This is a genomic window from Hippea jasoniae, from assembly GCF_000744435.1.
GTDB lineage: Bacteria > Campylobacterota_A > Desulfurellia > Desulfurellales > Hippeaceae > Hippea > Hippea jasoniae.
This window is the reverse complement of the sequence record NZ_JQLX01000012.1, coordinates 1-57,671: the sequence shown is the minus strand read 5'-3', so window position 1 is coordinate 57,671 and position 57,671 is coordinate 1. Positions and strand designations below refer to the sequence as shown.

Genomic DNA, 57,671 nt, shown 5'->3' with positions numbered 1-57,671 from the left:
CCGCAGGTTGAAAGTGTGATACGCCTCTTTGAGATAGATAGCCCCATCTCATCCATCAAAATCTTTATCGATTTAGTGGTATTTGAGTAATTATCCAGCGGTTCGCCCATACCCATATAAACAACATTGGCTGTTTTTAAATTGTTATCTTTTAGGATGAATCTAACCTGGGCTACAATCTCAGAGGCTGTCAGGTTTCTTTTAAATCCCATTCTACCTGTGGCACAGAATCTACAGCCCATTCTACAGCCAACCTGTGTTGATACGCATATTGTAAACCTGCCTCTGGTCATGGGAATTAGAACGCTTTCAATAAAAGAGTTATCGATAAGTTTGAATATATATTTTATTGTTCCGTCGCCTGAAACCTTTTTTACTTTAACTTCAACTGGGTAGATATAAAAAAACTCCTTTAGTTGATTGCGCATCTCTTTTTTTAATGTGGTAATTTCATCAAAGCTGTCGATGCGTTGCTTATAAAGAAAACCAAAGATCTGATCGACTCTGTATCTTTCCCATCCAAATCCTATAACTATACTTTCAAGCTCATCCCTGGTTAAACTTAAAATATCAATCATAGTATAAAAAACACCTTACAGCATAATTCCCTTTTCTTAAAAGCTCTGGCTTCTTATTTCTGCAAATCTCTTTAGCATAAGGGCAAAACTCATAAAAGCTACAACCACTACCACTATCATTCCTCTTTGTTGTTTCACCGTTTATCAACGATTTTGTATATGGATGTTTTGCATCTTTTAAACCAACAAGCTCCTCAACAATCTCGCCTTTATAAATCACATATATCCTATCGGATAAGAAATTGACCAACCTTATGTCGTGTGACACAAACACAAAGCCATACTTTCTCTGTCTATTTATTTCAACCAAGTTAGAGACTATTTTAACCTGCGTTGATATATCCAGAGCACTTGTAAACTCATCAAAAACAATATAATCTGCCTTCTCCATGCATAACGCCCTAACAATTGCAGCTCTCTGCAACTCCCCACCGCTAAGCTGAGAAGGGTACTTATGCAGCAATTCCTCTTTTAAAGAGACAAGAGAGCATATATGAAAGATCCTTTCAAGATCATTAGTAGCCTCTTTTATAGCATCGATAACCTTATAAAGTGGATTGATGCTTGTTGCTGGATCCTGAAATACAATACCCACTCTTCCCCTTTTGCTTTTTATGTTTCTTTTTGTTATATATTCTCCATCGATTTTAATACTACCACTGCTTGGTAGCTCAAGCAGACTCAAAATCCTACATAGAGTTGATTTTCCTGCACCGGATTCACCAACAATACCAACATGCTCGCCTTTTTCAATAAAAAGGGAGGCGCCTTTTAAGGCGTCTATGTATTTTTTGGAAAAATAGGAGCCCTTTTTGTAGCGTTTAGAGACATTATCAAGCTTTATCACTAATCCTTCAAACCCAAAACCTGCTCAATCTTTTCCTTCAATACATTTGGTGTAAATGGCTTAACGATGTAGTTGTTCACTCCAGCTTTTAGGGCAGTGATAATGTCTTCTTTGGCTGCCTCTGTTGTAACCATAATAATAGGAACATCATCAAACTTATGGTCAGCTCTGATCTTTTTAACAAATGTCAATCCGTCCATAACGGGCATATTCCAGTCTGTGATTATTAAATCCACCGGATTTTGCTGCAGTATATCCAAAGCTTCTTTGCCGTTTTCAGCCTCAAGAATCTCATCGCCATAGCCGATTCTCTTTAAGGTATTCTTTATAATCCTTCTCATTGTGGAAGAATCATCAACAGTTATAATCTTCATTTCACCTCACCCCTTTGCATTTGCTTTATTATTTCTTCAACCTCTTGATCTATTTTTTCCTTATCATCTTCATCAACAATTGTGTGGGCAACCCTTGCCCTGGGTCTATCTTCAAATGAAGATGCAAACCAGTTGTTTAAATAATCATGCAACGCTTTAATAACGGCTATAACCCGCTCTATCTTCTGTCTTGTAATATCCTGAAACTGCAATATATCCATAGCCTCAAATGTGTTATCTCTTACAATGTTAATTTTTTCCTCAATGGAATTGAGAATATTTATTATATTTTTGAAATATTCGTAGTTATTTTTTACGGAAGTCTTAGGAAAATGCTCAACAAAGAAATCCATAAACTCCTTATGCTTATTTACATAGGGCTTTATAGTCTCAATCAAGTTTTCTATCTCATCAACCTCAGCTGAAATTGTTTCAAGCCTTTCAAAGAGTTTGTTGACCTTTTCCTCACTTTCCTTGTTAATTTCATCAAGTCTATCTATTACTCTATGCTCCTGAGGGGGAAGTCTTACACCTCTGAGTTTTTCTGCCTCCTCATCTTCTGTTTTTTCCTTTTTTGATGGCATTGCCTTTTCTTCTATCTCTTCTTCCTGCTTTTCAACAAACTCATCAATAATATCTTCAACGCTATCGTCTTTATCCTGCTTAAAATCAGCAATTAAAGCATCAATTTCACTTTGAGTATCAGCCATATCAACCCTCCGAAGCATTAGGTACAAGGGATACCTGTATAGCAAATTTACCTTCTTCAGACTCAAAAGGAATAACTATCGTTGGGGTTCCCTTGGGAGATGCTATAGTATGATTTTTGCCTATAACAACATTGGGCACAGAAATCTTAAGTTTTACCCCCTTATCGGAAAAGATCTTTTTTGCCCTACCGGCAATCATGTTTGTTATCTCACCAATTGCATCAGCAGTATCTGCATCTATACCAACAACCTCTTCTCCGGTGAAGTTGCTAACGATCTTTAATGCAACTTTTCTTGGAAAAGACAGAGCAATTGAGCCTACAGCCTCACCGGTTATACCTATAACTCCACTTACATCGTATTCAACAGAGTTATCTTTCTTTAACATCAATTGACCCCTTTTTGGTGTTATCATGGCAACAGTATCCAGTATTTCTTCTGTAGCCTCTATAAAGGGGTTAATCCATTCAACGCTCAGTTTTGCAGACATCATTCTGCTCCTTTCTTAGAGATGTTTTAATACAGCTGAGGTAAATTCTTCGGCAATAAATTTCGTGCAAAAGTCGTCAACGCCAACCTCTTTAGCCTTTTGAATATTGGCATTGCCAGAAAGTGATGTATTCATAATCACAGGAATTTTTCTAAAACGATCATCCTCTTTAACCAACTTTGTAAATCTATAACCATCCATATTGGGCATCTCAACATCCGTAATAATTATGTCAACAGCTTCTTCTATCTTACCGTTTGTATCCTCATACAATTTATTCAAAAGATCCCATGCCTCTTGACCATCTTTTACCTCTATAATCTTCTCAGCAATAGGCTCAACGGCTGTTTTAATAATCTTCCTTGCCGTTGATGAATCATCTGCAATAAGTATTTTTGCTTTTTTCTTCTTTTCTTTTGCTCCACTTATTGCCGTATCCCTTATGCGCTTAATATCTTCCTCAGAGAATACACCAAGCTCCTCACAGATGCTTTCAAAATCAAGAATAATCATAACATGCTCTTCATCAAGATTAATCGTCCCCACAATTTTATTACCGTATTGATGTACAAGTACTTCACTTGGTGGCTTAACAAATCTCCACGAGATTCTTCTTATTCGCTTTGCATCATGTACAATAAATCCTACAGTAATATTGTTGAATATCGTAATGATTACCTTTTTTGTTTTAATATCCGGTGGCTCGTTGATACCCAGCCATTTTGCAAGGCTAACAATAGGTATAACCTCACCCCTTAAATTATAAACACCCTCGATAAGTGAATCCTTTGAAGGAATCTTGATGAGGTTTGGATATTTAATAATCTCTTTTACCTTTGCTATATTGATACCATAGATACCCTCATAGATTTCACCGTTTTCCCTCAATTCATACATCCTGAAGTCAACAAGCTCCATCTGATTGGTGCCAACCTGCAGTATATCGATTTTATCCTCTCTTTTTTCATCCATTATCTACAACCTCCAATTGTTTTGATGTTTTAGAGGTTAAACTTCCACCCTCCTTTAGAAGCTCCTCAATATTCAGCAATGTTATAATTTTTTTTGGCATCTTGCCAACACCTTTTACATATTTTTCAATATTGGGCGGTATGTTGGGTGGAGTCGGCTCAATAGCCTTTTTCTCAACATAATAAACCTTTTCTATCTTATCAACCACAAACCCCACATTGTATTCCTCATGTGAAATGATAATAATTCTTGTGTCGACATTAATGGGTTTTGCCGCAAAACCAAACTTTAACCTCAAATCAACAACCGGTATGATTTTTCCTCTTAAATTTATCACACCTACTACAAATGGTTTTGTGTTGGGAACATAAGTATAATCAACCGGTTTAATAATCTCCTCTACATCAAGAATATCAATCCCATATAGCTCGCTGTGCAATATAAAACCCACAACCTGTTCATACTCTTCTTTAACTATAATGGTTCCTGTTTTTTTACCACCTTTAACGAGTTCTTCTTCCAATTCTTCATTTAACGCAAGGCTTTTATCAAAAAGATCAACATCTTTTGCAACCATTATCTACCCCCCTGTCAGGCTACAAGTATATTTTTCTTTGAAATTGCCACTAACATCTCATCCAACTCCTCATCAGTCAAAGGTGTAAATATCAGTTTTGTAATTTTGGATTCCTTAATCTTCTCCTTATCAAATGTTCCATCGGTGGAGAGTGCAACAATCGGAACTGTTTTATATGCAGGCATCGTTCTTAAAGTTTTTGCAAGGTTATATCCATCATTTATATATATTCCAATATCAACTATAATTAAATCTGCTATATGTTCGCATGCTTTATCCAGAGCCTCTTTGTCGGTGCTTGCAAAAACAACATCATATCCTTTATCTGTGAGATATTTTTTAAGCTGTTTTCTGATTTCATCATCCAACAAAGCGACAAGCGCTACCGGTTTCTCCTTTTGATAGTAATCTATTAAATGATCTTCTAAATTTGTATTGATCAGCGAAGCCTCGTTTATAACATTTGCTACATCCAAAATTAAGGTTACAGAACCATCACCCATTATTGTAGCGCCACTGATACCCTTTATATTGGTCAAATAGTTACCAAGAGATTTAATAACAATCTCTTCTCTTCCTATAAGCTCATCCACAACAAGACCTATGCGTTTTTCTGCAACCGCAACAACTACAACGTATATCTCTTTTCCGTCCAGCGTTCTTTTATTTCTACCTATACCCAAAGTATCACCTAGATATACAAGTGGAATAATATTATCTCTGAGTCTCAATACATCTTTATTTTCAACCTTATTAACATCCTCTTTTGTGATTCTAACGGTCTCAACAACACTAACAAGCGGTATGGCAAAATACTCTTTTGTAACCTTAACCAGTAAAGCTTGAATAATAGCCAGCGTCAACGGAATCTTTAAAATAATGGTTGTACCTTTACCGATTTCTGATTTAACCTCAATAATACCGTTTAGTTTTTCTACATTTGTTTTCACCACATCCATACCAACGCCTCTACCTGAGATGTTGGTAACCTGAGCAGCTGTTGAAAAACCTGGCTTAAAGATTAATGCATAAGCCTCTTCCTTGCTCATCTGGCGAGCTTCAGTCTCTGTTATTAAGCCTTTCTCAAGTGCCTTTTTCTTGAGTTTTTCAGGATCCATTCCCCTTCCATCATCACTTGTTTCTATAACAATGTAGTTTCCTTCATGATAAGCAGATAAAATAACCTTACCCTTGGCTGGTTTTCCAAGCTTTTTTCTCTCCTCTGGTGGCTCTATGCCATGGTCTATTGCATTTCTAACAATATGAACAAGCGGATCGTTAATCTCTTCAACAACGCTTTTGTCAAGCTCCGTCTCTGCACCTTTTATAACTAACTCAACCTCTTTATTAAGCTCTCTTGATATATCTCTTACCACACGTGGGAATTTGTTGAAAACCTTGCCTATCTGAACCATTCTTGTTTTCATAACGCCCATCTGCAGATCGGTTGTTACAAGTGTAATCTGACTTGCAACTTCACCTAATTCCTCCACAATTTCATCGCCGCCAAACTTCTCCTCAGCCTTCGAAGCCACGCTAACAAGCCTGTTTTTTCCTAAAACAAGCTCACCCACAAGGTTCATTAAATCATCAAGCCTTTGCACATCCACCCTGATGGTTTGTTCAATAACCGGTTTTGCTTTTTTGGTTGCCACCTGCTTTGTCTGTGTTTGAGGCTTTTGAGTCTCCTGTTGGGGAGGTTCTTCTTTGGGTTCTTCCCCTTTGGGTTTCTCTTTATTTTGCTGCTGTTTTTGCATTCTGCGTTTCTTATCTTCCTCCATTCTCCACTGCAGCAATCTTTCTATCTCTACATCTATATCATCTTTTGATTTTTTGGATTCCTCTTTAGGCTGTTCTTCAGCCTCTTCCGCCTCTTCCTCTTTTATCTCTTCCTCCTGAGCTTTAATAAGTTCTTCCTCAGTTAATTCATCGGTTTCTTCCTGTTGTTGCTTTGATTCGGCTTCACCCGAGTAATCATCTGATAAAAATTTTTGTAGCTGAGCGATATTATCTTCGATATCGATAGCCTCTGGATCTGAGCCATCTTTAATGGCCTCAATAATCATCTTTGCCTTATCAACACCAGCTAATATTGCATCCATCATTTCACTGTTGAGTTTGATTTCAAACTTCCTTAGTCTGTTTAAAACATCCTCAAGCCTGTGGGTAAGATGAGTGAGCTTTTCAAATCCCAAAAAACTTGCAGAGCCCTTGATAGTATGAAAAGCCCTGAAGATCTTGTTTAAAAGCTCCTCATCTTCGCTTTCATTTTCAAGTCTAACCAAATCCTCATCCAACTCCTCTAAAAGCTCATCAGCTTCAACCAAAAAATCCTGGATTATCTCCTGCATATCATCCATATTCTCACTCATCGCCTATCCTCCCTATTTCTGTTTTTTTCAAAGAAATCTATAAGTTTATTAACAGCTTTTGACAATTTTGATAACTCCTCACTATCAGAATCAGGTAGTCTTTTTGAATAATCACCGTTTAGTAAAGCTTCAATAGCTTCGTATGTTCTGTTTATAGGGTCAACCACCTTTTTTGCAATCAGATATGTCGAGACAATGGTAAATAAAATTATCAAAGAACTGATAAGACCAAATAAAGCCAATGTATACATAGTGCGGTCGTCTATATCTTTACTTAAAGCTTTGATCGGTTTGTAGAATATCTCTGTTGGCAGTGTTAAACCCAATCCCCAACCAAGCTCTTTTATATATGTGTAGCCTACAAACTTATCAACACCCCTGAATACATACCTTGCAATGCCGGTCTTTCCTTTCAATATTTCATTTTTAACAATGTATGCAAGCTCCTTACCGTTTTTGGGGTCGGTTAAGTCAACATGATCTATGAGTGTTATTAAAGGATGCTCCTTCGTTGGTGGATCGAAAATTAAAACACCTCTTTTGTTAATCACCCACAAATACTTCTGAGAATACGGCTCAAGCTGAGCAGTCTTAATTAGCGAATAAACCGAATAGGGGTTGTAATCAAAGGCAACATACAGCGGCCTTCTTTTGCTATCTCTACCGCAATACACAAATGTATATGAAACACTATTGTCTTTGTTTAGATGGAAATCAAAATAGCTGACTTTAGAAATGGTATTACTCTTACCTAATCCTTTCACATACCTACCCAACACCTCGGTAGGTTCGAATTTTGGAAAACTATCAATTAATCTTGAATTTGAATCAAAAACAGCTACCAATCTTAAGTCTAAAATATTATTCATCTTATTATAAACATCTTCCAACACATTACTATCGTTTTTGTTTATTGCAGACTCTATAATTTCACCAAATAAAAAAGAGATGCTTTTCTTTGCGTCCATATTTTCCTTTAAAATGCGGGCATAGGATGTTACTTCCTTTTCTAAGTTTTCATCTGCATTTTCCTTGAATGTTTTTTCGACTTTGGTAACGCTGTATTTTTTCAGAGCCATAATTGTCAAAACAGAACTAATGGTATAAACAATCATTGTAATCAAAACTATGATTGTTGTATACACAAGAACCTTGGTAGAAAGCTTCTTTATCATAAAGGTTTTATCCTCATCTCATCCCTTTTTTCTGTAGGGATAGATATAGTAACCGTTGTGCCTTCTCCTTCGGTTGAATTCAATGTAATACTACCTTTATAACCTTCTATAAGAAATTTGGCAAGAGAAAGACCTATACCCATATTGCTTGGCTTTGTTGAATAAAACGGTATCATGGCAAAGGCTATCTCTTCCTCCTTCAATCCTCTGCCGTTGTCTTTGATTATTATAAATCCATTTCTCTTCTCCTCATAAACATCCACAACGATTCTACCTTGTGGGTTATTTTCTATAGCATCGATAGCGTTTTTTATGATCTCATCAATAATAAACTCAAGATGCATCCTGCTAATATAGACCCACACCTCATTTGCAATATTCACTTCAATTTCAACATTGTTGTATTTCTTAATCACATCTTTAACAACACTACCAAGCTCTACCCTTTCAAGCTGAACAGGTAGTGAGTTGCTTACAACCTCAAGGTTAGCTATTATACTAATAATCCTATAAAGGCTCTTTTCAACTATTTCTATATATTTAATTAAATCTTTATTATCACCAGAAACAAGTTTTGCTTTAATGCGAGAAAGCATACCACCTGCCGACATAATAGGATTTCTTATTGAATGGGCAATACCTTCAGACATATACTTTAAAATCTTAACATAACTTGAGTCGCTAATTGAGGATGTCCTATTTTCCACGATGCTTAAATCAAACACTTCAAAAACAAAATCTCCATCAAACTCAAATGCGTTAAGCCAGCAAAAGATTAAATCTCCCTCGACATTTATAAACCTCATGAAGTTGGAATACTTCTCCTTTTTTTTCAAAATCTTTATAAGATTTGAGAAAAACACAACCCTGTCATCCAACTTTAAAATATCTCTCACATCAGATCCAATTGTTAAACCAAATCTTTTGCTGGCTGAGTTATTTAACTGCAGCACAACGCCTTTTTCGTTAAATATAATAACACTCTCATCCAGCCTGTTTAGCAACTCCCACACGCTCTCACCACGCATTAATTAATTTTCTAATTTTACTAAAAATAAATTTAATCGTCAAAAACTCTTTTAAAAATAACATCTATATTTCTTGTATAATATTTAGGATCAAAGCAGTTATCGATTTCATCTTTGCTCATAAAAGAATTAATATAGGGATCATTTAAAACAAGCTGTTTAAAATCTTTGTTATTTTCCCAGGAATCCATTGCATTCTTTTGAACCGCCTCATAAGCAAGGATTTTATTTGCGCCTCTTTTAACAAGATTTAGCATAAGTCTTTGAGAATAGATAACTCCGCGTGTCAGGTTTAAATTTTTCAACATATTTTCCTTATAAACCGTTAGATTTTTTATCACATTGTTTAATCTATAAAGCATAAAATCTAAGGCAATATTGGCATCTGGCAGGATTATTCTTTCGTTAGAGGAATGGCTTATATCCCTTTCATGCCACAAAGCTACATTCTCAAGTGCTGCAATGGAATTTGCCCTAACAAGTCTTGCAAGTCCGCATAAGTTTTCACTTAGAACTGGATTTCTTTTGTGTGGCATTGAAGATGAGCCTTTCTGCCCTTTATGGAAAAACTCCTCTGCTTCTCTAACCTCTGTTCTCTGGTAATGCCTGATCTGGGTAGCTATCTTTTCGATTGATGAAGCAATAATGGCAAGCGTTGTCATATAATGGGCGTACCTATCGCGCTGAATAATCTGGCTTGAAACCAAAGCAGGCTTCAAACCCAAAATCTTACATGCATACTCCTCAACCTCAACAGGCACATTTGCAAAGGTTCCCATAGAGCCTGAGATCTTGCCAACACTTATAATCTCTTTTGCTTCCTGCATTCTTTTTAGGTTACGCTTCATCTCATCATACCACAGGGCAAGCACAAAACCAAAGGTGATCGGCTCGCCGTGGATGCCATGTGAGCGTCCTATCATTAAAGTGTCTTTGAATTCAAATGCCCTTTCTTTGAGTGTTTTAAGAAGCTCTTTTAAATCATCAATTATAATATCAGCAGATTCTTTTAAAGCCAGAGCCATTGCCGTATCAATAGTATCAGATGATGTTATACCAAAATGTAAGTAATCACCCTCCTCTTTCAGTGATTCTTTAACAGCCTCAAGAAAAGCAACAACATCGTGGCGCGTAATCTTTTCTATTTCATTAATTCTTTCTATATCAAAACGGGCGTTTTTCTCTATTTTATCCGCTGTACCTTTGGGAATTTCACCAATAGCCTCCCATCCTCTTACAACGGCTATTTCAACCTTCAGCCACCTATCAAACTTTGCCTTCTCACTCCAGATACTTCCCATTTTTTCTCTTGTATACCTTTCAATCATACCACCACCTCTAAAATATAATCTGACGGATTACAGCTATCCATCGTATAAAAATCAATCTTTTTATCCAAATCGTAATACCTCTTAAACATCTCCAAAACCGAAGGTGTTGCCTTAAGTTTAAAACGGCTCTTCGTAGAATAACGGATTTTGTTGTAAATTTCAGAACAAATTAGGGGAACGCTCTTTATTAAACCACCGTTATAACAGTCGCTGCACTTTTCAAACATCTCATCAAATATATCTGTGTAATCCTTTTTTATCGACATCTCCATCAAACTTAGAGATGTTAATTTACCTACATAGGTTTTTCTTTTGTTTGCCTTTGCAAGTTTCTGCATCAACTGTTGCAGTTTTTCTCTGTGCTCTGTGTTTGTCATATCGATAAAATCCACAACCACAAGACCCCCGATATCCCTTAAGTTTATCTGTCGAAAGATCTCATAAGCAGCCTGCATATTGATATCAAAAATAGCATCCTCTGAATTTTCCGTATAGTGATAGCTTCCAGCGTTAACATCTATCGCAAAAAACGCCTCTGTTTTTTCTATTATTAAATATCCCCCATTTTTCAGTCTGACTGTATTATCAGAAAGTTTCTCTATTTCATTCTTTACACCAAAAAACTCAAACATATCTATCCTTTGTTCAAAAAACGAGAGTTTTTCATAGCACTTACTACCCATACTTCTTAAATAAGCCCTTGAGCTTTCATACATGCTATAATCATCAAATAGTACGGTTTGAGTTTCATCGCTACAGTGCTCTCTAATCATCTTAACAGGTATAGCTGGTTCACTATGCAAAAGGGATGGTGCATTAGTGTTTTTAAACTTCTCCTTTATTTTCCTGCATACACTCTTTAAGTAATCTGCCTCCACCTTAAGCTCATCAACTGTAGCATACCTGGATGCCGTTCTTGCTATAAAACCCATGCCATCCTCAACAAAACCCTTTAATATAGACCTTAACTCTTTGGCTTTCTCTTTATCCTCTATATGCTTTGAAACCGCCACGTCAGCTTGAGAGCATAACAATACAAGATTATTGCCAGCCAATGAAATATTCAGTGTAACTTTTGGTCCTTTGGTTGAAACAATAGGTTTGCAAACCTGAACCATGATCTCACTATTTTCTCTTATTCCCAACTCTTGAAGCGTTTTTGAACCCAGACAGTGCTTGTCTATACATAAAAATGCATTCTTATCCAGTCCAATATCTACAAATGCAGCACCCAACTGATTGGCAATATTTGCCACCCTACCCTTATATACATTCCCTACTATATCGGAGTTTGAATCAATCCTCTTTTTCATTAGAAAAAACTCAAGACCCTTTTTGGAAACCTTTGCAACTCTAACAACAAATGGATCTGATGAGATCAACAGTTTACTCATAACTTCTCCCTGAATTTAATAGCCTGCAGAAGCCCAACGGCCAAAAATGCAGTAATGGTTGCTGAGCCACCGTAGCTAAAAAATATTAGCGGAATACCAACAACGGGTAATAACCCCATAGTCATACCCATATTAAATATTACACTGATCCAGATAAACGATAAAACCCCTATGGCTGTTAACTGATCAAAATCACTTTTGGCAGATTTTGCAATGATAAATGCTCTATAAACGATAAAACCATACAACACAATAAGCATAAGATCACCTAAAAGCCCCCACTCCCGGCTAAAAACAGCAAAAATAAAATCTGTGTGGTTCTCTGGTAAAAAACTCAACTGTGTTTGAGATATACTCTTGATACCACAGCCAAACAAGCCACCGCTGCCAATAGCAATCTCTGATTGAATCGTGTTATAACCGTATGTAGTTGGTGCAGAATAAGGGTCTATAAACCCCATAATTCTATCCTTTTGATACGGTTTAAGATTTGACCACATAAAAGGCAAAAGCACCAAGAAAAGCAAAACACCTCTGATAATTAAACTTTTCTTTACACCTGCTATAAGAACAATTGATAAAGCGATAAACAACACTACAATGGCTGTGCCCAGATCGGGCTGTTTTAGAATAAAAATTATTGGAAAAAAAACTATAAACAAAGGATAAATAAGGTCTTTAAAGCCGTAGGGTTCGGCTTTGGGATTCTCATCAAAATAAGCTGCAAGCATTAAAATTACGGCAAGTTTTATAAACTCTGAAGGTTGTATATGAACAAAACCAAAACTGATCCACCGCCTTGCACCGTGGGATAAAACGCCGTTTACAAATACCAAAATAAGCAAAGAAATGCTAAACAGATAAAACAGATATCCGTTTCTCTTTATAAACCTCACATCAAGGTTTGATACAAATAAATACCCAACAACACCTATAACCACCCACACAGTCTGTCTAATGGCAAACAGTTCACCCTTTGAGGTTGTAGCAATGGTTAATATTCCAAAAAAGCTAATCAAAACAACATCGGCAAAAAGCATATAATCAAAGTTTTTTAGTTTTTTCTATCTAAAATCTCTATCATCTTTTTTTAGTTTCTCACCCAAAATCGTAAATGATATAACAGTCAAAAAGATCACAACACCCGGAAAAAAACTCATCCACCAGGCAACCTGTAAAACATCCTTGCCCTCTGATAGAATACTACCCCAGCTTGCCGTGGGCGGCTGAACACCCAATCCCAAAAAACTCAAACCCGATTCAGTTAATATGGCAGAGCCAATTCCCAATGTCGCATATACAATCACAGGAGAAATAGCATTTGGTATAATATGTTTAAACAGGATATAAACATTGCTTTTTCCCAAAACCTTTGATGCCTGTACAAACCCATATTCCCTTACTTTTAAACTTTCTGCTCTAACAATACGCGCTATGCCCATCCAGCCTGTAAAACCTATAACTATCATAACATTGAAGATACCAGGCCCAAGCACTACTACAACGGCAAGAATAAGAAAAAAAACAGGAAAGGTAAGCATTATATCAACAAAACGCATCATAATAGCATCCACCCAGCCACCAAAATAACCACTAACAGCACCATAAATCACACCAATGATTGTTGATATACCAACTGCAAGCAAAGACACCTCCATCGATATCCTACCCGCAAATACCATTCTTGAAAACACATCCCTGCCAACTCTGTCAGTGCCAAAAATATGATGAAAAGAAGGTGGCTGTAACACTGCATTGGGGTCTATGGCGTAAGGATTGTAAGGGGCAATATAGGGAGCAAAAACAGCCGCAACCACAACCACAATTATAAAAATAACGCTTAAATAAAATAACAAATCCCTTTTCACGCCTAAAAGTTATCAAAAAGACCTATTAAATTCAATCTATTACAAAAGTGTTTATTCTCTACTTATTTTGTCTTTTGTTCAATATAAAAAACTAACTAAACATTTAGTCAATAAAATTATACTTAAATCCACATTAAAACATGAATTTTATGCAATTTATTTACATTTTACGATTTTTTTTGAAAAATTCACTTGACATCTGAGTTCTTTTTATTAAACTTTGCCGTCGAGTGTGGGGGTGGAAACCTACCTTTTAAGGCCTCTGGGCCATGCCGCTTCTTCTGCACCTCTTATTGGCCTCCTTTAAAGCCGCTCATAATTGTCCCGCATCAATGGAGGGCCCACACTCCTTTTTTCTTTAAAAAACAAAATTCTCATGATATATTTTTAAAAACAGTGATGGAGGGGAAACTATGGGTGAACCAATAAGTTTAAGCAGATTTATCTTAGAGGAACAAAGAAAATATAAAAATGCTGTTGGTGATTTCTCTCTGATACTGGAGCAGATAGCATTTGCAGCAAAAATCATATCCAGAGAGGTAAACAAAGCCGGACTTGTAAACATTTTAGGTAGTATTGATTCAACAAACAAATCCGGTGATAAGCAGCAAAAATTGGATGTGTATTCCAATGAGCAGATGATTAAAGCTTTGGATCCAACGGGTAAAGTATGCGCCATGGCATCTGAGGAGATAGAGGATATGCTTCCTGTAAGTGATAAAAGTCTTGAAGGTAAATATGCAGTGGTGTTTGATCCGCTTGATGGTTCAAGCAATATAGATGTAAATGTTAGTATCGGAACTATTTTTGGTATCTACAAAAGAGTTGAGGATAGTGATTGTAAGAAATCGCTACTTCAGGCAGGTAAAAATCTTGTCTGTGCGGGTTATGTAATATACGGTTCAAGCACAATGTTTGTTTATACAACAGGACAGGGTGTAAACGGCTTTACGCTGGATCCAAGCGTTGGGGAATTTTTGCTTTCTCACCCAAATATTAAAATACCCCAATACGGTAAAATCTACAGCATAAATGAATCCAACTATTTCAGGTGGGCTAAAGGAATTCAGGAGTATGTAAATTTCATTAAGCAACATCCAGACAGACAATACACACTTAGATGGATAGGCTCACTCGTTGCTGATTTTCACAGGAATCTACTAAAAGGTGGTGTATTTCTCTACCCAGAAGACTCAAAAAACAAAAACGGCAAACTCAGATTGATCTATGAGGCAAATCCAATGGCATTTATCATAGAAAACGCAGGCGGTATGGCTGTTGATGGCAAACAAAGGATCCTTGATATTCAACCCGAAGAACTTCATCAGCGCGTTCCTTTGATTATAGGCTCAAAGTATGAAGTTGAACTCTATATGGAGTACAGAGAAAAATACGGATAGCTAAATGGATGTTGTAATTGTTGGCGCCGGGGGAGTGGGGTTTCACATAGCAAAAAAACTCAGCGAAGAAAAGAAAGATGTAGCTATTATAGAAAAGGATTTAGAAAAAGCTCAATTTGCCAGCGAACATCTGGACTGTCTTGTTATAAACGGAGAGGCAACAGATATTGATGTTTTAAAACAGGCAGGCATTGATCAGGCATCAATGTTTATAGCTGTAACAAATTCAGATGAGGTAAACATGATAAGCTGCTTTATTGCAGCAGATAGATTTAATGTTGAAAAGAAAATCGTTAGATTAAGAAAAATCCAGTATATGCAAAAAGAACTGTTCACCTTTAAAAAATTAGGCATAGATTTCGTGATTAACCCAGAGGTTGAGGCAACCAAGGCCATAGTAAATTCGCTCAACATCGGTGCATCTGCCGATGTCATCCTGTTTGGTACGGATATCCAGATAAGGGGCATCTATATAGATACAGATTCACCTTTTAAAAACAGATCGATAATGGAGATAAAAAATAGCATCGATGATAATTTTATCGTATCGGGTATTTCAAAAAGCAACGGCGATTTTGTTATACCAGATGGCTATACAACTGTCGATGAAGGTGATTACATCTATATAACGGCCAAAGAAAAGACGCTTGATAATATTATAGAAAAAAGCGGCAAATCAAAAATAAGAATCAGGGATATTGCAATATTTGGTGGAGGGGATATAGCATTAATGACAGCCAAGGCTTTAATAGGTAAAAAACGCAATGTAAAAGTCATAGAAAAGGATTATGAAAGGTGCAAGTATATTTCCAGTGTTTTAAAGAAAGCCACAGTAATAAACGGCAACGCAGATGATGCTGAGCTGTTTGAAGAGGAAAACATAGCAGATTTTGATGTGGTAATTACAGCAACCGATAATGAGGAGATGAATCTTCTATCCGGTGTATATGCAAAAAATATTGGTGCAAAACGCTCGATTGCAATAATTGATAAGTCAAATTATATAATGATGGCTTCAAAGCTCAACATAGATGTTGTTATAAGTCCCAAAATGACAACGGTTAACAGTATTTTAAAATTTATCAGAAAAGGCAATATTGTTAGCGTTTACTCGATCTTTAGCGGCGAGGCTGAAGCAATAGAATTTATAGTCTCTAATCGTTCACCACTTAAAAACAAAAAAATTAAAAATATAAATCTACCCAAAGGTAGCCTCATTGTTGCTGTAAACAGAGATAAAGAAACATATATACCTGATGGCAATTTTGAGCTAAAACAAAACGATAGAGTGGTTTTGTTTATAAAAAAACAGCATATAGAAGAGATAGAGAAATTCACCCAAGATGAGATTTAAACTAATCCTGCGTTTCGAATCACTTCTGCTTGTAATAATATCAACATTTATGTTTTCATCGGTTTTATTTGATCTGTATTACAAAGAGCATGTTGCAGGCTATTTCCTTGAAATTATAGCCTTAGGATATATTTTAGGTGGCAGTGGAATTATTTTAAGCGGTAAAAATACCACTGACTACCTATCAAAAAAAGAGGGTTTTTTACTGGTTAGTCTAAGCTGGGTTGTAATTTCGCTGTTTGGCAGTCTGCCTTATATTCTTATTGCCCACTTTAGCCTTACAGATGCCTTTTTTGAGACGATGTCGGGTTTTACGACAACAGGCGCATCGATCATATCAGATATCGAATCATTACCCAAAGCTTTACTTTTCTGGCGCTCCTTAACCCACTGGCTTGGCGGAATGGGCATAGTTGTATTGACTGTTGCAATTTTACCGATGTTAGGTGTGGGAGGGCTAAACCTTATAAAAGCAGAGGCACCGGGTCCCAGTGTGGAAAAACTATCTCCACGCATCACCCAGACAGCAAAATACCTCTGGATTGCCTACATTGTTCTAAGTGCTTTAGAAACGATACTTTTGCTTTTTGGTGGCATGAATCTATTTGATGCCTTAACCCACACATTCGGCACAATGGCAACAGGAGGTTTTTCACCAAAAAACACAAGTGTGGCATGGTTTAATTCTGCATATATCGATTGGGTCATAACAGTATTTATGTTTATTGCAGGTGCTAATTTTGCAATCCATGTAAAACTTCTAAAAGGCAAATTTTCAGCTCTAAACGATGAGGAGTTTAAAGCCTATACGGTCATTATTCTTATTGCTGTTTTTATTGTAACACTTTCCAATCTTAACATCTACCACAACTTTATTAATTCCTTAAGATACAGCGCCTTCCAGGTAGTTTCTATCATTACAACAACAGGTTTTGTTACAGCAGATTACGACAAATGGAGTTCAATCGCCAAAATGACCCTGTTTTTACTGATGTTTGTAGGCGGATGCGCAGGCTCAACCGGCGGCAGCATAAAGGTAATAAGAATCTATACACTGCTTAAGCAGGCGATAAATGAGTTAAAATACAATCTACACCCCAAGGGCGTATTCACACTGCTAATAAACAACCAACCTATAAGGAAAAATATTGTCTACTCCATATCGGGATTCTTCTTTTTATATATCGCAACCTTTTTTGTAATCTCGCTGATAATCTCTTTTTTCAACATAGATATGATAACATCTCTATCTGCAACAGCTGCAACATTAGGCAATATAGGCCCGGGATTTGCTCTTGTGGGTCCAACACACAACTACGCATGGATGCCTTATTCAGCTAAATGGATTCTCAGCTTCTCCATGCTTATAGGCAGGCTTGAGATCTACACGGTTTTTGTAATCTTCACACCATCATTTTTCAAAAAGTAAAACTATTCATCCTCAGGCTTATCCTTCATAAGCGGAAACAGAATCACATCCCTTATGGAGCTATTGGATGTTAAAAGCATAACAAGCCTATCTATACCTATACCCTCGCCTGCTGTTGGCGGCAGTCCATATTCTAAAGCCCTTATGTAATCAGCATCATACATCGATGCCTCCTCATCCCCTCTGTTGCGCTCCTCAAGCTGTTTTAAAAATCTCTCCTTCTGATCAAACGGATCGTTGAGCTCACTGAAGGCGTTTGCAACCTCCATACCTGCAATGTATAGCTCAAACCTATCTGTAATGTTTGGATTCTCTTTGTTTCTTTTTGCAAGAGGACTTATTGCAACAGGATATCCAACAACAAATGTTGGGTTGATCAAATTAGGCTCAACTAACACATCAAAGATTTCAGCCAATATCTTTTCATGCGGCATATTCTCATCAACCTTTTTTTCAAGCTCTTTTGCAAGCTTTAATGCTTTATTTTTATCGTTTAAAACATCATCACTAACGCCACCAATCTCTTTGAGTCCTTCAAAAAAGTTCAGTCTCCTCCACGGCCTTGAAAAATCTATCTCAAAATCTTCAAACTGTATCTTTTGTTCCATAGAAAGCCTATTCAAAACATGTTCAAACAGTTCCTCTGTAAAATCCATCAAAAATCTAAAATCCTTATATGCAATATAAAATTCCATCATCGTAAATTCCGGGTTATGCTTTAAATCCATACCCTCGTTTCTAAAATTTCTGTTTATCTCATAAACCCGCTCAAGCCCTCCCACTACAAGCCTTTTAAGGTAAAGCTCAGGGGCAATACGCAGGTATAGATCCATATCAAGTGCATTGAGATGGGTCTTAAACGGTTTTGCAGCAGCGCCTGTAACAAGTTTATGCAGCATAGGTGTTTCCACCTCAATAAACCTGTGGCTTTCCATAAACTCCCTTATAGCAGAGATAATTTTTGCACGCTTAAAAACCGTCTGGCGCGTTTCATCGTTTACTATCAAGTCAAGATACCTCTGTCTGTATCTAAGTTCCTTATCCTTCAGGCCATGCCATTTTTCAGGCAGAGGCCTTAAAGATTTTACAAGAAAAACAATCTTTTGAGCCTTAACTGTAAGCTCTCCTGTTTTTGTTTTAAACAAAACACCCTCAACACCTATGATATCGCCGATATCCAACTTCTTATAAAGTTTAAACTCATCCTCAGACAAACTTTTCTTCTCTGCATAAACCTGAATATAGCCTGTGAAGTCCTTCAACTTCAAAAAACCAGCTTTTCCAAAGCTTCTGTAAGCCACAACCCTTCCTGCTATCTTAACCGTTTTGCCTAACTGCTCAAGCTCATCTCTATCTTTATCATCGTAGGATTTATGCAAATCCTCTGCAAAAGAGTCAGGTTCAAAGGAATTATAATAAGGGTCAATCCCGTTTTTCTTTAATTCTTCTAATTTTTCTATTCTTCTTTGAATAAGCTTGTTTTCGCTTTCAGCCATCCTCTCTCTCCTTATTTGTAATTTTTAATGCCTCAGCAATAAAATCATCTATCTGCCCATCCAAAACAGCCAAAGTTGCCATATCCTTCTTCTCAAGGTTTGTTCTATGATCCTTCACCATTTTATACGGATGCAACACATATGATCTGATTTGCGAGCCCCATTCTATCTTTTTTTTATCACCCTCAAGCTTCTCCATCTCTTTCTTTTTTTCCTGCTGCTTCAACTCAAATAGCCTTGATTTTAAGATCTTTAAGGCAAACGCCTTGTTTTTATGCTGGCTGCGCTCATTCTGGCATGTAACAACAATGCCTGTAGGCAGATGTGTGATTCTTATAGCAGAATCGGTTTTATTAACATGCTGACCGCCTGCACCACTTGCTCTGAATGTATCTATCTTAAGCTCTGATGGATCTATATCTATCTCATCATCCTCATCGTTTATTTCAGGCAGGACAGAAACGGATGCAAAACTCGTATGCCTTCTTTTGTTTGCGTCAAAGGGTGAGATTCTTACAAGTCTATGAACCCCATGCTCAGTTTTTAAATAACCGTAAGCCATCTCACCACTTACAAGAAATGTTATGCTTTTATACCCTGCCTCATCACCGGGTTGAATATCCATAATTTCAATTTTATAACCATTCTTATCGCACCACATAGAATACATCCTAAACAGCATACCAACCCAATCACAGGCCTCTGTTCCACCTGCACCGGAGTGTATCGTAACAATGGCGTTGGAGTCATCATGCTTTCCACTTAAAAATGTATCTATTTCAGCTTTTTCTATCTTTTTCTTAAGCTGCGATAGATTATCCAAAAACTCATCCTTTATTGAAGCATCCTCCTCCAATATATCCGCAAGCTCAAAAAGCAAATTTACCTCTTCATCAAGCTCATCAACTCTGTTTAACTGTTGCTTTATTATATTTTCTTCTCTTTTTAAGGATTGTAGAAGTTTATAATTCTCCCAGTTTGCACTATCTTCAAGCTGTTTTTTTATCTCTTCTAAGCGCTTTTGCTTTCCCTGCGGGTCAAAGATACTCCTTTATTTTATTGATTTTCTCTTTTAGCTGAATCAACTGCTCTTTCAATGCATCCTCCTTTATAAGCCAAACATCTTTTTTATTATTTTTTTGGCCTTTTTGATATCGGATTTTTCTAATGTAGAGATCTTTTTTTTAATATCCCTTCTGTTAAGCGTTGCAATTTTTGATAACCTTACATAACTCTTTCTTAATAAGCCCTTTTTCTGCCAGTTTGTTATATCAAGGTCTGTATCCACATCCCTTTTTTGACTTGTTATCTTACTTACAATTATGTCTTCATCGCCCGTATCTACAAGCACCATTGCAGGTCTCATGACTGCATTTTCCATACTTGTAAAAGGAAAACCTATTATAACAATATCACCGAATGAATACCTCTCCATTTAACTTTTCGCTATCCTCATCATCGTAAAAGAATCTATTATAAACAATCACATCCCAGCATTTTCCTTTATCCTCTATAGTCACCTCTAAATCGCTTGAGGAATTTTTCAGTTTATACACAAACGCCTCTTTTTCACTGTTATCCCCACATACATACATCTTTATCTTGCACTCAAACTCTCTCATAACTATTCCTTATATCCGATATGGATAAATGATACGCCAAAGGTCAAAGGTTTATAAACAACCCTTTTAAAACCTACCTGCTCCATCATTTTTTTAAGAAACTCTACATCGGGAAATCGCCTGATCGAATCAGGCAGATATCTGTAAGCATCGCCATTGCCAGAGATCATTCTACCCAAAAAGGGCATCAAAGTAAAGGAGTAAAAGTTGTATAAAGCTCCAAAAATACGATTGGTTGGATTGTTAAACTCAAGAATTACCACAACCCCTGAGCGTTTCAAAACCCTTTTAAACTCAAATAGAGCAGATACCTTATCCACAACATTTCTAAAGCCAAATGCGATAACAATACCATCAAAGGTTTCATCTTTAAAAGGCAGCCTCTCTGCAGGTGATAGAATATAGTCTATTTTTTTGTTTATCGATTTCTTTATGGCAACCTTGATCATCTCAAAACTCAAATCAACCCCGATAATCTCGCTATCTTTATACTGCCTTCTTAAAAGCAAAGCCACATCACCGCTACCGCAGGCAACATCAAGAAACCTTTTACCCTGAAGGTATGAAATGGCCTCTTTTCTCCACTTCTTATCGATATTAAAGCTCAAAAGGTGATTTAGAAGGTCGTATGTGGGGGCAATATCGGAAAACATCTGAGCAATCTGCTTATTCTTTTCAGACAACCACACAGAACAACTTTTAACAAATAAATTTAAAAAACTCAAGTTTATCAGTTGTTTTAAGTTTGAGTATTTAGTAAAATTTATCAGAATTTAACAGAAGGAGGCTGCAATGCAAAACTCAATTCCCGTGCTTTTATACCACCATATAAACTACGATGACGATGTGTTATCCATACCACCAGAGTTATTTGAAGAAAATCTAAAATTTTTAAAAGCTGAAGGTTATGTTTCTATAACAAAAGAACAGCTTAAGGATTATTTGCTGGAAGGCAAAAAGGATTGGGATAAAGCTGTTGTTATCACTTTTGATGATGGGTATTTAGACACATGGGTTTATGCTTACCCGCTTCTGAAAAAGTATGGATTCAACGCAATCTTATTTCTGGTCACATGGACAGTGGAGGAGGATGAATTTACAGGCCTCAACCTTGATGATTACTTCAGCGGAAAGATAACCAAAGAACAACTCCCCAACTGCTCATCAACATACTCATACGAATTTGGCTATAAAACAAAGACTACAAGAAGGCTTTGCTGGGAAGAGGTCAGAGAGATGAACAGAAGCGGCGTAATAGATGTTCAGCCGCATTCAAAAACCCATAGAAAGGTTTATGCTTCTGATAAAATTATAGATTTTAACAGACCCAAGGATAGGCTTTCTGCCTGGACAATGGTTAGAGGTGATGAACGATTTGGTACACCTGATTTTGAAAGGAAACCCGAATTGGCTGCAAAAGAATTTACAGCCTATGAAGATTTAAGAAATATGCTTGCAGATTATGTTCAATCGAACGGCTATGCTGAGTTTTTTAAAAAAGAAAACTGGAAAGATGAACTATTCAGGCTTGTTGATGAGTATAAAAAAAGCAGGGGAGTAGAAAAAATAGGTGAATTTGAGACAGATGAAGCATTCAAAAACCGTATCAGAAATGAATTAGAGGTTGCAAAAGGTGAGGTAGGATACGAAACGAAAAAAAGATGTACAGCATTCTCATGGCCCTGGGGCGCCTATACAAAAACATCACTTGAAATTGCAAAGCAAGTGGGATTTGAGTTGCTTTTTACTACAAAACCCGGTTCCAACTCACCAGGAGATTCGCCTTTTGAGATAAAAAGATTCGGTGTATGGAAAAAGGATCTGGATTGGTTTAAATCACGAATAAGGCTATATTCAAATAAAATGATCTCAAAGGCCTATGGAGCAGTTTACAGGAAAATATAGAATTTTACATATCGATACAGAAAACCGCATCGGCGGTGGGCAGAAACAGATAAAATTGCTTATTGAAAACCTGCCCGATATTTTTGAAAACATAATAGCCATAAAAGATGGAGTTGCTTGCAAACTGTTTGATAGATTTAGACTATTTTGCCTGCCGTTTAAAAGTGGTCTGGATCCAAAAAGCCTTTTAATGCTGAAAAATATTATAAAAAAACACAAAATAAATATCATACACGCTCATTCAGGTAAAGCTGCAAACTACGCATTCCTGCTAAAACCCTTTGTTAACGCTACAGTTGCAACAAGAAGAGTAAGTTTTCCTGTTAAAGGTGTATTGAGTAAATTAAAATACGCATCTCTTGATAAGGTTGTTGTTGTTTCTCAGGGTATAAAACTACCCTTTCTCAAAAATGTTGAATGGATAGAATCAGCTGTAGATCCACTATTTAAACAGTGCCCTTCAAAAGAGGAAGCATTGACCAAATTAAACCTAAATCAAAATTATGAATGCATCTGCAATGTAGGAAAAATAGACAGAATGAAGGGTCAGATTTATTTAATTAAAGCCCTAAAGCTTTTAAAAGACGAAGGATACAACTTCAAGCTTCTAATAGCTGGCAATGGAGATGTCGAAGGTTTAAAAAGAATTGCCACAGAACTCAACCTAAAAAACGATGTAATTTTCCTGGGCTTTCTCAACGATACCCGCTATGTTTATAAAGCAAGCAAAGTTTGCATAATAAGCTCCATAGAAGGTGAAGGCTCATCAGGTGCAATAAAAGAAGCTCTTGCATGCAAAATTCCCGTTGTAGCAACAAAAATCGGGGGAGCAGAGTATCTTGTTAAGCAAAACGGTATTTTGGTTAAACCTAAGGATCCTGAAGCTTTAAAAGAAGGGATCAAAAAAGCCATAAACATGAAAGTTAACAACCAGAATATATGGTGGGCAGACAAGATGGCTGAAAAATATACAAAACTATACTTAAAATTGCTGGAGGTATAGCTATGAAATTTCCTATCACAAGACCAAGAAGACTCAGAAAAACCCAGGCAATTAGAGACCTTGTTAGAGAAACTGCAATAAACATCGACCAGCTTATATATCCGATTTTTGTTTGTGAAGGCGAAGATGTAAAAAACCCTATTCCATCAATGCCAGAAATATACCAACTCTCGATAGACAATGCGATAAAAGAAGCAAAAGAAGCCTATGAGCTTGGCATAAAATCCGTTATTCTTTTTGGTATTCCCAATAAAAAAGACGATGTAGGCAGTCAGGCTTACGATGAAAACGGCATTATTGCTAATGCAATAGATAGCATAAAATCTGCTATACCCGACTTAATTGTTGTTGCAGATGCATGTTTATGCGAATACACAAGCCACGGCCACTGCGGTATAGTAGATAAAAACGGACAGATCTTAAACGACCCTACCCTTGAGTTATTGAAAAAGGAAGCCTATGTTTATGCAAAAATGGGTGCAGATATTATAGCGCCAAGCGGCATGATGGATGGCATGGTCAAAGCAATCAGGGAATCGTTGGATGAAAATAATTTTAGTGATGTGGCGATAATGTCATATTCAGCAAAATACTCATCAAGTTTTTATGGGCCTTTCAGGGATGCTGCCCAATCTGCACCAGCCTTTGGTGATCGCAAAACCTATCAGATGGATTTTAGAAAAGCAAAGGAAGCTATAAAAGAGGTTTTGCTGGATATAGAAGAGGGTGCAGATATTGTAATGGTTAAGCCAGCATTGGCATACCTTGATGTTATAAAAACAATAAAAGATGAGTTTCCCTACATTCCCCTTGCTGCATACAATGTAAGCGGCGAATATTCCATGGTTAAAGCTGCAGCCAATCTTGGCTGGATTGATGAAAAGGCCGCAATGCTTGAAATTATAACAGCCATTAAACGGGCAGGTGCTGATATTATAATAACCTATTTTGCCAAAGAGATGGCAAAAATTCTTGGAGGTTGATATGAAAAGAATACTCGCATGCGATGATAGCTCATTTATTCAAAAGATGGTCAAAAGAGAACTTGAAAGCTCCTTTGAGGTCGAAATCTTTTCAGATGGATTTGAGGCATACGAGCATCTAAAAAACGATCCCAACTTTGATTTTGCTATCATCGATGGTGAAATGCCCAACCTAAACGGCTGGGAGTTGATAAAAAAGATTAAAACGGAATTAAATCTTGTAGATCTACCTGTTGTTATGCTCACAGCAAGCGACGATGACTATTTCAAAAACAAAGCTTACGATATAGGTGCCTTCGATTATCTAAAAAAGCCGTTCAAACAGGGTGAATTATACGAGTATGTTCAGATGTTCTTTAAAACAGAAGGGTTTTCTCATGGTGTTGTACTTGTTGTTGAGGATTCAAAGCTACAGAACAAAACAATATGTCATCAGCTGAAAGAAAAAGGGATACTACCAATCAGTGCCTATTCAGGCGAGGAGGCAGTAAAAATACTCCTGGAAGGCAAACAGATCGATGCTATTTTGCTTGATATAAACCTGCCTGGTGCAAGTGGATTTGATGTGGCAAAGGGATTGAAAAACGATGAGAGGTTTAAATCGATACCTATTATTGGGCTCACAGCAGCAGTGGGAAAAGAAGCAATCGAAACAATGAAAAAAGCCTTTGAAAGCGGTGTGGATGACTTTTTAACAAAACCATACAATATGGTGGAGTTTTATGCGCGTCTCAATGTGAATATTGAAAGAGGAAAACTCACAAGAAGGCTTAAAGAGGAATCAGAAAGGGATTACCTAACAAAACTATACAACAGACGATATGCATTTACTTTTCTTCAGCAATTGATAAATCTATCAAAAAGAAACAATCAACCACTATCGTTTGTTATTTTAGACATAGATAAGTTTAAAAAAATAAACGACACATACGGTCACAATGTTGGAGATGAAGCCCTAAAGCATATTGCCAACTTAATTCAATCAACAATAAGAAAATCGGATATTGCTGGCAGATGGGGAGGAGAGGAGTTTTGCATAATACTACCAGAAACCCAGCTAAATGAGGCATGCATGGTTGCAGAAAAGGTAAGAAAAGCAATAACAACAACACCACTTGAGATTGGCGCCACAACAATTACAATAAACATTTCAGCTGGCGTATCCACACTGAAAGAAAACGAGGATGCAAACTCACTGATAAAAAGGGCTGATGATGCGCTGTATGAGGCAAAAGAAAAAGGGAGAAACAGAAGCTTCAAGTTCGATGAAGCTGCCTCTCCCTGTAAGTAGTTAAGCTTCAAAGAAGGATAAAATAGCCTTATTAATGTTTTCTATAACATCGGAAGGCATAAGGCTTTCATAGCTTATTGAAGACTCGGTTGCTATATCTGCAGCCAAACCGTGCAGGTAAACTCCGTTTATTGCTGCCTGCAGTGGTTCATAACCTTCTGCCAAAAACGCCCCTATCATACCGCTTAAAACATCGCCGCTGCCGCCTGTTGCTAAACCTACATTGCCTGTTGTGTTTATATAAATTTTGCCATCAGGGGATGCAATCAGAGTATCAGCCATCTTTAAAACAACAATACAGTTATAGTTAGTTGCAAATTCCTTTATCAATTCAAGCCTCTTTTCTAAAACCTCTTTTGTTTTTACCCCACACAACCGTGAAAACTCCTTTGGATGCGGTGTAATAATCGTTGGTGCTTTTCTATTTTTTAGCTCATCAACAAAGAAAGAAAGGCAGTTTAGGCCATCAGCATCGATGATCATCGGTTTTTCAATACCCATAACGGCTTTAACAACCTTTTTTGTCGATTCTGTTACACCAAGTCCCATACCCAGACAGACTGCCGACTTGTCGGCAACAAATTCAAGGATGCTATCGATAGAGTTTTCGCTAAAGAATCCACCATTATCATCAACAGGATAACTCATTGCCTCAAGCAGATGAGACTCAAATGCCGTATTGATCGATGCTGGAATCACAGCACTAACAAGACCCACACCGCTTTTTAAAGCAGCTTTAGAGGCCATTATCACAGCTCCTGATTTTCCAGTTGATCCTCCAACAACTGCAAGGTGGCCAAAATCCCCTTTATGTGAAGTGGGGTTTCTATAGGTTAACTTTATCTGGCTTGAATCTATCGCTACAAAAGATGGATCAAACTCCTCAATCACACTCACAGGTGTTGAAATATCAACAACCCTGACATCTTTAGCATAAATCCTGCCTGGATATAAAAAATGCCCTGGCTTTGCTAAAGCAAAGGTAGGTGTTAGATCAGCTTCAACCGCAATACCCATCACCTCGCCGCTGTCAGCCTTTATACCTGATGGTATATCAACACTAACAACAAACGCATCACTGTCATTGATAAGCTCGATCGCCTTTTTAAATCTACCCTCAACCTTTCTTGATAAACCTGTTCCAAAAATCCCATCGATAATCAAATCAGCCTCGTTTATCACCTCAATATCAAAATCATCATCGTTTTCTACAAATTTATAGGGAATACCCATGTTTTTGATTATCTCAAAGTTGGTTTTTGGAGATGGGTTGAGTTTTTCTTCAGGCACAAGCATATAAATAAACACATCGCAGTAGTTGTTGTAAAGATGGCGTGCAATGGCTAAAGCATCACCTCCATTATTGCCAGCACCAACAAAACATACAGCCAGACTACCACTTACATCACCGTATGCATCAAGAATCTGATAAAACGATTTAATTGAGGCATTTTCCATCAACACAATGTCAGGGATTCCATGCTCTATAGCCTTTTTATCCATCTCTCTCATCTGCTCAGCAAGTGATAACTTCATCTTTAACCTCCTTTGGAACATTCTTTGCTAATTACCCATAGCACTACTGTGCGAGGTGAACAATGCAAAAAGTTGCGTTTATTGAAAGTATAATCTCTAAAACTCAACCATCAAGTAAAAAAGAACCAAAAAAAAGCAAAGAGGATATATTAAGTGACAAAAGTTTTGAGGTTGTTTTAAAAAAAGCAGTTAAACAAACAGAAAGCACAAAAACAACACCAAAACAAAAAGAAGTTAAAAAAACAACAAAAGACAAAAAAGATACCAAAGATATAAAATCCATAGTTAATCCCACTACCATTATAGAACACAAACAGATAAAAACAGAAACAGTAAAATCCCCGAAGAATGAACCAAAAAAAATAGTAAACACAAAACATCCCAAAGAGATAAAATCTGCAAAAAACATAAACGAAGTGGCGACAAAAGAGCATATTTCAACAAATATAGAATTGGACAAAACAAAAGATAACCTAAAACATGTAAAAACAGCTACATTGGATAAAATCAAAAAACAGCTAAAAGTAAATACCGATAATGTAAAAATATCCCATCAAAAAATAGAAAACAAAGATACAGGCAGCAAAAATAAAAAACCGATAGAAAAAAAGAATGCGAATATCAAGCCTATTATTTCAAAAATTAACGACTCACACTCAAATAAAAAAACAGAAAGTAAAAAGATAGCAGTAAAGAATCAAACTATAAACCACAAACCAATCAAGACAGTCAAAAATGAAGAACCGATAGATAGCTCAAAAGAAAATGAAATCCCAAAAGAAGGCAAAAAAATAGACACAACTAAAACAGAAACAAAGAAAACAAAAACCCCCAATACCATCAAGCAAGAAACAACATCATCAACTACCAAAAAAATTGATAATTCAAACAAAATAATTATTGAAAACAAAGAAGTTCAACCCAAAAAATCAGAGAATCTCAATACAAACAAAACAAAACCAAAGCCTTTAGAAATAGAGACCCAGAAACAGGAACAAAAAACAAAAATTGCATTTTCAGATACCCAAATACATAAAAATAACAACCAATTAAACATACAACCACATAAAAAAGAAAATCCCAAACAAAGCGATATCTCAAAAACAAAAAACCAGACTCAACCCACACTCAACGAAAAAATTCTTCTAAATGAAGTAAAAATTCAAAAAAATAGTTTCAAAAAAGAAAAAACAACACACAAAAAAGAAGCAAAGGATGGCTTAGAGCATCAAAAAAACACTACAGAGGCAAAATCCACTGAAGTCTTTATAAAAGAAACTGATAACCATCAACTCAATCAAAACAGCTCAAACACTGATAAAAACAACAGTTTTAAAAACAGTGAGCTGTTGAAAGAGAAAAAAGTTAACAAAAAACAAGATTCAAAAGAGGCCAAACAGCAAAAAATAGAGCAAGTCAATATTCACAATAATACCAACAAAGAAGAGATAAATATTACACAAACAAACATACTCCAGAATAATACAAATCAAAGCATCAACCATCAAAATATGCCCTACCCGATGGATAAGATTATTGAACATATCGATAGAGTTGCAAACCTCAAACCGCCCGTTAATAGGTCTCTTACTATTCAGCTGTCTCCGCCCCATCTTGGAACTCTCAATCTTAAGGTTTCAATAGACAAAGCAAAAAACATAATAGCCTCTATTACAGTGCACGATAAAGATACATATAAAACCATTACGCATCATATCGATAATCTAAAGGACTACCTCATTCAGCAGGGTTTAAAGGTAAACAGTGTTGATGTGCACAACTCATTCAATGAAAATCTTACAAATCAATTCTCCTCAAACACAAACCAGCAATTCTCTCAGCAACAACAAAACACAGGCAACAGCCCAACATTTAATTTTGAGGAATTTGAAGGACATACTCAGCAAAATCAACAGAAACTCAACATAAGGCAACCAAAAACAGGCCTTGATATCACAGTATAGGAGGAAAAAATGGATGTAGCAAAACTGGCAAACGATATAAATGTTGCAGAATCAATGAGATCTGATAAGGTCGAAAATCCCAAAGCCACTCTAAATAAATACGACTTCTTAAAGCTCCTTGTGGCTCAGCTTAAATATCAGGATCCCCTGCATCCGCTAAATAACGACCAATTCATTCAGGAAAACACAATGTTCTCTCAATTAGAGCAGCTTATGAATATGTCAAAATCTTTCACCAACCTATCAAAAAAGCTTTTAACAAACCCAAAGGAGTATGCGGCAAGTTATTTAGGAAAGCTGATATCAACCGGTGCAAACTACATTAATGTATCTGCCAATAAAATCGACCCAGTAAGTTTTTCACTTTCTAAGGAAGCTAAAGTAGTCGTTCATATCTCAAATAGCAAAGGTGAGGATATTGCCGATGTGGACCTGGGTAAACTTTCAAAGGGTGCACACTCATTTACATGGAACGGCAAAGACAACAAAGGCAACAGCGTTGCAAACGGTAGATATGAGGTGAGAATAACAGCCACATACGATGACGGCACAACAATAACACTCGATAGAAGTGCAGGAAAGGTAGTTTCAATAAAATTCGAAGGGGATAAAACGATACTTATAACAGACACAGGCAAAATGGTTGACTTAAATAATGTTGAAAGCGTCTCAGGAGGTTAACCATGATACGGGCGCTTTATACATCAAGCAATGCACTGTTTGATCAGCAAACAGGCGTGGATTCCATTGCAAACAACATTTCAAATGTAAACACCATAGGTTTTAAGAAAACACGCCCCACATTTGCATCGCTACTATATCAAACACAGCAGATAGGCCTACCCGGCCAAAATCCAATGCAGATAGGCTTAGGCTCAAGACTTGCCTCAACCGATACGATTATGACAGAAGGCACAATTATTCAGGGAGAAAAAGACACAGATCTTGCAATCGAGGGCAAAGGCTTCTTCACACTTTTAGATCCAGCAAGCAAAACCGCTACTAATTACCTGTTTACAAGGGCTGGCGATTTCTCATTCGATGCAGATGACAATCTTGTAAATTCAAATGGCTATAAGGTAGTTGGATGGATGGCTCAACCCTCCTCTGAAGGCAGCGGCTATATACTACCCACAGATCCAAATACTGGTATTCCTACAACCCAATTGGAACCCATAAATATCGCCAACTACAAAAGTGTATCGGCAGTGGCAAGCACATATATCAGGTTTAAAGCAAACCTCAATTCCTCAAGTGAGGTAAAAGAATATTCACCTTTATACACAAATACAGATCCGAATCTGAGGGTAAATTTCAATTCTGTATTTAACAATGATGGAAAACTACTCAATGTCAAGGATGGCGATAACTTTGAGATAAGCTATGATAACGGACAACACTGGCATGTATATGAGTACGATTCAAACTCAACACCATCATCTCCTACAGCAGAAACATTCACTACCGTAGACGATCTAATCAACCTTATGCAACAGGATATCAATAACGACGGCATTCATGCTCAGGTTAGCTTTAATAATGGGAAAATCCAGATCAAAAATACAGGATCAGCCGATATATCAATTCTTGTTAGACCAACAACACAGGATTCCTCCTTTCCGACTCCAAAAGAAAATCAAAAACTAACAACAATATTTGAAAACCTTTATATGCCTGAACTTAAACCACAAAAAACCACATCAACCCAGCAGATGGAGGTTGCAACCCATACGGTTCACTCATTCTTTTACGATTCAACCGGTCAAAAACACAAAATCGATGTTACATTCCACAGGATCAATCAAAATCAGTGGTCTTATGATGTATTTCTTCCCGACAACGACGGCAGCCTAACAAACAATACCGGCGTAATCAACTTTGACAACAACGGTGGACTTGATCCAAACACACAATCTCCTACTGTTAATGTAACACTAAACAACGGTGCACCTCCAAATCAAATTTTAATAAACCTATGGAATACAGATGATGCTGCCTACAATGGTAATCAATTCACAGGGCTAACACAGTTTGCCATGGAGTCTGATACAAGCTTTCAAACCCAAGATGGGTCTCCTTCGGGTCTTTTGCAAAAGGTTTATGTGGACAGAAGCGGAACAATTATAGGCACATATTCAAACGGCAAAAGTTATCCAATTGCAAAACTTGCTATTTCAAACTTTATCAATCCTCAGGGGCTTGAGCGTGTAGGAAAAACAATGTTTAAAATAACACCAAATGCTGATGCGGCAGATGTTTTATCATCAAGCGGCTTTATTGGCGTAGCAAATCAACAAGGCAGAGGTTTTATACTTTCAAGACACTTAGAGGCAAGCAATGTTGAATTGGGCGAGGCGTTTGTAAATCTCATCGTTTATCAAAGGGGATTTGAGGCATCATCAAAAGGCGTAGTAACAGCCGATCAGATGCTTCAGACAGCCATTCAATTAAAAAGATAATAGGGAGGTAGGTTATGCTTAGATCGTTATGGAGTGGCGTTTCTGGTTTAAAATCTGAGCAGGAAGCCATGGATGTGGTGGGTAACAATGTTGCAAATGTTAACACAATCGGTTTTAAGAAGGGTAGAATTACATTTGTCGATGTCTTATCACAAACCCTTTCTGCTGCAACCGGACCTGAGGGCAATATAGGCGGCAAAAATGCAACACAGGTGGGATTAGGAGACACAGTTGCAGTTGTTGATAATATCTTTTCTCAGGGCAGTCTTCAGGCAACTTCAAAGACAACAGACCTTGCCATTCAGGGTGATGGTTTCTTCATCGTTAGTGATGATGGCGGAAAAACCTATCGATATACAAGAGCTGGAGATTTTTCATTTGATGCAGATGGCAACCTTGTAAATCCAGAGGGCTACATTGTTCAGGGATGGATGGCAAATGATGAAACACACAAAATAAACACAGCAGCAAGTATAGAAAACTTAGTAATTCCACAGGATAAAACGGTGCCTGCAGGTATAACAAAAAATATTACAATAAAGGCAAATCTAAATGGTGGTGACCATATAGAGGAGATGGCCCCAGCAAGAGGAACAGTTGATGAAAACAACAACACCGTTACACCGGATGATATGGCCGTTTTATTTGATGTAAACGGCGAGGCACTGAATTTAGGTAAACAGATAGCTCAATTTGCTGCAAACGATACAAATTTCAGTAGTCTGTATGATATTGATGGACATCAGATTCAACTATCCAGTGGTGCACAGGTTTCACTGGATATAACATTAGGTTCAGTTAAACATACAATTACTGTGAGTTATTCAACAACACCATCTACAAACACACAATTCAATACCCTGGGAGGCCTTGCCTCGGCTATAAGAAATGCAGCAAGTGCAGCTTTTGGATCAACCGTTGTAAGTTGCATTACAACCGATGACGGTGAAATAAAACTCACAGATGTAAACAACAACGCAAGCTATATTGTTCTTGGGAATATAACAACTATAAACGACTTAAATGGCTATCTAAAACACGCACTAATAAACCTGCAGGATGGAGAGGGAAGAAGCGCAAGAATATATCAAAATAAATCTCGAACCACCACTACATTTTTAAGCTCACCCGGTGATGTTATAGCCATGAGTTACGATGGAGGAGCAAACTATAACAGCTACAGATATGATCAATCCGATGGAGTGGTTGGAAATAATGTTTTTCATACCATTGAGGATTTAAGGGCAGAGATTGAGTATGACATAAAGGGTCATAGCAACGGTGGGGGATGGACGCTACCTTCAGATACATCAACATGGGTAAAGGTTGATCCAAAAACAGGTGAGATTGTTATACAAAACAATTCAACCGATGATCATGTAATTGGTGCTGTACATTCAAACAACATCAAGTTTGCCACAATAATGGGCACATTATCGGGTCTTGTAAACAGTGGAGGCAAGGTTGCAAGTCAGCCGTTTGAAGCTGCTGTTCATACAACATCAATCGATGTTTACGACTCTTTAGGTAACAAGCATACAGTTACATTTACATTTAGAAAGGCATCTTACGATCCTGTCACAAAACATACAACCTGGAGCTGGAAGGCAACTGTACCCACACCTGGTAGTGTGTCAAACGATAACGGTATTGTTCAATTTGATCAAACAGGAAGATTAGTGTATTTATCAAGCCCTCTTGCCATAACTGTTGACTGGAAAAACGGCACAGCCTCTCAGGTCATTAACCTGAATTTTGGCGATATCGGCACATTTGATGGGTTAACGCAGTTTTCTTTGCCATCACAAACAACAGCAGAAACTCAGGATGGATACCCAGGTGGAAGTCTGCAAAGAATTATGATTAATCAGGATGGTGTTATAATAGGTATATTCTCAAACGGTAAAAGCTATCCACTTGCCCAGATAGGTTTAGCAAAATTTGCAAACAACGGCGGTTTGATGAAAGAAGGTGGATCGATGTATTCAGAAACAGCCAACTCAGGAGCACCTCTAATAGGAACAGCAGGTACAGGCGGAAGAGGCACATTTGCACCCAGCCATCTTGAGATGAGTAATGTTGATTTAGCTGAAGAGTTTACCAATATGATTATCTACGAAAGGGCATTTCAGGCCAATTCACGCAGCATCACAACATCCGATCAGATGATTCAAGAGCTTCTAAACCTTAAGCGTTAACCAAAAGGGGAGCTCTCCCCTCCTCTTTTTCCAAAATTGACCTCAAAGGGTGATAAACCGTTGAGGGTATAAAAACCGGATATGCTTTAGCTCCTTTAACAAATCCCCAGTAAAGTTGCAAAGCCTCTGCGCCTCCATCAATTGCCCATTTAAATATAACCTCTGGATCAACTAAAGGGAATCTTTCGTATATAAATGAAAGCTCTTCTAAGAAATTCAAATTTTTATTGCTTGCAAGGCTGTCTGTGCCAATCGCTACATTTATGCCACTTTCTAAAATAGCATAAACATCAGGCAATTGTTTTGATATAAACTCATTGCTTCGTAAACATAAACATACACTGCCATCAAGCAGTTTTATCTTTTCTAAATCCCTTTTTTTACACAAAACACAATGAACAAAGATCGTTTTGGGTTTTAAGCATTTAGTGGTTTTCAGAAAATCCCAGATATCAGAATAAATCTTTGTATTTTCTATAAACCCTGCCTCTTTTAAAAAACCAAATAATCCGCCCTGCCTTTTTAAAAACATCTCCTCGTATTTGCTTTCAAGAAAATGGATACTCAAAGGTGCTTTGTAGTGATTGCATATAAATTCTGCAAGGCATGGGTGGGTTGAATAAACCGCATGCAGACTCAAACGTAGCTTTGGTTTTTCCATGTCTAAAAGAAATAGGCTTTTTTTTATTTTTTCTATTTTCTGCTTTGCTTTATTTTCAAGCAAAGAGTAGTTTTCCCAGAACAGTACGCTTTCTGGCATATATTTTTTAAGATAAAATGCAGTTTTAAGTGTGTTCGATATATCACCAACAGCACCCACGCCGCTTTTTTTAAGCTTAAAAATAGCTTTTTTAATTTGACCCCCTGAAGCGGTTGCGGCTTTGTTTTTCATTATCGATTTTAGCCAGGCAACAAAATCTTCTCCTTCTTTAGTTTTACCCTTCATATTGCTTAACTCAATATGCGTGTGGGCATTGATAAATCCCGGAAACAGAACACCTCCATAATACTCCTCTATTCTTGCCTCTGGATAACATTTCTTTAGCGTTCTAAATGTTGCCACATCAACAACATTATTTTTATGCATAACTACGGCTCTATCGTCATACAGCTTTTCTTTATCAAACAAATAATCGCTAACTATTAATTTCATAATAAACCCTCTTTAGATTAAAATTAAACAACACAAAGTTAGCCAAAAAATTTGTAAAGTTAGAGATAGCAATGGCAATCCACACACCATCAAGGCCCATTTTTCTACTCAAAAAATAAGCAAGCGGTATCATAAAAAACCAAAGATTAACAAGATTTATCAGGCTGGGTCTTTTTGTATCATGCAAAGCCATACTGCTTCTTGCAGAAATAGTGGCAAGAGCCACAAAAGGATAGCTGATAAAGTAAAAAAACAAAACCCTTTTGGCTAATGAGGCAACATCAAGTTCATTTACAAATATACCTATAACATTGTCTTTAAAAATATATAAAGTCATATCAAGCAATCCGATAACAACAAAACCTACAACCAATACGCTAAAAACACCCTTTTTAACCCTATCAAAGTTTTTAGCGCCGTAGTTTTGACCTGCTATAACAAAAGCTGTATTGGCAAGGCCAAACACAATAAACAATAAAACCTGATAAATCCTGATAATTACAGAGTAGGAAGATATGGCATTCTGGGCAATCATACCCACAATTCTAATCAAAACAAGCATACTTGTGATTCTATAAAGCAAGTGAAGTGTTGAATAAACTCCTTTTTGCACAATCTTTTTTATGATTTTATACTTAAGGGCAATTTTTATATAAAACCCATTGCCAACAAGCATCCTTGTTTGAATAAAAATACCGATAAACACCGATAAAACTGTGGATAAAGCTGCACCCTTTATACCCATCCCAAAATAGAAAATAAACAACGGATCAAAAATAATATTTAAAATATTGCTCAAAACCATAATCTTCAGCGCAAAAGATGGAAGAGAAATGCTTCTTAGCGTAGAATTATTAAATGAAAACAAAAAACTCACAGGAAAACCAAACAGAATTATACCAAGATACTCTTTGGCAAAAAAGGCTGTCTGACCTCTTAAACCTACTAAATCAACAATATTGGTAAGAAAAATTCCAAAAACAACACTAAAAAAAACACCTAACAAGAAGCTAAAGAAAAACCCATTAGAGTAAAGATAAAAAGCACGGGTATATTTTTTTCCACCCCAGTAGGTTGAAATAAAAATCCCCGAAGCAGTAGAAACGCCAACGGAAAACGAAAACACAACCATTACGGTTATACTGGATGAAACAAGTGCACCTATTGCGCTATCCGAGATTCGTGAAACAAAATACATATCCACAAAGTTGAAAACATTTTGTGCAACCATTTCAAGTATCATAGGTATGGATAAAAAGAATATGACTCTTAATAATGGTTCGCTGGTTGGATCAACCTTTTTAAAAAACATTAAAGGTTATTGATTAAGCAAAGACAGACGCGTTTTTGCCTCATCTATAACATTGAGAATATGTGCCTTTATCCAGTGATAATCCCACCAATCCACAGGGTTTGTGTAATATCCATCAACAACAACATCAAAATGGAGGTGATCTCCACCTGCAAGACCGGTTGTATCTGTGATAGCAACATATTGATTTTTCTTCACATAACTGCCCACAGACACAAGAAAACTCTGCAGATGTCCATATAAAGAAAACACGCCAAAACCGTGATCTATAATCATCGTATTACCATAGACTCCAAGATAGCCTTCAAAAACAACCCTTCCTGAGTTTGCAGCATTTACTCTGGCATTCCTTACACTTGCAAGGTCATACCCCTTATGATACTTAACATCAACCAATTTACCTTTATAGTAATAAAACCTTTTATCGTTGAATGTTGCAGTAACTGCGGAGCGAAACAGCTGACTAAATCTACCTTTCCACAGGATTTTAGACTCGCTTTTTGAGCAAATCTCTTTAACCTTTGCATAATTTTGCTTTCTTACAATATCATTAACATACAGGAAATCACCCAACAGTGTCTCTTTTTTAGGAATACCTTCATGCTCTAAAATCGCCATTACCTTTGTTTTGATAAACTCATCAGTTATATTAATCCTGCTTGTTCTAATCTTAGGTGTAGTATAAAACACAGGCACATGAACAATCGTCAAATTACCCGCCTCATCAGTTGCATAGATATTTGTTGAATAGTTTTTTAATTTCGATAAACGATAGGTGAAAAAACTTAAATAGACATTGGGGTTTCCAAATATAGTTTGCGCATTATATGCCCTGAATCTATCCACAACGCCATCGCGTGAGACGCCAAGATAAACATCCTTCAGATTGGTATCTTTGACATAAAAAATAGCCAGAGCCGCACCACCAATCTTAATCCGTGACACGCCACTTAAAAGAATAACCTTGGGAGGGGTTGAATCAACAAATACGGGAAATTGAACAACCTTCTTAAAGCCATTTAAAAAATTGCTTTTTGAATAATCCTCAACGCTTACAACAAAAACAGCCTTGCCCTGAGGGATAACCTTGTTGGGTTTAAAATTTACATCAAACTGTTTAACAAGTGGTTCGTTGAACTGCTTCTCAAAGAGTTTTATCGTCGTGTTCATACTTATAAGTTCAACCTTTATGCTTTTAATTGGAGCAGTCTTATCAGAAATTGCTATATTAACAGTCTTATTTGCTGAAAAGTAGGCTTTTGGTGATTTAACAACAATCTCAATGGTGTTTGGCTTAAAAATAGGTGTATATTGATAAACAGCATAGATTAAACCAAAAAATATTATTAGCGCAAAAAGAACCCTACCCTTGCGCATTATCTATATACCTCCTGTTATTTTAGAATTGGATTTTTGTTTTAGCTGATGTAGATACCTTGCAACTTCAAGTCTATTAACGCCTTTTTCAATGGCTGAGTAAATAACAGAACGATGCTTTAACTCCACATCAAAACCTTTCAAAAAAGGAAACGATTCAAGCAGAAACGCAACAACAGCGATCAAAACTGCACCCTTCAGGAGTCCAAATAAAAAACCAAAACCCCTATCTATCCATCCAAGTTGAATCTTATGAGCTATAGAGGATATGACAAATCCCGCAACAAGCAAAACAATATAAACAACGATAAAAATGGCGAAAAATGCAAATGCATAGGCGATAGCCGGTGAAATAGTAATATGCGAACTAATTACCCTTCCAAAGTTTTTAGCAAATAGCATTGCTGCAAATATACCACCAAAAAGACCTGCAAGCCCAAAAACCTCCTTTATTAAGCCCCTCAAAACGCCTCTTAATCCAAGCACAAGCAAAAAAATACCAAAAACTATATCAACCACACCCATTTTTCTTCACCTGCAGGGTTTTAAAATTTGAATATATCACCATGCCTGGCTTTGCACCTTTTGGTTTTTTAACATTTTTAACAGATGTAAAATCCACACTTACCTTCTCACCATCTTTTGCCTTACTTCTGCATGCAACAATTCTTGCAGCCTCCATCTTAACACTCTCAGGCAGTGTTTGCAACCTTGATGGATTTTTCACAACAAGATGGGCAGAAGGTATATTTTTTACATGAAACCACACATCATCCCTGTTAGCAAGCCTCATCGTAACTATATCGTTTCCCTTGGCATTTCTACCAATGTAGGCATCAAACCCATCTATTGTGATCTTTTCATATGGTTTATATTCCTTAGATGGCTTCTGTCTGGGCTTTGATAAAATCAAACCATGCTCGTATGCTATCTGTTTAATATACTCAAGCTCATCATCAACAACAGCATTTTCCACATCAAAAATCAGCTGCTCTAAAAACGATATCTCTTCTTCTGTCTGTTTCTTTCTATTTTCTATCAAAGCTATAGCCTTCTTGGCTTTTTTATATTTTTTATAGTAGTTTTGCGCATTATCAAATAAACTTAACTTTGGATTAAGCGGAATTGTGATCTTTTCAGCTGTATATATATCATTTAGTTCAACAAAATCTTTATAGTTTGTGTTTAGATTTGGATGGGCAAGCAGATTTTCTGCAAAAATTCTATATTGATCAAAATTCTCTGCCTTTTTTAGCTCACCTTCAACCTTTATGAGCCTTTTTTTTAAGGATTTCAGTCTCTTTTGAAGTGTCCTTTTTAAGTTGTTTTTTTTATTATAAAACTCCCTGCGCATAGGTTTTTCTATGTATAAATCAAACAAAAAATCATCACCAACTTCTCTTATTGCACCTTTGATAAAAAATGGATAAACAATATTTTTTGGATAGAGGTAAAGTGTTCTATCCCCTCTGTGAAAGCTGCTTCTTACAACATCTATAAGCTTTAAAAACTCCTCTTTGCCGTTAATAAGACGCCTTAGCTTGCCACCAAAACCTAAAATATCCTCCCCGTGGATAAACTTCTTTAGCAAAAGCTCTCTATCATCTACAAGCAAATCGGGCATATTCTCATTAAATGGCTGATAAACCTTCTTTGGAAATATACCCCTGCTGTCTATTAAATGATAGGGCTGTATAATTACATTATCCTGATCTGTAACTATAGCATTGGTATTTCTATCCATTATCTCAAAAATTAGCTTAAACCTATTTCTTATATGATCCCTTACATCCTCAAACATAAAAACAGCGATCCTTTCTGAGTTTTGCTGAATGACATCGATTAACTTCAAACCTACAAGTTTTTTCTTTAGAAAAACAACAAATGGCGGCTCCTGCTGGGTTCTTGATAGTCGTTTTTTGAATGGATAGATAAAGCTATTATTCAAGGATAGGTCAACAAAAATGTAATAATCAATCGATTCAAATGCAAAACTAAACAGCGTCCTGCTGTGAGATTTAATAGAGGTTAACTTTCTGTTTAAAAATAGATTTTTTATCTTAATAATTGAATGCTTGAATAAGTAGTGATTCATGACTAAAGAGGCAGCCCCCAGGCTACCTCTTTTTCATCATTTTGAGGCGTTTCAGAAGTTTTTTCCGTGCTGCTAAAGCCTTCTTCTTCCTGCGTTCGCTGGGCTTTTCATACCTTTCTCTCTTTTTGATTTCAGAGAGAATTCCCGCCCTTTCACACTGTTTTTTAAAGCGCTTAAGGGCTTCCTCAAAACTCTCATTCTCCCTTACAATAACGCCCGGCAAAAAAATCACCCCGCTTTCAAAAATTTATTACTACCAAAGCTCATTATACTAAAAAAAGCTAACAGGGTCAATGTCAAAATAGATTCCATCTTTCAATGTTATATTTTTACTCAAATATTCAATATCCTTTAAAATATTGCTACTTTTTATGATAATATGGTAGCGATAAAAATTTCTCAGTTTAAAAATAGGACATTTTGCAGGTCCCAAAAAATCCAGGCCGCTCAAATTTTCCTTTATAGAGTCTGCAAGCTTTCTTGCTTTTGAGCTGTCTGTAGACCTTGCTACTATCCTGATAATACGGCTAAAAGGTGGATATCTAAACAATTTGCGCGATTCTATTTCCTGATTTAAAAACGCCTCATAATCGTGTTTTTTAACAATTTCATAAAATGGTGGCTCATCAAGCTGGGTTTGAATAATTACTCTTCCATCTTCCAATCTTCCGCTTCTTCCAGCAGTTTGAATAACAAGCGATACAGCCCTTTCAAACGCCCTGAAATCTTCAACCATAAATAAAGATTCATAATTTGCAATAACCACAAGCCCGATTCTTGAGATATCATGGCCTTTAGAAAGCATCTGCGTGCCAATCAGTATATCGATTTTACCATTTCTTAAATCGGTCAAGATCTTTTCAAAACTTCCCTTTCTGGATGTTGAATCCCTGTCAAACCGCTGAAGTCTTGCATCCTTAAATATATTCTGCAAATACTCAAAAACCCTCTGGGTGCCATAGCCTTTTGCTGCTATCTCAATCGACCCGCACTTTGGGCATTTTTCAGGCAAATCATAGATCGACTCACACCAGTGACACTTCAGTTTTTGATCCTCTTTGTGATACCTCAAGGAAACGCTACAGTTAGGGCATCGAAATATATAACCACAACTTTTGCATACGAGGTATTTTGAAAAACCACGCCTGTTGATTAATACCGCCACTGCCCTATTTGAGTTTATCGTTTCAGCAATAGCCTTAATCGTATAATCGTAAAAAAGCTCTGCACCATTGAGTTTTACAAACTCAACTGTAGGTAGATGTTTTGAACCAACCCTTTCTAAAAGCCTGAAGAGATTGAATTTTCCATTTTTAGCTTTAAAATAGCTCTCACAGGTAGGCGTTGCAGAGCTTAAAACAACAGGAATCTTATGTTTATTTGCCCTGTATATAAGCACATCTTTGGCGTTGTAAAACGGCTGATTTTCCTGCTTATACGACTCATCGTTTTCCTCATCAATTACAATAATACCCACACCGTTTAACGGCACAAAGGCAGCCGAACGGGTGCCTATCAAAACAGGTTTTTTATTTGAAACAAAGTCCAGCCAGTTCTCAAATTTCTGTTTTCTCGTCAGGCGAGAATGAATCAAAGCAACAACACCATCGCCAAATCTATTATTAAAAATATCAATGTATTGTGGTGTCAATGCAATCTCAGGAACAAGGACAACAGCTTTTTTGCCCTCACCCAAAACCTTCTCTATCAAAGCAAGATAAACCTGCGTTTTACCGCTACCTGTCACACCAAAGAGCAGATTTACATTAAAACTACCAAGCTTTATACCCTCGATAGCTTCTTTTTGATATCTACTCAACTCAAAATTTGGAGGCGTTATCTTTACTTTAAAATCGTGCCTGTTAAGTTTACAGCTCTCTTTGCTATAAAATAGATACGCTGGAAGTGCCGATTTAAGCATCAAACCCTTCTTTGTCATATAGTAGAATGAAAAAAAGTCAATCGTTTCATAGAGTTCTTGATCAACTACGGCAAAATCATCAAGTATGTTAATAATCGGTTTTGTCTCAAAATCGGGTTTTTTAGCTTTTCTCCATACCACCCCTATCTTCTCTTTTGACTTAAAATCAACAACAACACGCCTGCCTACTTCAAGTTCAATATCTGAATGGTAAATAAAACCGTTATTTATAGCTAAATTGAACAACACTTCATAGAAAAACATCTAATCAAGGCCCTTTAGCCTGCAAACGCCGCAAACATCAGCTAAAGTGGGATAACCGCAGATTTTGCATCTGTTTTTTATTGATGACTCATTCTTTTTAGATAAAACAGGTAACATATTCTTTAGAAAACCCTGATAAAAGTCGATCTTTGTGCCAGGTGAGTCAAACTCTATCTCATTTAGATGTTTTTTGTAGCTTCTAAATGTAGCGTTTTTGCTCAATGGGCAGCTGATAGATACATAATCGATATCATTAAAAAAAGCATAAACGCTTGTTTCAAACTCGGTCAATCTCCATAAAGGCTTGGCTTTCTTTGCAAGCCCATCTTCAGCAGGCAAAAGGGGAGATTGATCCTTTAAGTATTCCATCTTCCAGTGAAGAACATTGGAAAAAAGCCTGCCTACCTCATCATCCAAGTTGTGTCCGGTAATCAAAACATCATAACCATATTTCAGTGCAGTCATATTGAAGTAATACCTCTTTATCTGTCCACAAACCGCACAGGCAACCCGTCTTGTTTTTTTAACAACATCCGGTATGGCAAGCCCCTCTTTTTTTAAATCCACCACTATTAATTTAGCCGAAAGCCTCTCTGCAAATGCCTCAGTTGTCTTTTTAGCTACTTCACTGAAGCCATCTATACCCAGATCGATAAATAAACCATCAGCCTTATATCCAAGCTCATTCAACACATGCCATACGGTTAAACTATCCTTGCCTCCAGAGACAGCAACAAGCAGTTTGTCTTTATCTGTAAACATCTTAAACTTTTTTATGCCCTTTATAACCTGATTTTTGAAAAATTCAACAAAACAATCCCTGCAGAAGGCCGCATTATGGCTTTTGAGTTCAACCTCGGCTGTTTTTTTACACTTTATACATTTCATCCCTTTGAATACACCTCTCTAATCTCTACCCTGTCTTTATCTTTTAAAATAACATCCCTTGTAAGAAGTTTATCATTCTTAATCACCAAAACCTCAAAAGGCATATAGCCAAGTTTCTTTAACAGTTTTCCTACACTGATTGGTGATTCAATCTCTATCGTTTTATTGCTATCCCTTAAATAAACCTCAACCATAGCTTTATAATTGTGCTGCATATCAAAAAAAAGTCAACAGAAATTTCTTGACTTAAAGTTGCTTTAACCTTACAAATATAGCATGTTTACGCTGCACAATCTAAAGACACTGCTTAATGAAACATTCTTAAGTATTTCAATCAAAAACCTATTGCTTGCTCTTTTTGTTTTATTCATCCTGCTTCTTATAAGGAATATTGGCGTAAAAATCCTCTTTGGTGTATTAAAAAAAGCTGCATCGAAAACAAAAACATCAATTGATGATGAAATTGTTGTAATTATAGAACCACCGCTTAAGTTTCTACTTACTATCATTAGTTTTTACATCGCATTTTTGACTTTAAAGTTAGGTTATACAGCCAATATCCTGGCTTTAAAAATCCTTGTATCGTTCATCATATTAACGCTCAGCTGGGCTGCATATCGTTCAGAAAACATATTCTCAAGGGCTATGGAAAGCTTTTTTAGAAAGAAAAACTCTGAAATTGGCTTAAGCTTTGTCCCGTTTTTCAATAAATTTATAAAAACATCCATTGTTATTATAGGGTTTGTTTTGATAGTACAGCAATGGGGATACAACATTGGAGCAATAATAACAGGTCTGGGTATAGGTGGTCTTGCTGTGGCACTGGCAGCAAAAGATACACTTGCCAACATGTTTGGCGGTTTAACAATTATTTTAGACAGGCCGTTCAAAATAGGCGATTGGGTTAAGATTGGCTCCACAGAGGGCATCGTTGAGGATATCGGTTTTAGAAGCACACGCATAAGAACTTTTGAAAAATCCTTAATCTCACTGCCAAATTCAATTATAGCCAACACAGCTATAGAAAACTTCTCCCGCAGACAGATTCGAAGAATTACATACAAAATAGGCATAACATATTCAACACCAAGACAAAAACTATCAGAAGCCGTAGAAAAAATAAGAGAGATGTTAAAAAACCATCCAGAGATCTCTCAAAACGATACACTCCTTGTTTATTTTACAGAGTTTGCAGACAGCTCCTTAAATATCTTTATCTACTGTTTTACAAAAACAGCAAACTGGGGTGAGTATCTAAGAATCAGAGAGGATGTAAACCTAAAAATTATGGAAATCCTTGAAGATTTAAATATAGAATTTGCCTTTCCGTCGATGTCTATCTATATAGAGAAAAATGCAGGAAGCTAAAGAGCATCTTATAAACGGTATTAAAAACGGTCTTGATGTTTCTATTAAACTGATAAAAACCATTGTGCCGTTTTATATAGCTGTGGATCTATTGATAAATACGCAGGTAGCAAACACAATAGGTAAATTCTTAGCGCCCTTTATGCATCTTTTTGGTCTAACAGGCAAGATGGCCGTAGCTTTAATAAGCGGATGGCTTGTTAATCTTTATGCAGCAATAGCAGCAGTTGCACCGCTTCATCCGACATGGCAGCAGGTAACAATACTTGGTTTAATGAACGGTATTGCCCATAACCTGATAGTGGAAGCTGCAGTATTACACAAAACAGGAACAAATCCCTTTTTCACCATAGTTTTTAGAATATCTGTCTCTCTTATTGCAGGATTTTTACTCTACCAATTTTTGAGGTTTGTTTATGGCTGAGGCACTGCTACATGCATTCACAGGCAGCCTTAGGCTTTCGATAAAACTTATACTTATCATAGTTCCTCTAATGGTGGCTTATGAGTTTGTTCAAAACAGCCGCTGGTTTGCAAAACTGCTGGACTTCTTACATATATTCCTAAAACCACTTGGATTTTCCAAACAGGCAAGCATCTCCATGTTAACAGGCATCTTCTTAGGCATTACATACGGCTCAGGAATATTAATTGCACAAAGCCAAAAAAAACAACTCACTCAATTGGATGTTTTATTAACAGCAGTGTATCTTTCCATGTGCCATGCGGTTATAGAAGATACACTTGTTTTTGTCGTTATTGGAGCAAATGGGTTTTATATGCTTTTTACGCGGATTATTATAGCCACAATCATGACATATCTATTTTATATCTATTTTAAAAACAAACTAAATATAGCCAAGTAGCTCTCTGTCTTCTTTTGAGAGTTTATCTGGAGTCCATGGCGGGTCAAATGTTAGCACAACATCAACACTATTTACACCTTCAACAGTTTGGGCTAACTGTTTTACCTTTTCTTGAAGCCTAACAGCTGCAGGACATAACTGCGATGTAAACGTCATTGTTATTTTAACATTATTGTCCTTATCAATATCGATACCATAAATCAAACCCATTCTCACAATATCAACAACAGGAAAACACGGCTCATAGATTGTTTTAAGTTTCTCCAATATCTTTTCTTTTAATGTTTGCATAGATACTCCCTTGTAATGTAAAAAAGCCTTTTTTTAGAAGGTCTTTTGCTTAAAAGATAAACGGCAATATTATTCTTTAAATTATAGGCAACAGAAACTTCAGCATAATCCCTGTAATCTCCATGTTTTAAAAAGTTTATCACTCCAAGCAGGGCATAAACATTGGCGTATTGATCAGCCGAAAGCTTACTGTTTTCAAGTTTTTTTAGTTTTCTTTGTGCAATATATACTTTACCCTTTTTTATCATATAAAATATCGAGCAAAATTCTGTATGTTTAACAACTATTTTTGTTATCTTTTTACTTCTGCTTATATGAGGTGTTTGTTTATTCAGATAAACGGCATGGGGAGAGGGATATTTAATTCCCCCTCCACTACATGAGGCCAGTAACAATACTACAAAAAGTAGTAGGATTCGTCTATACGGCATCCTGGAATACTTTATACATATTCTCAAGTGCGGTTTTTATCCATTCATAGGCATCATCAACATATTTTAGCAGAAATTCTTTTTCGTCCCTTTCATCTTTGCCAAAAAAGGTTGAGTATGCAACGCTACCTGCAAGTGACACAACCAAAGATAGCAACGGTCTAAATTTCTTTGTGGTTAATTTGCTTGTTAAAGCCGCTAAAGCAAATGCACCCACACCTACATAAGCAGGTTTTATACCCTCTGCGTCTTTTAGAATATCGATGGGTGCAACATAGAGCCCATATTCCGTTAAAGCCTTTGCTTTTTCCAATATCTCATTCCACTTATCTGCATTTTTTTCAATAAAATCTGGCTTATTGTTTTCCACATAGCCTTTTAGTTCAACAAACATCTTCGAAAGCAGGCTTCTTCCAATGGTGGATAGATCCTCTCTTATCTTTTCAACGATCTCATCTGCACTGCGCGCATTGTTTATTTCCACCCTCTTTGCATCAACCTGCTTTACCAATTCATCCTTGTAAAACTTTAAAATATTCTCCATCACAAAACCTCCTCAATTTTCTTCTCTACAACCCTGCCGTTTGGAGACTCCTCCTCAAAGATCTGACCACTAAACCTGTAGAAATTGCAGTTCTTATTTTTATAACAGGTGTATTCCAATCCTGCTTTATGGCATACATTGGCAAGAAATGTCACCTCATCCCAGTTCCACTCAACAGGCACCTGAGGCAGAAGCAAACCGCTATTTGCACCGCAAACCACATAGAGACCGTCTCTGCCCACCTTAATCTGTCTTTCATAGGGTATATTCTTATCTAAAAGTTCCATTTTAGAAAGCACTGTGACCTCAACAACAACCTTGTCAAGCTCCAACTTTTCAAGTGGATTAAATCTTGGATCTTCAAATGCAGCCGACAAGGCAGACATTATAACTGCATCAATAAGCGGCGCAACGGCAAGCGGGTATCCTATGCATCCCCTTAGCTGTTTCTGTGGATAGGTGTTAAGTGTAACAAAAACCCCGCGCTCCTCATTAAAAATCTGTGGATATTCTTTAGGTTTTTCCAGCAACTTTCCCGTTTCAAAATAATGCTCAATGGCTCTGCGTGCAAGTCTTACAAGAAACTCACCCTCTTTTAAACTCAACTCCATAGCTTCACCTCAATGAACAACACTATAACACCTATCGCAAATGGGCTCTTGCGTTGGATTACTGCCCACCGTTTGAGAATACTTCCAGCATCGCTCGCATTTAGCACCTTCTGCCTTTGACACAAATACCTCAATCTGAGTCTCCTCATCAAAATAGCGTTTAAGATAGTTATCGGTTTTGCCAAGCTCAAACTGGCTAACGATACAGATATCGGCAAGGTCTTTTTCTTTCATATCCTTTATTATTTTTCTCAACTTATCACTTTTCACATCAACAAAAACCTTGGCTTCTAATGAATTGCCAATAAACTTCTCTGATCTTGCAAGCTCCAATGCTTTATCCGTAGCTGACTTTAGCTTTCTCAATTCAGAGAATTTTTCTATTAAATGTTCATTTCTAAACTCAGCTTTCAGTGGGACAAACTCCTCAAGATGCACACTCTCTTTATTCTTTTCCATATAACCGTAAGCCTCTTCTGCTGTAAATGACAGAATCGGGGCCATATAGAACACTATTACCTTCAAAATTTCACTCATTGCCGTTTGAGCCGAACGCCTCTTTTTTGAATCCTCTTTCTCACAATACAGCCTATCCTTCAAAATATCAAGATAAAAACTTGAAAGCACCAGGATACAATAGTTTGTCATATTTCTGTAGATAACATGGAAGTCGTAATCCTCATAAGCTTTAAGCAGTTTTTCCTTCAAAAGCTCTGTCTCTGCAAGCACCCACTTATCTATCTCTTCAAGTTCATCGTAGTTTAAAGCCTTTGATGAGTCAAAATCGTATAGATTTCCCAACAGAAACCTTATTGTATTTCTGATTTTGCGGTAGTTATCAACAAGCCTTTTCATTATTTCATCAGAGAGCCTGACATCCTCTTTATAATCGGTTGCCGAAGCCCACAATCTCAAAAGCTCTGCTCCATATTTTTTTATAACCTTTTCTGGCTGAATCACATTGCCAAGCGACTTGCTCATCTTCCTGCCTTTTGAGTCAACAACAAAGCCATGCGTCAAAACCGATTTATAAGGCGCTTTATTGCGTGTTCCTACAGACTCAAGCAGCGATGAGTGAAACCAGCCTCTGTGTTGATCTGAGCCTTCAAGATACATATCGGCTGGCCAGCTTAACTCCTCTCTTCTTTCAAGCACCGCTGCATGTGAAACACCTGAGTCAAACCATACATCCAAAATATCGTTTTCCTTCTCAAATTCCTCACTACCGCACTCACACCTGTAGCCTTCAGGTAAGAAGAAGTTAGCATCCTTTTCAAACCAGACATCAGCTCCAAACTCCTCTATCTTATCGGCAACTCTGTCTATCAGCTCCTTTTTAAACTGCACTCTACCGCATTTCTTGCACTTAAATAAAGCAATCGGAACACCCCAGGCACGCTGCCTTGAGATACACCAATCGGGGCGGGTTTCCATCATCGAGTAGATTCTATTCCTGCCCCAGGATGGAATCCACTTTGTATTATCTATCTCTTCTAAAGCTTTTTTCCTCAAACCATCTTTATCGACGCTTATAAACCACTGCTCTGTTGATCTAAATATTATCGGGCTTTTACAGCGCCAGCAATGCGGGTATGAGTGGACGATTTTTTCTTCTTTAACAAGCATATCCTTCTCTTTAAGAATCTCTATCACCTTTTTGTTTGCATCAAACACATGCATGCCGGCAAAAAATTCTATATCTTCATCAAATCTTCCATCATCATCCACCGGTGAATAAATAGGCAGGTGATATTTGCTGCCAACTATGTAGTCTTCTTCACCATGGCCGGGTGCAGTATGAACAAGACCTGTGCCTGCATCAAGCGTTACATGCTCACCCAAAATAATTCTTGATTCCCTATCGTAAAACGGATGAGCAGTAATATATCCCTCAAGCTCTTTTCCCTTTACAACCTTAATAACCTCATAACTTGTTATGGAAAACTTTTCCATCAAAGGTTTTACCAGCTTCTCAGCAACAAGATAGGCATGCCTGTCTGCAACTTTAACGAAGGCGTAATTAAAATCAGGATGAACGGCAATGGCAAGGTTGGCTGGCAATGTCCATGGCGTTGTCGTCCAGATTATCGCAGATATACCCATACCCAAAAAACGCCTATCCTCGCTACCCAAATCACTGATGAAGTCAAATTTAACATATATCGAGTCAGACTCATCATCCTGATATTCAACCTCAGCCAAAGCAAGAGCGGTTTTACAGGAATAACACCAGTAAACCGGCTTTTTCTGTTTATATACAAGCCCTTTTTCGACAAATTTTCCAAGCTCTCTTAATGTATCAGCTTCGTATTTAAAATCCATTGTTAGATAGGGATTATCCCAATCGCCAAATACACCCAAGCGTTTAAACTCATCTTTTTGGATCTCTATATACTTTCTTGCATAATCTCTGCACATCTGTCTGAACTGGCTTTTGGGCATGGAATCCTTTTTAGCTCTGCCTATCTCTTTTTCTATGTTATGCTCAATAGGTAATCCATGGCAATCCCAGCCAGGCACATACGGACAGCTATAACCCATCATCGTGCGCGATTTTATCACTATATCTTTAAGCACCTTATTTAGCACATGCCCCATATGGATATGTCCATTGGCATAAGGGGGGCCATCATGCAGAATAAAACTTTTAGCTGATTTTCTATCCTCAAGAATCTTATGGTAGATATCCATCTCATCCCACTGCTTAAGCATCAAGGGCTCTTTTTTAACAAGGTTAGCCTTCATTGGAAAATCTGTTCTGGGTAAATGCAGTGTATCCTTATAATCCATCATTCCCCCCTGAGTTTTGCATCGAATTTTTCTTTTAAGCCGTTATATATTCCCTTAATTATATTTTCAATCTCACTATCGGTAAAGGTAGCCTCATCGTTTCTTAAAACTATTCTGAATGTCAAGCTAACACCATCCTCAAGTTTATAGACATCAAACAGCGCCACTTTATAAACATAATCCTGTTTTTCGATGAAATCCTTTAGGCTGTTGGCATCTGTATTAGTATCAACCACCACAGACAGATCCCTGTATACGGTTGGAAGCTTTGGCAGCTGGGTGTATCTTAATGTTTCATTTTTTATAGATAAAAGTTTTGTTAAGTTTATCTCGCCAGCCACAATACGGGATCTTTTATCAAATTTTATATCGTATAAATCGTAAATATCGGGATGCAGCTCTCCAATATAGCCTATATCTTCATCATCATACATCAAATCCGCACTTCTGCCTGGATGTATATACGGCCTTTTTGAGCGAACAAAAGAGGGCTTTATGCCAATCAGGGCACAAACAGCATCTGCAATACCTTTTGCATCGTAGTAATCAAAATATCTATTATGCTCAAACCAGTCAAATTGCGCCCTACCCCACAGTAAAAATCCAGCGTTTACAAACTCCTCTGCAAAATTATCCTTTTTATAAAAAACCCTGCCCACCTCAAAAACAGGCACACCTCTTGCGCCGCGTGAGATGTTTAAAGAAAGCGCATCAAGTAAACCAACAAGCAGCGTTGTTCTCATTACATTCTGCGTATCTATTAAAGGATTTTTTAAATAAACAAATCTATCCTCGTTTTTATCAAAAATCTTAAGCTTTTTATCATCCACAAAAGAGTAATTTTTTGTTTCAAATAAACCCATATGGCTTAACAGTATCAAAACCTCTTCTGAAATCCTCTCTATCTCATCCTTCTGTTTGTAGTAGGTTGTAGTAACAGGCATTGTTTCTTTGATAGAGTCGTATCCTTTAATGCGTGCAATCTCTTCTGCTATATCCGCCTCACCATCTATATCAAACCTGTAGGTAGGAATCTGCACCTCTACCTTTTTCTGGTCAACCTGCTCAACACCAAAGTTTAAACCAACAAGAACATCAACAATTTCACTGGATGAAAACTCACTGCCAAGCAACCTGTTTATGCCATCAAAACTTACAATAACCTTCTTTGGTTCAAACTGGCGCACCTTTTTATCTATAAATCCTTTATAAATTTTACCGTTTGCATATTTCTGCATAAGGGAAAGGGCGTATTTTGATGCCAGACTGCATAAGTTGGGGTCAACCCCTCGCTCAAATCTATGAGAAGATTCTGTATGGAGTTTGAGCTTTCGTGCCGTTAGCCTGACACCAACAGGATCGAAAAAAGCACTCTCAAGTGCAACAGTTTTTGTCTTCTCATCCACACTTGAAAACTCACCGCCCATAACACCTGCTATAGCAACAGGTGTATTTTGATCTGCAATAACAGTCATGCTTCTGTCAAGCTTATATTCCTTCCCATCCAGAGCGGTTATCTTTTCATTATCCTTTGCCTTTCTTATAATAATACCACCATTTAGCTTGTTATAATCAAAAGCATGAAGCGGCTGACCCAAAGCTAAAAGCACATAATTTGTTATGTCAACAATATTGTTTATTGATCGCACTCCGCTTTTAAGCAGCCTCATTCTCATAAAAAACGGCGATTCAAAAATATCAATATCGGCCATTGCAAGCGTGTATCTCGGGCAACCATTTTTATCCTCAATGTCAACCGCAATAAACTCATCTATATGCTTATCAATTAAATCAAATTCCATCTTGGGTAGCTTTATTTCATTGCCAGCCAGAGCCTTAACATCTCTTGCAATACCTAAAATACTCAAAGCATCACCCCTATTGGGTGTAAGCTCTATCTCTATGATATGGTCGTTAAATTCATCTAAATCCTTTAATTTTGTTCCGTTTGCAAAGCTTTTATCCAGCCTGAATAGCTTATCTGAACTTTCCTCTAACTCCATCTCCTCGGCTGACAAAAACATGCCTTCAGATATAAACTCTCCAAATTTTCTCTTTTCAATGCTTTTATCACCAACACTACCACCAGCAACTACAACACCAAATTTCTCACCAACCTCAACTGTTTTATCAGCCGTTGCTATGTTTATCGTTTTACCACCGATATCAACACTGCAGTATGCTAAATTAGAGTCTTTTTTTAATTCTATGACTTCACCAACAACACTATCCCAGGTCGGTATGCTCATTATGCTATCTACCTCAAGACCCATCATTGTTAGCTTATCTGCCAAAGTATACGCATCATAGTCAAAATCGATAAATTCTCTAAGCCATCTGTATGAAACCCTCATAACAACCTACCCTTTGCCAATGAGAATTGCTCAAGAAACCTCAAGTCATTCTCAAAGAAAAGTTTTATATTGTCTATTCCATATTTAAGCATGGCAAAACGCTCTACACCTAAACCAAATGCAAAACCACTGTAAATATCCGGGTCGTATCCTCCATTTCTCAACACATTGGGATGAACCATGCCGCAACCTAAAACCTCTAAATATCCTGTATATGAGCAAACCCTGCAACCCTTTCCACCGCAGATAATGCATCCAATATCAACCTCGGCTGATGGTTCTGTAAAAGGAAAATAGCTTGGCCTAAACCTCACAGGAACATCGCCAAAGAAACGCCTCAAAAATCCACTCAAAACACCTTTTAAATCAGAAAAGCGAATATTTTTGTCAACAAGCAAACCTTCAACCTGATGAAACATAGGGGAATGGGTTATATCTGAGTCGCGCCTATAAACCCTTCCAGGTGATATAAACATAACAGGTGGTTGTTGTCTTTTCATAACCCTGATCTGTGTTGGCGATGTATGGGTCCTTAAAACCACATTATCATTTATGTAAAATGTATCCTGCATATCCCTTGCAGGATGTTCTTTTGGTATATTCAACAGCTCAAAATTGAACAGATCCAATTCAATCTCAGGTCCCACCTCTACACCAAAACCCAGTGATGAAAAAATCTCCTCAATCTCCATTATAGTTAGGGTAATGGGATGGATGCCACCAAAGTTTATACCTCTACCATCAAGCGTAATATCTATTGTTTCCTTTTTTAAGGATTCCTCTTTCTGTTTTTGTTTAATCTCCAAAAGCTTCTCGTTAAGTCTTTGCTCAATATATTCTTTTAACTCATTTATTTTGGCACCAAATTCTTTTCTTTTTTGTGGTTCAATATTTCTGAGGTTTTTAAACAGCTCACTTACCCTGCCCTTTTTACCCAAAAACCTTGCCTTTAGTTGCTTTAGAGATTCCTGATCTTTAACATCCACCAAAAGCTTATCAAACTCTTCTTTAATTCTTTCCATGGCGACTCCCAAAAATGAAAAAAGATGCGAAAATGCCTATGGCAGCATTTCGCATCTTTTAGTTGCAAAAATTAGATATTCTTATTTTACACTTTCAACAAGTTTTTTAAAGTTCTCTGGCTCTCTAATTGCAAGCTCACTTAACATTTTTCTATTTAACTCTATACCCTTTTCCTTCAAAAGATGTATAAATTTGCTATAGCTTAAGCCATACTCCCTTACAGCGGCATTGATCCTTGCAATCCACAGCTTCCTAAACTCTCTCTTTCTTACCTTTCTATCCCTGTAGGCGTAAGCTAAAGCCCTTCTAACACTCTCCTCTGCATTTTTATATGTAGAATGCCTTCTCTGATAATAACCTTTTGCAAGCTTTAAAATTTTCTTATGTCTTCTTCTTCTTTTAAAACCCGTCTTAACTCTCAACTTCTACCTCCCTTTCAATCCCACGGCATCAATTCTTTTAGATTGTGATGAAGCTGACCGCTTTTGATATAGTTAGGCCTTTTTAAGTTTCTCTTTCTTTTTCTTGGTTTATCAAACAAAAGGTGGCTTTTGTTAGCCCTTGCATGCTTGAAATACCCTTTGGCTGTTTTAGAAAACCTCTTTGCAGCCGCCCTTCTTGTTTTGAGTTTCATTGCTTCCTCCTACTTATTTGGTACAAACGACACAACTACCCTTCTACCCTGGCGATCAACCTTGCCTTCTATATTGCCAAGGTCTGCTAAATCCAATTTTAGCCTTTCTATAAGCTCATCCACCAGTTCCTTTTTATCTATCTCTCTGCCGCGCAAAAAGATATTAAACTTAACCTTATTTTTAGCCTCTAAAAAACTTCTTGCCATTTTTAACTTCGTCATGTAGTCGTTATCAGCTATTCTTGGTCTTAACTTAACCTCTTTGACTTTAATCGTCTTTTGAGCCTTTTTACTCTTCTGCTGCTTTTTCTGTTTTTCGTAGTTATACTTCCCATAGTCCATGATGCGGCAGACAATTGGATCCGCATTGGGAGATACAACCACTAAATCTAAACCAGCTTCTTTGGCTCTTCTTAAAGCCTCATTAAACGATACAACGCCTACCTGTTTTCCATCTTCAGCAATTAACCTTACCTTATCCGCCTTTATATTCTCATTAATTGGCGGAACTTCCTTTCTCCTGATTCTGAAATCGCCTCTTATAGCATCACCTCCTGCTTGAAACTTCTTCCTCTATATGTTTCACAAACTCATCTATACTAAAACAGCCCAGATCGCCCTCTTTGCGTTTCCTAACAGCTATATTGTTATTTTCAATCTCCTTGTCACCCACAATAACGAGGTATGGAATTTTATCTGTTTCACCAAACCTTATTTTCTTTGATAGAGTCTCATTACGCGACTCAAACTCCACCCTTACACCTGAATCCTTCAATCTCTCATAAACCTTATTTGCATACTCTTCATGTTTTACACTAACTGGAATCACGCGCACCTGAACAGGCGCAATCCACAGAGGAAAATCACCTTCGTAATTCTCAATCAGGATAGCTATAAACCGCTCTATAGAACCCAAAATGACCCTGTGAACCATCACGGGTTGTTTTTCTTTACCATCCTCATCGATATAAGTTAAATTGAAACGCTCTGGCAGGGTAAAATCACACTGAATTGTAGCACACTGCCAGCTTCTGCCTATTGCATCCTTTAGTTTTACATCTATTTTTGGACCATAAAAGGCACCGTCGCCTTCGTTAATATCATACTTTTTGCCAGTGGACTTAAGAGCGTTAATAAGGGCGTTTGTTGCAAGCTCCCACTGCTCATCCGTTCCAATTGAGTTCTCAGGCCTTGTTGAGATCTCAAGGTCATACTCAAAACCAAAAAGACCCATAACATCCTGCACAAAGTTTAAAACACCAATAATCTCATCGTTAAGCTGATCGGGTCTACAAAAGATATGCGCATCATCCTGCGTAAATTCTCTAACCCTCAACAAACCATGCAAAACACCGCTTTTCTCATGTCTGTGAACCACACCCAATTCAAAATATCTTTTAGGTAGCTCACGATAGCTGCGTTTTTTTGATTTATATACCATTATGTGACCCAAACAGTTCATCGGTTTTATGCCAAAGCTTTGATTATCGATTTCTGTAAAATACATATTTTCTCTGTAATGATCGAAATGACCGCTTCTCTTCCATAAATCGGTCCTTAAAATTTCAGGGCCTTTAACAAATTCATAACCCCTCTTTAGATGCTCTTTGCGTTCAAAATCCTCTATCAAATACCTCAACATTGCACCCTTTGGATGCCAGATAATCAAACCGGGCCCAACCTCATCGGTTATACTGAATAGATCAAGTTGCTTACCCAACTTTCTGTGATCCCTCTTTTTAACCTCTTTAAGAAACCTCAGATAGTTATCAAGCTGCTGTTTTGTTGCAAATGCAGCACCATAGACACGTTGCAACATCGGGCGGTTTTCATCACCTTTAAAATACGCTCCAGCCACACTTAAAAGCTTAAAATACTTCAAATAACCTGTTGATGGAATGTGTGGCCCCCTGCATAGATCTGTAAAATCGCCCTGCGTATAAAAACTAACAACATCATCGTCAATATCTTCTATTATTTCAACCTTATATTCATCGCCCTTTTGTTTAAAATACTCTACAGCTTCCTGTTTTGACAACTCCCTTCGCTTAAATGGATAGTTTGCCCCAACGATTTTTTTCATCTCTTTTTCTATTTTTTTGAGGTCATCCTCACCAAGCGTTCTACCCACATCAATATCGTAATAAAAGCCGTTTTCTATAGCAGGCCCTATTGCAAACTTAGCATCGGGAAACAGTTTTTGAATCGCCTGTGCCATAATATGTGCTGCAGAGTGTCTTAATATATCAAGCCCCTCTTTTGAGTTGACATCGATAAACTCCACATCGCTGTCTGAATCAAGAGTGATATCAAGGTCAACAACTTTACCGTTAACTTTAGCCGCAACAATATCCTTTAGTTTGTTTTTCTTTACATATTCAAGGAGATTTGTTCCTTTATCAAGCTTCATTATCACGCCTCATAAATAAAAAAATGGTGGGCGCAAGTGGTTTCGAACCACTGACCTCTTGCGCGTCAAGCAAGCGCTCTCCCCCTGAGCTATGCGCCCAAATGCTGGGATTAGTTATCATTTTAACGCCAAATTGTCAAGTGTATTGGATGCATTGTCAATACAAAAGTCTAAAAGTAGCTATTATTATCATCAAAAAAAGATCTCATGCCGCTATCAAAACTCTCACCAAGATTATTAAACATTCCACCATAGTAACTACCGGCAATATCACCAAAATTAATAAACAGATAGAATATAACTACAAATGTATAGCCAGTTAATAGCAAAACAAAGTAAACGGTTTTCCAAAGAAACCTTATCAGCACTTTACAGTTCACTTTTTCAAATTTATTCACTAAATAAAACGCAACAAACCACTTAAATAGACACAGCAAATTTATTTTTTAGCTGTCCAGAAACGGCAGATATTTCGTCTAAAAACAGTGAAGAACTTGCTCGTTAATCATTAAAAAATTGCCCTAAAAGGAGGTCTGAAGTGGTAGTTTATCTGTGCACCAAAATATGCACAACACCAACATCCCGTTCACCGCCGATCTAATATGCACATAAATCTTACAAAAAAAATCATTAAACAAGAGGTGAGGTATGGATCCTGTCAATTTTCTTTCGCAATTTTCTTCTCGGTAAGCATTTATAAACATTCCCTATGCTACCTTAAACCGGTCTTGGAATTTATCCATAACTTCCTGTAATTTCTGTGGATGTATGTAACTTCTCTCGGCCAACCAATCTTCTGTGTATTCCATCAAATATGACACAATAAGCCTCAAATACGATTCCTTAGATGGAAATATAGACACTACCCTTGAACGTCTGCGTATTTCTTCATTTATGCGTTCCAATGCATTGGTTGAACTTATTTTTCGCTTATCTATTTGCGGAAAATAGTAAAATTGTAGAGAATCTTGAAGACCTTCCTG

56 protein-coding genes and 1 tRNA gene (1 of these 57 running past the window's edge) are annotated in these 57,671 nt (G+C 37.1%); 14 read left to right on the top strand and 43 right to left on the bottom strand.

The features are described from left to right. The 14 genes in view from rlmN to EK17_RS03830 are tightly spaced (at most 32 nt apart) and all read right to left on the bottom strand, a layout consistent with a single transcriptional unit that may run on beyond the window. Nucleotides 1-578, bottom strand: partial view of a 23S rRNA (adenine(2503)-C(2))-methyltransferase RlmN gene (rlmN, locus tag EK17_RS03895; RefSeq protein ID WP_035587623.1) — the 5' portion only. It extends 475 nt beyond the left edge of the window; 578 of the gene's 1,053 nt are visible here — the first part of the coding sequence; its start codon is at nt 576-578; its stop codon lies off the left edge, out of view. Then, nucleotides 571-1,425, bottom strand: coding sequence for an ABC transporter ATP-binding protein (locus EK17_RS03890; protein ID WP_035587622.1), 855 nt, complete (start codon nt 1,423-1,425; stop codon nt 571-573). The genes rlmN and EK17_RS03890 overlap by 8 nt, the downstream gene beginning before the upstream one ends. After that, nucleotides 1,425-1,799 carry a response regulator gene (locus EK17_RS03885; RefSeq protein WP_035587621.1) on the bottom strand — a complete coding sequence of 125 codons (375 nt, stop codon included), beginning with the start codon at nt 1,797-1,799 and terminating at the stop codon, nt 1,425-1,427. The genes EK17_RS03890 and EK17_RS03885 overlap by 1 nt, the downstream gene beginning before the upstream one ends. Next, entirely contained in the window at nt 1,796-2,509 is a 714-nt protein-coding gene (locus EK17_RS03880) for a hypothetical protein (RefSeq protein ID WP_035587618.1), read from the bottom strand. Before EK17_RS03880 ends, EK17_RS03885 begins: the two co-directional genes overlap by 4 nt. Before the next feature lies 1 nt (nt 2,510). Beyond that, nucleotides 2,511-2,999 carry a chemotaxis protein CheX gene (locus tag EK17_RS03875; protein WP_035587617.1) on the bottom strand — a complete coding sequence of 163 codons (489 nt, stop codon included), beginning with the start codon at nt 2,997-2,999 and terminating at the stop codon, nt 2,511-2,513. A 15-nt stretch (nt 3,000-3,014) separates the two neighbouring features. Beyond that, entirely contained in the window at nt 3,015-3,971 is a 957-nt protein-coding gene (locus tag EK17_RS03870; protein ID WP_035587616.1) for a chemotaxis protein, read from the bottom strand. Further along, nucleotides 3,964-4,548 carry a chemotaxis protein CheW gene (locus tag EK17_RS03865; RefSeq protein ID WP_051904409.1) on the bottom strand — a complete coding sequence of 195 codons (585 nt, stop codon included), beginning with the start codon at nt 4,546-4,548 and terminating at the stop codon, nt 3,964-3,966. The genes EK17_RS03870 and EK17_RS03865 overlap by 8 nt, the downstream gene beginning before the upstream one ends. 14 nt (nt 4,549-4,562) lie before the next feature. Continuing rightward, nucleotides 4,563-6,920 (bottom strand): hybrid sensor histidine kinase/response regulator, encoded by a 2,358-nt coding sequence (locus EK17_RS03860; RefSeq protein ID WP_084675076.1) that lies wholly within the window; start codon nt 6,918-6,920, stop codon nt 4,563-4,565. Further along, nucleotides 6,917-8,095, bottom strand: coding sequence for a HAMP domain-containing protein (locus tag EK17_RS03855; protein ID WP_035587614.1), 1,179 nt, complete (start codon nt 8,093-8,095; stop codon nt 6,917-6,919). The genes EK17_RS03860 and EK17_RS03855 overlap by 4 nt, the downstream gene beginning before the upstream one ends. After that, a complete protein-coding gene (locus EK17_RS03850) occupies nt 8,092-9,123 on the bottom strand; it encodes a sensor histidine kinase (protein ID WP_084675075.1) in 1,032 nt (343 codons plus the stop codon). The genes EK17_RS03855 and EK17_RS03850 overlap by 4 nt, the downstream gene beginning before the upstream one ends. A 32-nt stretch (nt 9,124-9,155) precedes the next feature. Then, entirely contained in the window at nt 9,156-10,451 is a 1,296-nt protein-coding gene (purB, locus tag EK17_RS03845) for an adenylosuccinate lyase (protein WP_035587611.1), read from the bottom strand. Beyond that, the gene (locus EK17_RS03840; protein ID WP_035587609.1) at nt 10,448-11,848 is read right to left on the bottom strand and encodes an Rne/Rng family ribonuclease; all 1,401 of its coding nucleotides are present in this window, start codon (nt 11,846-11,848) and stop codon (nt 10,448-10,450) included. Before EK17_RS03840 ends, purB begins: the two co-directional genes overlap by 4 nt. Beyond that, the gene (gene rodA / locus EK17_RS03835; RefSeq protein WP_051904408.1) at nt 11,845-12,888 is read right to left on the bottom strand and encodes a rod shape-determining protein RodA; all 1,044 of its coding nucleotides are present in this window, start codon (nt 12,886-12,888) and stop codon (nt 11,845-11,847) included. The genes EK17_RS03840 and rodA overlap by 4 nt, the downstream gene beginning before the upstream one ends. Before the next feature lie 24 nt (nt 12,889-12,912). Next, nucleotides 12,913-13,716: an ABC transporter permease gene (locus EK17_RS03830; protein WP_035587607.1), complete on the bottom strand. Its 804-nt coding sequence runs from the start codon at nt 13,714-13,716 to the stop codon at nt 12,913-12,915. A gap of 413 nt (nt 13,717-14,129) precedes the next feature. Between EK17_RS03830 and fbp the strand changes: the two genes are divergently transcribed. From fbp to EK17_RS03815, 3 genes are read left to right on the top strand one after another with little or no spacing between them, the layout of a single operon-like run. Continuing rightward, a complete protein-coding gene (gene fbp / locus EK17_RS03825) occupies nt 14,130-15,116 on the top strand; it encodes a class 1 fructose-bisphosphatase (RefSeq protein WP_035587606.1) in 987 nt (328 codons plus the stop codon). 4 nt (nt 15,117-15,120) lie between these two features. Further along, complete coding sequence (gene trkA / locus EK17_RS03820; protein ID WP_035587605.1) at nt 15,121-16,470, top strand: Trk system potassium transporter TrkA; 1,350 nt, start codon at nt 15,121-15,123, stop codon at nt 16,468-16,470. Then, a complete protein-coding gene (locus tag EK17_RS03815) occupies nt 16,460-17,899 on the top strand; it encodes a TrkH family potassium uptake protein (protein WP_051904407.1) in 1,440 nt (479 codons plus the stop codon). Before trkA ends, EK17_RS03815 begins: the two co-directional genes overlap by 11 nt. Nucleotides 17,900-17,901: 2 nt before the next feature. Here EK17_RS03815 and lysS read toward each other — a convergent pair whose 3' ends face one another. The 5 genes from lysS to ubiE form a co-directional block, all read right to left on the bottom strand. Beyond that, nucleotides 17,902-19,395 carry a lysine--tRNA ligase gene (gene lysS / locus EK17_RS03810; protein ID WP_035587604.1) on the bottom strand — a complete coding sequence of 498 codons (1,494 nt, stop codon included), beginning with the start codon at nt 19,393-19,395 and terminating at the stop codon, nt 17,902-17,904. Further along, nucleotides 19,388-20,507, bottom strand: a protein-coding gene (gene prfB / locus EK17_RS03805; protein WP_156957520.1) for a peptide chain release factor 2 whose coding sequence is annotated in 2 segments (ribosomal slippage) — nt 19,388-20,443 and nt 20,445-20,507 — 1,119 coding nt in all. Because the reading frame shifts where the segments join, the coding sequence is not laid out codon by codon here. Before prfB ends, lysS begins: the two co-directional genes overlap by 8 nt. Next, nucleotides 20,504-20,776: a type II toxin-antitoxin system PemK/MazF family toxin gene (locus EK17_RS03800; protein WP_198018143.1), complete on the bottom strand. Its 273-nt coding sequence runs from the start codon at nt 20,774-20,776 to the stop codon at nt 20,504-20,506. Before EK17_RS03800 ends, prfB begins: the two co-directional genes overlap by 4 nt. A gap of 31 nt (nt 20,777-20,807) precedes the next feature. Continuing rightward, nucleotides 20,808-21,017, bottom strand: a complete 210-nt coding sequence (locus EK17_RS03795) for a hypothetical protein (RefSeq protein ID WP_035587601.1) — start codon at nt 21,015-21,017, stop codon at nt 20,808-20,810. A gap of 2 nt (nt 21,018-21,019) precedes the next feature. Further along, nucleotides 21,020-21,700: a bifunctional demethylmenaquinone methyltransferase/2-methoxy-6-polyprenyl-1,4-benzoquinol methylase UbiE gene (ubiE, locus tag EK17_RS03790; RefSeq protein ID WP_035588042.1), complete on the bottom strand. Its 681-nt coding sequence runs from the start codon at nt 21,698-21,700 to the stop codon at nt 21,020-21,022. Nucleotides 21,701-21,809: 109 nt separating this feature from the next. On the opposite strand from ubiE, the gene EK17_RS03785 reads away from it, so the two are divergent. Genes EK17_RS03785 through EK17_RS03770 form a run of 4 tightly spaced genes read left to right on the top strand, consistent with a single transcriptional unit; the run spans nt 21,810 to nt 26,199 of the window. Then, entirely contained in the window at nt 21,810-22,922 is a 1,113-nt protein-coding gene (locus EK17_RS03785) for a polysaccharide deacetylase family protein (RefSeq protein WP_035587600.1), read from the top strand. Next, nucleotides 22,897-23,925 (top strand): glycosyltransferase, encoded by a 1,029-nt coding sequence (locus tag EK17_RS03780; protein WP_035587599.1) that lies wholly within the window; start codon nt 22,897-22,899, stop codon nt 23,923-23,925. The genes EK17_RS03785 and EK17_RS03780 overlap by 26 nt, the downstream gene beginning before the upstream one ends. A 2-nt stretch (nt 23,926-23,927) precedes the next feature. Further along, nucleotides 23,928-24,908, top strand: coding sequence for a porphobilinogen synthase (gene hemB, locus EK17_RS03775; protein WP_035587597.1), 981 nt, complete (start codon nt 23,928-23,930; stop codon nt 24,906-24,908). Between the two features lies 1 nt (nt 24,909). Continuing rightward, nucleotides 24,910-26,199, top strand: a complete 1,290-nt coding sequence (locus tag EK17_RS03770; RefSeq protein ID WP_035587596.1) for a diguanylate cyclase — start codon at nt 24,910-24,912, stop codon at nt 26,197-26,199. Here the strand turns inward: EK17_RS03770 and EK17_RS03765 are convergent, their stop codons facing one another. After that, nucleotides 26,200-27,735, bottom strand: coding sequence for an NAD(P)H-hydrate dehydratase (locus tag EK17_RS03765; RefSeq protein WP_035587595.1), 1,536 nt, complete (start codon nt 27,733-27,735; stop codon nt 26,200-26,202). It lies immediately after the preceding gene. Nucleotides 27,736-27,797: 62 nt separating this feature from the next. On the opposite strand from EK17_RS03765, the gene EK17_RS03760 reads away from it, so the two are divergent. From EK17_RS03760 to flgE, 4 genes are read left to right on the top strand one after another with little or no spacing between them, the layout of a single operon-like run. After that, the gene (locus EK17_RS03760; protein ID WP_035587593.1) at nt 27,798-29,699 is read left to right on the top strand and encodes a flagellar hook-length control protein FliK; all 1,902 of its coding nucleotides are present in this window, start codon (nt 27,798-27,800) and stop codon (nt 29,697-29,699) included. Between the two features lie 9 nt (nt 29,700-29,708). Then, nucleotides 29,709-30,380 (top strand): flagellar hook assembly protein FlgD, encoded by a 672-nt coding sequence (locus tag EK17_RS03755; RefSeq protein ID WP_035587591.1) that lies wholly within the window; start codon nt 29,709-29,711, stop codon nt 30,378-30,380. A 2-nt stretch (nt 30,381-30,382) separates the two neighbouring features. After that, complete coding sequence (locus EK17_RS03750) at nt 30,383-32,158, top strand: flagellar hook protein FlgE (protein WP_035587588.1); 1,776 nt, start codon at nt 30,383-30,385, stop codon at nt 32,156-32,158. A gap of 14 nt (nt 32,159-32,172) precedes the next feature. Continuing rightward, entirely contained in the window at nt 32,173-34,356 is a 2,184-nt protein-coding gene (flgE, locus tag EK17_RS03745) for a flagellar hook protein FlgE (RefSeq protein ID WP_035587585.1), read from the top strand. Here flgE and EK17_RS03740 read toward each other — a convergent pair. The 9 genes from EK17_RS03740 to EK17_RS03700 all read right to left on the bottom strand — a co-directional run bounded on the left by EK17_RS03740 (nt 34,346) and on the right by EK17_RS03700 (nt 43,560). After that, nucleotides 34,346-35,509, bottom strand: coding sequence for an amidohydrolase family protein (locus tag EK17_RS03740; RefSeq protein WP_035587581.1), 1,164 nt, complete (start codon nt 35,507-35,509; stop codon nt 34,346-34,348). The genes flgE and EK17_RS03740 overlap by 11 nt on opposite strands. Then, a complete protein-coding gene (locus tag EK17_RS03735; RefSeq protein ID WP_035587579.1) occupies nt 35,493-36,752 on the bottom strand; it encodes an MATE family efflux transporter in 1,260 nt (419 codons plus the stop codon). Before EK17_RS03735 ends, EK17_RS03740 begins: the two co-directional genes overlap by 17 nt. Nucleotides 36,753-36,827: 75 nt before the next feature. Then, on the bottom strand, nt 36,828-38,198 hold the full coding sequence (locus EK17_RS03730) for a M23 family metallopeptidase (protein ID WP_035587577.1): 1,371 nt from the start codon (nt 38,196-38,198) through the stop codon (nt 36,828-36,830). A 3-nt stretch (nt 38,199-38,201) separates the two neighbouring features. After that, entirely contained in the window at nt 38,202-38,723 is a 522-nt protein-coding gene (locus tag EK17_RS03725; RefSeq protein WP_035587575.1) for a CvpA family protein, read from the bottom strand. Beyond that, nucleotides 38,710-40,293 (bottom strand): NFACT RNA binding domain-containing protein, encoded by a 1,584-nt coding sequence (locus EK17_RS08970; protein ID WP_051904405.1) that lies wholly within the window; start codon nt 40,291-40,293, stop codon nt 38,710-38,712. The genes EK17_RS03725 and EK17_RS08970 overlap by 14 nt, the downstream gene beginning before the upstream one ends. 22 nt (nt 40,294-40,315) lie before the next feature. Next, nucleotides 40,316-40,516 carry a 30S ribosomal protein S21 gene (gene rpsU, locus EK17_RS03715; protein ID WP_035588039.1) on the bottom strand — a complete coding sequence of 67 codons (201 nt, stop codon included), beginning with the start codon at nt 40,514-40,516 and terminating at the stop codon, nt 40,316-40,318. 48 nt (nt 40,517-40,564) lie between these two features. Further along, nucleotides 40,565-42,478 (bottom strand): replication restart helicase PriA, encoded by a 1,914-nt coding sequence (gene priA / locus EK17_RS03710; RefSeq protein ID WP_051904404.1) that lies wholly within the window; start codon nt 42,476-42,478, stop codon nt 40,565-40,567. Further along, nucleotides 42,479-43,366, bottom strand: a complete 888-nt coding sequence (locus EK17_RS03705) for an ATP-binding protein (protein WP_035587574.1) — start codon at nt 43,364-43,366, stop codon at nt 42,479-42,481. Next, the gene (locus EK17_RS03700) at nt 43,363-43,560 is read right to left on the bottom strand and encodes a sulfur carrier protein ThiS (protein ID WP_035587571.1); all 198 of its coding nucleotides are present in this window, start codon (nt 43,558-43,560) and stop codon (nt 43,363-43,365) included. The genes EK17_RS03705 and EK17_RS03700 overlap by 4 nt, the downstream gene beginning before the upstream one ends. An 82-nt stretch (nt 43,561-43,642) precedes the next feature. Between EK17_RS03700 and EK17_RS03695 the strand changes: the two genes are divergently transcribed. The 3 genes from EK17_RS03695 to EK17_RS03685 are packed head-to-tail and all read left to right on the top strand — an operon-like array spanning nt 43,643 to nt 45,600. Then, nucleotides 43,643-44,734 (top strand): mechanosensitive ion channel family protein, encoded by a 1,092-nt coding sequence (locus EK17_RS03695; protein ID WP_035587565.1) that lies wholly within the window; start codon nt 43,643-43,645, stop codon nt 44,732-44,734. Continuing rightward, nucleotides 44,721-45,158 carry a nucleoside recognition domain-containing protein gene (locus tag EK17_RS03690; RefSeq protein WP_035587564.1) on the top strand — a complete coding sequence of 146 codons (438 nt, stop codon included), beginning with the start codon at nt 44,721-44,723 and terminating at the stop codon, nt 45,156-45,158. The genes EK17_RS03695 and EK17_RS03690 overlap by 14 nt, the downstream gene beginning before the upstream one ends. Next, a complete protein-coding gene (locus EK17_RS03685) occupies nt 45,151-45,600 on the top strand; it encodes a nucleoside recognition domain-containing protein (protein ID WP_035587563.1) in 450 nt (149 codons plus the stop codon). The genes EK17_RS03690 and EK17_RS03685 overlap by 8 nt, the downstream gene beginning before the upstream one ends. On the opposite strand, the gene EK17_RS03680 is transcribed toward EK17_RS03685, so the two are convergent. The 14 genes from EK17_RS03680 to EK17_RS03615 form a co-directional block, all read right to left on the bottom strand. Next, on the bottom strand, nt 45,583-45,891 hold the full coding sequence (locus EK17_RS03680) for a metal-sulfur cluster assembly factor (protein WP_035587562.1): 309 nt from the start codon (nt 45,889-45,891) through the stop codon (nt 45,583-45,585). The genes EK17_RS03685 and EK17_RS03680 overlap by 18 nt on opposite strands. Then, a complete protein-coding gene (locus EK17_RS09340) occupies nt 45,879-46,139 on the bottom strand; it encodes a hypothetical protein (protein WP_156957518.1) in 261 nt (86 codons plus the stop codon). Before EK17_RS09340 ends, EK17_RS03680 begins: the two co-directional genes overlap by 13 nt. A gap of 172 nt (nt 46,140-46,311) precedes the next feature. Beyond that, a complete protein-coding gene (locus EK17_RS03670) occupies nt 46,312-46,866 on the bottom strand; it encodes a hypothetical protein (RefSeq protein WP_035587559.1) in 555 nt (184 codons plus the stop codon). Next, on the bottom strand, nt 46,866-47,477 hold the full coding sequence (locus tag EK17_RS03665) for a TIGR00296 family protein (RefSeq protein ID WP_035587558.1): 612 nt from the start codon (nt 47,475-47,477) through the stop codon (nt 46,866-46,868). The genes EK17_RS03670 and EK17_RS03665 overlap by 1 nt, the downstream gene beginning before the upstream one ends. 9 nt (nt 47,478-47,486) lie before the next feature. Next, nucleotides 47,487-50,267: an isoleucine--tRNA ligase gene (gene ileS, locus EK17_RS03660; protein WP_035587556.1), complete on the bottom strand. Its 2,781-nt coding sequence runs from the start codon at nt 50,265-50,267 to the stop codon at nt 47,487-47,489. Beyond that, complete coding sequence (pheT, locus tag EK17_RS03655) at nt 50,267-52,621, bottom strand: phenylalanine--tRNA ligase subunit beta (RefSeq protein WP_035587555.1); 2,355 nt, start codon at nt 52,619-52,621, stop codon at nt 50,267-50,269. The genes ileS and pheT overlap by 1 nt, the downstream gene beginning before the upstream one ends. Further along, the gene (gene pheS / locus EK17_RS03650) at nt 52,618-53,643 is read right to left on the bottom strand and encodes a phenylalanine--tRNA ligase subunit alpha (RefSeq protein ID WP_035587554.1); all 1,026 of its coding nucleotides are present in this window, start codon (nt 53,641-53,643) and stop codon (nt 52,618-52,620) included. The genes pheT and pheS overlap by 4 nt, the downstream gene beginning before the upstream one ends. A gap of 81 nt (nt 53,644-53,724) precedes the next feature. Then, nucleotides 53,725-54,066: a 50S ribosomal protein L20 gene (gene rplT / locus EK17_RS03645; protein ID WP_035587551.1), complete on the bottom strand. Its 342-nt coding sequence runs from the start codon at nt 54,064-54,066 to the stop codon at nt 53,725-53,727. 14 nt (nt 54,067-54,080) lie between these two features. Then, nucleotides 54,081-54,278 carry a 50S ribosomal protein L35 gene (gene rpmI, locus EK17_RS03640; protein ID WP_035587549.1) on the bottom strand — a complete coding sequence of 66 codons (198 nt, stop codon included), beginning with the start codon at nt 54,276-54,278 and terminating at the stop codon, nt 54,081-54,083. A gap of 9 nt (nt 54,279-54,287) precedes the next feature. Continuing rightward, nucleotides 54,288-54,779 carry a translation initiation factor IF-3 gene (gene infC, locus EK17_RS03635; protein WP_051904403.1) on the bottom strand — a complete coding sequence of 164 codons (492 nt, stop codon included), beginning with the start codon at nt 54,777-54,779 and terminating at the stop codon, nt 54,288-54,290. Between the two features lie 46 nt (nt 54,780-54,825). Further along, entirely contained in the window at nt 54,826-56,688 is a 1,863-nt protein-coding gene (thrS, locus tag EK17_RS03630) for a threonine--tRNA ligase (RefSeq protein ID WP_035587544.1), read from the bottom strand. A 24-nt stretch (nt 56,689-56,712) separates the two neighbouring features. Continuing rightward, nucleotides 56,713-56,787 (bottom strand) — tRNA-Val (locus EK17_RS03625). 71 nt (nt 56,788-56,858) lie between these two features. After that, complete coding sequence (locus EK17_RS03620; protein WP_156957517.1) at nt 56,859-57,056, bottom strand: hypothetical protein; 198 nt, start codon at nt 57,054-57,056, stop codon at nt 56,859-56,861. A 339-nt stretch (nt 57,057-57,395) separates the two neighbouring features. Beyond that, nucleotides 57,396-57,671: transposase (locus EK17_RS03615; RefSeq protein WP_035587473.1), on the bottom strand; the 276-nt coding region annotated here is incomplete at its 5' end.

Bases quoted from the DNA above. Each gene is read 5' to 3' on its own strand.
- EK17_RS03885 (WP_035587621.1), bottom strand. From the start codon at position 1,799: ATGAAGATTATAACTGTTGATGATTCTTCCACAATGAGAAGGATTATA.
- EK17_RS03880 (WP_035587618.1), bottom strand. From the start codon at position 2,509: ATGGCTGATACTCAAAGTGAAATTGATGCTTTAATTGCTGATTTTAAG.
- EK17_RS03875 (WP_035587617.1), bottom strand. From the start codon at position 2,999: ATGTCTGCAAAACTGAGCGTTGAATGGATTAACCCCTTTATAGAGGCT.
- EK17_RS03870 (WP_035587616.1), bottom strand. From the start codon at position 3,971: ATGGATGAAAAAAGAGAGGATAAAATCGATATACTGCAGGTTGGCACC.
- EK17_RS03865 (WP_051904409.1), bottom strand. From the start codon at position 4,548: ATGGTTGCAAAAGATGTTGATCTTTTTGATAAAAGCCTTGCGTTAAAT.
- EK17_RS03860 (WP_084675076.1), bottom strand. From the start codon at position 6,920: ATGAGTGAGAATATGGATGATATGCAGGAGATAATCCAGGATTTTTTG.
- EK17_RS03855 (WP_035587614.1), bottom strand. From the start codon at position 8,095: ATGATAAAGAAGCTTTCTACCAAGGTTCTTGTGTATACAACAATCATA.
- EK17_RS03850 (WP_084675075.1), bottom strand. From the start codon at position 9,123: ATGCGTGGTGAGAGCGTGTGGGAGTTGCTAAACAGGCTGGATGAGAGT.
- purB (WP_035587611.1), bottom strand. From the start codon at position 10,451: ATGATTGAAAGGTATACAAGAGAAAAAATGGGAAGTATCTGGAGTGAG.
- EK17_RS03840 (WP_035587609.1), bottom strand. From the start codon at position 11,848: ATGAGTAAACTGTTGATCTCATCAGATCCATTTGTTGTTAGAGTTGCA.
- rodA (WP_051904408.1), bottom strand. From the start codon at position 12,888: ATGCTTTTTGCCGATGTTGTTTTGATTAGCTTTTTTGGAATATTAACC.
- fbp (WP_035587606.1), top strand. From the start codon at position 14,130: ATGGGTGAACCAATAAGTTTAAGCAGATTTATCTTAGAGGAACAAAGA.
- trkA (WP_035587605.1), top strand. From the start codon at position 15,121: ATGGATGTTGTAATTGTTGGCGCCGGGGGAGTGGGGTTTCACATAGCA.
- EK17_RS03815 (WP_051904407.1), top strand. From the start codon at position 16,460: ATGAGATTTAAACTAATCCTGCGTTTCGAATCACTTCTGCTTGTAATA.
- lysS (WP_035587604.1), bottom strand. From the start codon at position 19,395: ATGGCTGAAAGCGAAAACAAGCTTATTCAAAGAAGAATAGAAAAATTA.
- EK17_RS03800 (WP_198018143.1), bottom strand. From the start codon at position 20,776: ATGGAAAATGCAGTCATGAGACCTGCAATGGTGCTTGTAGATACGGGC.
- EK17_RS03795 (WP_035587601.1), bottom strand. From the start codon at position 21,017: ATGAGAGAGTTTGAGTGCAAGATAAAGATGTATGTATGTGGGGATAAC.
- EK17_RS03785 (WP_035587600.1), top strand. From the start codon at position 21,810: ATGCAAAACTCAATTCCCGTGCTTTTATACCACCATATAAACTACGAT.
- EK17_RS03780 (WP_035587599.1), top strand. From the start codon at position 22,897: ATGGAGCAGTTTACAGGAAAATATAGAATTTTACATATCGATACAGAA.
- hemB (WP_035587597.1), top strand. From the start codon at position 23,928: ATGAAATTTCCTATCACAAGACCAAGAAGACTCAGAAAAACCCAGGCA.
- EK17_RS03770 (WP_035587596.1), top strand. From the start codon at position 24,910: ATGAAAAGAATACTCGCATGCGATGATAGCTCATTTATTCAAAAGATG.
- EK17_RS03765 (WP_035587595.1), bottom strand. From the start codon at position 27,735: ATGAAGTTATCACTTGCTGAGCAGATGAGAGAGATGGATAAAAAGGCT.
- EK17_RS03760 (WP_035587593.1), top strand. From the start codon at position 27,798: ATGCAAAAAGTTGCGTTTATTGAAAGTATAATCTCTAAAACTCAACCA.
- EK17_RS03755 (WP_035587591.1), top strand. From the start codon at position 29,709: ATGGATGTAGCAAAACTGGCAAACGATATAAATGTTGCAGAATCAATG.
- EK17_RS03750 (WP_035587588.1), top strand. From the start codon at position 30,383: ATGATACGGGCGCTTTATACATCAAGCAATGCACTGTTTGATCAGCAA.
- flgE (WP_035587585.1), top strand. From the start codon at position 32,173: ATGCTTAGATCGTTATGGAGTGGCGTTTCTGGTTTAAAATCTGAGCAG.
- EK17_RS03740 (WP_035587581.1), bottom strand. From the start codon at position 35,509: ATGAAATTAATAGTTAGCGATTATTTGTTTGATAAAGAAAAGCTGTAT.
- EK17_RS03735 (WP_035587579.1), bottom strand. From the start codon at position 36,752: ATGATACTTGAAATGGTTGCACAAAATGTTTTCAACTTTGTGGATATG.
- EK17_RS03730 (WP_035587577.1), bottom strand. From the start codon at position 38,198: ATGCGCAAGGGTAGGGTTCTTTTTGCGCTAATAATATTTTTTGGTTTA.
- EK17_RS03725 (WP_035587575.1), bottom strand. From the start codon at position 38,723: ATGGGTGTGGTTGATATAGTTTTTGGTATTTTTTTGCTTGTGCTTGGA.
- EK17_RS08970 (WP_051904405.1), bottom strand. From the start codon at position 40,293: ATGAATCACTACTTATTCAAGCATTCAATTATTAAGATAAAAAATCTA.
- priA (WP_051904404.1), bottom strand. From the start codon at position 42,478: ATGTTTTTCTATGAAGTGTTGTTCAATTTAGCTATAAATAACGGTTTT.
- EK17_RS03705 (WP_035587574.1), bottom strand. From the start codon at position 43,366: ATGAAATGTATAAAGTGTAAAAAAACAGCCGAGGTTGAACTCAAAAGC.
- EK17_RS03700 (WP_035587571.1), bottom strand. From the start codon at position 43,560: ATGGTTGAGGTTTATTTAAGGGATAGCAATAAAACGATAGAGATTGAA.
- EK17_RS03695 (WP_035587565.1), top strand. From the start codon at position 43,643: ATGTTTACGCTGCACAATCTAAAGACACTGCTTAATGAAACATTCTTA.
- EK17_RS03690 (WP_035587564.1), top strand. From the start codon at position 44,721: ATGCAGGAAGCTAAAGAGCATCTTATAAACGGTATTAAAAACGGTCTT.
- EK17_RS03685 (WP_035587563.1), top strand. From the start codon at position 45,151: ATGGCTGAGGCACTGCTACATGCATTCACAGGCAGCCTTAGGCTTTCG.
- EK17_RS03680 (WP_035587562.1), bottom strand. From the start codon at position 45,891: ATGCAAACATTAAAAGAAAAGATATTGGAGAAACTTAAAACAATCTAT.
- EK17_RS09340 (WP_156957518.1), bottom strand. From the start codon at position 46,139: ATGATAAAAAAGGGTAAAGTATATATTGCACAAAGAAAACTAAAAAAA.
- EK17_RS03670 (WP_035587559.1), bottom strand. From the start codon at position 46,866: ATGGAGAATATTTTAAAGTTTTACAAGGATGAATTGGTAAAGCAGGTT.
- EK17_RS03665 (WP_035587558.1), bottom strand. From the start codon at position 47,477: ATGGAGTTGAGTTTAAAAGAGGGTGAGTTTCTTGTAAGACTTGCACGC.
- ileS (WP_035587556.1), bottom strand. From the start codon at position 50,267: ATGGATTATAAGGATACACTGCATTTACCCAGAACAGATTTTCCAATG.
- pheT (WP_035587555.1), bottom strand. From the start codon at position 52,621: ATGAGGGTTTCATACAGATGGCTTAGAGAATTTATCGATTTTGACTAT.
- pheS (WP_035587554.1), bottom strand. From the start codon at position 53,643: ATGGAAAGAATTAAAGAAGAGTTTGATAAGCTTTTGGTGGATGTTAAA.
- rpmI (WP_035587549.1), bottom strand. From the start codon at position 54,278: ATGAAACTCAAAACAAGAAGGGCGGCTGCAAAGAGGTTTTCTAAAACA.
- thrS (WP_035587544.1), bottom strand. From the start codon at position 56,688: ATGAAGCTTGATAAAGGAACAAATCTCCTTGAATATGTAAAGAAAAAC.